46 protein-coding genes and 1 pseudogene are annotated in these 47636 nt (G+C 72.1%); 11 read left to right on the forward strand and 36 right to left on the reverse strand.

The genetic code is table 11. The features are described from left to right. Positions 1-70: 70 nt before the first annotated feature. The 6 genes from ACLBYE_RS09725 to ACLBYE_RS09750 all read right to left on the reverse strand — a co-directional run bounded on the left by ACLBYE_RS09725 (position 71) and on the right by ACLBYE_RS09750 (position 6222). Positions 71-583, reverse strand: coding sequence for a hypothetical protein (locus tag ACLBYE_RS09725; RefSeq protein ID WP_447693997.1), 513 nt, complete (start codon positions 581-583; stop codon positions 71-73). Between the two features lie 59 nt (positions 584-642). Further along, positions 643-2472, reverse strand: coding sequence for a glycoside hydrolase family 15 protein (locus tag ACLBYE_RS09730; RefSeq protein WP_447693998.1), 1830 nt, complete (start codon positions 2470-2472; stop codon positions 643-645). A 67-nt stretch (positions 2473-2539) separates the two neighbouring features. Next, complete coding sequence (locus tag ACLBYE_RS09735) at positions 2540-3394, reverse strand: SMP-30/gluconolactonase/LRE family protein (RefSeq protein ID WP_447693999.1); 855 nt, start codon at positions 3392-3394, stop codon at positions 2540-2542. A gap of 91 nt (positions 3395-3485) precedes the next feature. Then, entirely contained in the window at positions 3486-3860 is a 375-nt protein-coding gene (locus tag ACLBYE_RS09740) for a hypothetical protein (protein ID WP_447694000.1), read from the reverse strand. 353 nt (positions 3861-4213) lie between these two features. Continuing rightward, the gene (locus tag ACLBYE_RS09745; RefSeq protein WP_447694001.1) at positions 4214-4873 is read right to left on the reverse strand and encodes a response regulator; all 660 of its coding nucleotides are present in this window, start codon (positions 4871-4873) and stop codon (positions 4214-4216) included. An 8-nt stretch (positions 4874-4881) separates the two neighbouring features. Continuing rightward, positions 4882-6222 carry a sensor histidine kinase gene (locus tag ACLBYE_RS09750; RefSeq protein WP_447694002.1) on the reverse strand — a complete coding sequence of 447 codons (1341 nt, stop codon included), beginning with the start codon at positions 6220-6222 and terminating at the stop codon, positions 4882-4884. A gap of 178 nt (positions 6223-6400) precedes the next feature. Here ACLBYE_RS09750 and ACLBYE_RS09755 point away from each other — a divergent pair, with 178 nt between their 5' ends. Next, positions 6401-7312 (forward strand): MBL fold metallo-hydrolase, encoded by a 912-nt coding sequence (locus ACLBYE_RS09755; RefSeq protein ID WP_447694003.1) that lies wholly within the window; start codon positions 6401-6403, stop codon positions 7310-7312. Between the two features lie 58 nt (positions 7313-7370). On the opposite strand, the gene ACLBYE_RS09760 is transcribed toward ACLBYE_RS09755, so the two are convergent. Both ACLBYE_RS09760 and ACLBYE_RS09765 read right to left on the reverse strand, forming a co-directional pair. After that, complete coding sequence (locus tag ACLBYE_RS09760; RefSeq protein WP_447694004.1) at positions 7371-8501, reverse strand: epoxide hydrolase family protein; 1131 nt, start codon at positions 8499-8501, stop codon at positions 7371-7373. Positions 8502-8741: 240 nt separating this feature from the next. Continuing rightward, the gene (locus tag ACLBYE_RS09765; protein WP_447694005.1) at positions 8742-9947 is read right to left on the reverse strand and encodes an MFS transporter; all 1206 of its coding nucleotides are present in this window, start codon (positions 9945-9947) and stop codon (positions 8742-8744) included. A gap of 102 nt (positions 9948-10049) precedes the next feature. Between ACLBYE_RS09765 and ACLBYE_RS09770 the strand changes: the two genes are divergently transcribed. Then, positions 10050-10613 carry a TetR/AcrR family transcriptional regulator C-terminal ligand-binding domain-containing protein gene (locus ACLBYE_RS09770; RefSeq protein WP_447694006.1) on the forward strand — a complete coding sequence of 188 codons (564 nt, stop codon included), beginning with the start codon at positions 10050-10052 and terminating at the stop codon, positions 10611-10613. Positions 10614-10698: 85 nt separating this feature from the next. Here ACLBYE_RS09770 and ACLBYE_RS09775 read toward each other — a convergent pair whose 3' ends face one another. Continuing rightward, positions 10699-11784: an alpha/beta hydrolase family protein gene (locus tag ACLBYE_RS09775; RefSeq protein ID WP_447694007.1), complete on the reverse strand. Its 1086-nt coding sequence runs from the start codon at positions 11782-11784 to the stop codon at positions 10699-10701. A 293-nt stretch (positions 11785-12077) separates the two neighbouring features. Between ACLBYE_RS09775 and ACLBYE_RS09780 the strand changes: the two genes are divergently transcribed. After that, complete coding sequence (locus tag ACLBYE_RS09780) at positions 12078-12689, forward strand: TetR/AcrR family transcriptional regulator (protein ID WP_447694008.1); 612 nt, start codon at positions 12078-12080, stop codon at positions 12687-12689. Between the two features lie 53 nt (positions 12690-12742). Here the strand turns inward: ACLBYE_RS09780 and ACLBYE_RS09785 are convergent, their stop codons facing one another. Both ACLBYE_RS09785 and ACLBYE_RS09790 read right to left on the reverse strand, forming a co-directional pair. Then, a complete protein-coding gene (locus ACLBYE_RS09785) occupies positions 12743-13189 on the reverse strand; it encodes a PIN domain-containing protein (protein ID WP_447694009.1) in 447 nt (148 codons plus the stop codon). A gap of 4 nt (positions 13190-13193) precedes the next feature. After that, positions 13194-13433, reverse strand: coding sequence for a type II toxin-antitoxin system Phd/YefM family antitoxin (locus ACLBYE_RS09790; protein WP_447694041.1), 240 nt, complete (start codon positions 13431-13433; stop codon positions 13194-13196). Positions 13434-13587: 154 nt separating this feature from the next. Here ACLBYE_RS09790 and ACLBYE_RS09795 point away from each other — a divergent pair, with 154 nt between their 5' ends. Together ACLBYE_RS09795 and ACLBYE_RS09800 are read left to right on the forward strand one after the other, a co-directional pair. After that, entirely contained in the window at positions 13588-14256 is a 669-nt protein-coding gene (locus ACLBYE_RS09795; RefSeq protein WP_447694010.1) for a PAS domain-containing protein, read from the forward strand. Between the two features lie 121 nt (positions 14257-14377). Beyond that, positions 14378-15670 (forward strand): TAXI family TRAP transporter solute-binding subunit, encoded by a 1293-nt coding sequence (locus tag ACLBYE_RS09800; protein ID WP_447694011.1) that lies wholly within the window; start codon positions 14378-14380, stop codon positions 15668-15670. Between the two features lie 333 nt (positions 15671-16003). Here the strand turns inward: ACLBYE_RS09800 and ACLBYE_RS09805 are convergent, their stop codons facing one another. From ACLBYE_RS09805 to ACLBYE_RS09835, 7 genes and pseudogenes are all read right to left on the reverse strand, one after another. Further along, positions 16004-16279 (reverse strand): GNAT family N-acetyltransferase, encoded by a 276-nt coding sequence (locus ACLBYE_RS09805; protein ID WP_447694012.1) that lies wholly within the window; start codon positions 16277-16279, stop codon positions 16004-16006. A 230-nt stretch (positions 16280-16509) separates the two neighbouring features. Then, positions 16510-17574: a HoxN/HupN/NixA family nickel/cobalt transporter gene (locus tag ACLBYE_RS09810; protein WP_447694013.1), complete on the reverse strand. Its 1065-nt coding sequence runs from the start codon at positions 17572-17574 to the stop codon at positions 16510-16512. 186 nt (positions 17575-17760) lie between these two features. After that, on the reverse strand, positions 17761-19878 hold the full coding sequence (locus tag ACLBYE_RS09815; RefSeq protein ID WP_447694014.1) for a TonB-dependent siderophore receptor: 2118 nt from the start codon (positions 19876-19878) through the stop codon (positions 17761-17763). A 557-nt stretch (positions 19879-20435) separates the two neighbouring features. Further along, positions 20436-20971: pseudogene (locus ACLBYE_RS09820) on the reverse strand (c-type cytochrome). After that, on the reverse strand, positions 20964-22208 hold the full coding sequence (gene soxC, locus ACLBYE_RS09825) for a sulfite dehydrogenase (protein WP_447694015.1): 1245 nt from the start codon (positions 22206-22208) through the stop codon (positions 20964-20966). Before soxC ends, ACLBYE_RS09820 begins: the two are co-directional and overlap by 8 nt. A gap of 47 nt (positions 22209-22255) precedes the next feature. After that, positions 22256-22519, reverse strand: coding sequence for a tautomerase family protein (locus ACLBYE_RS09830; protein WP_447694016.1), 264 nt, complete (start codon positions 22517-22519; stop codon positions 22256-22258). Between the two features lie 85 nt (positions 22520-22604). Next, entirely contained in the window at positions 22605-23375 is a 771-nt protein-coding gene (locus tag ACLBYE_RS09835) for an SDR family oxidoreductase (protein WP_447694017.1), read from the reverse strand. Positions 23376-23476: 101 nt separating this feature from the next. On the opposite strand from ACLBYE_RS09835, the gene ACLBYE_RS09840 reads away from it, so the two are divergent. The 3 genes from ACLBYE_RS09840 to ACLBYE_RS09850 all read left to right on the forward strand — a co-directional run bounded on the left by ACLBYE_RS09840 (position 23477) and on the right by ACLBYE_RS09850 (position 26936). Beyond that, entirely contained in the window at positions 23477-23926 is a 450-nt protein-coding gene (locus tag ACLBYE_RS09840; RefSeq protein WP_447694018.1) for a winged helix-turn-helix transcriptional regulator, read from the forward strand. A 199-nt stretch (positions 23927-24125) separates the two neighbouring features. Next, positions 24126-25472 (forward strand): MFS transporter, encoded by a 1347-nt coding sequence (locus tag ACLBYE_RS09845; RefSeq protein WP_447694019.1) that lies wholly within the window; start codon positions 24126-24128, stop codon positions 25470-25472. 387 nt (positions 25473-25859) lie between these two features. Beyond that, positions 25860-26936, forward strand: a complete 1077-nt coding sequence (locus ACLBYE_RS09850) for a hypothetical protein (RefSeq protein WP_447694020.1) — start codon at positions 25860-25862, stop codon at positions 26934-26936. Positions 26937-27001: 65 nt separating this feature from the next. On the opposite strand, the gene ACLBYE_RS09855 is transcribed toward ACLBYE_RS09850, so the two are convergent. The 9 genes from ACLBYE_RS09855 to ACLBYE_RS09895 form a co-directional block, all read right to left on the reverse strand. Continuing rightward, complete coding sequence (locus ACLBYE_RS09855) at positions 27002-27478, reverse strand: SRPBCC family protein (protein WP_447694021.1); 477 nt, start codon at positions 27476-27478, stop codon at positions 27002-27004. A gap of 47 nt (positions 27479-27525) precedes the next feature. After that, the gene (locus ACLBYE_RS09860) at positions 27526-28278 is read right to left on the reverse strand and encodes an ABC transporter ATP-binding protein (protein ID WP_447694022.1); all 753 of its coding nucleotides are present in this window, start codon (positions 28276-28278) and stop codon (positions 27526-27528) included. Next, a complete protein-coding gene (locus ACLBYE_RS09865) occupies positions 28275-29129 on the reverse strand; it encodes an ABC transporter ATP-binding protein (RefSeq protein ID WP_447694023.1) in 855 nt (284 codons plus the stop codon). The genes ACLBYE_RS09860 and ACLBYE_RS09865 overlap by 4 nt, the downstream gene beginning before the upstream one ends. Then, positions 29123-30151, reverse strand: a complete 1029-nt coding sequence (locus tag ACLBYE_RS09870) for a branched-chain amino acid ABC transporter permease (protein ID WP_447694024.1) — start codon at positions 30149-30151, stop codon at positions 29123-29125. Before ACLBYE_RS09870 ends, ACLBYE_RS09865 begins: the two co-directional genes overlap by 7 nt. Beyond that, positions 30148-31047, reverse strand: coding sequence for a branched-chain amino acid ABC transporter permease (locus ACLBYE_RS09875; RefSeq protein WP_447694025.1), 900 nt, complete (start codon positions 31045-31047; stop codon positions 30148-30150). Before ACLBYE_RS09875 ends, ACLBYE_RS09870 begins: the two co-directional genes overlap by 4 nt. A gap of 34 nt (positions 31048-31081) precedes the next feature. After that, on the reverse strand, positions 31082-32329 hold the full coding sequence (locus tag ACLBYE_RS09880; RefSeq protein WP_447694026.1) for an ABC transporter substrate-binding protein: 1248 nt from the start codon (positions 32327-32329) through the stop codon (positions 31082-31084). A gap of 197 nt (positions 32330-32526) precedes the next feature. Next, positions 32527-34911, reverse strand: coding sequence for a xanthine dehydrogenase family protein molybdopterin-binding subunit (locus tag ACLBYE_RS09885; RefSeq protein ID WP_447694027.1), 2385 nt, complete (start codon positions 34909-34911; stop codon positions 32527-32529). After that, complete coding sequence (locus ACLBYE_RS09890) at positions 34908-35435, reverse strand: (2Fe-2S)-binding protein (protein WP_447694028.1); 528 nt, start codon at positions 35433-35435, stop codon at positions 34908-34910. The genes ACLBYE_RS09885 and ACLBYE_RS09890 overlap by 4 nt, the downstream gene beginning before the upstream one ends. Next, positions 35425-36309 (reverse strand): FAD binding domain-containing protein, encoded by an 885-nt coding sequence (locus ACLBYE_RS09895; RefSeq protein WP_447694029.1) that lies wholly within the window; start codon positions 36307-36309, stop codon positions 35425-35427. Before ACLBYE_RS09895 ends, ACLBYE_RS09890 begins: the two co-directional genes overlap by 11 nt. A gap of 134 nt (positions 36310-36443) precedes the next feature. Between ACLBYE_RS09895 and ACLBYE_RS09900 the strand changes: the two genes are divergently transcribed. Both ACLBYE_RS09900 and ACLBYE_RS09905 read left to right on the forward strand, forming a co-directional pair. Next, positions 36444-37100, forward strand: a complete 657-nt coding sequence (locus ACLBYE_RS09900; RefSeq protein WP_447694030.1) for a TetR/AcrR family transcriptional regulator — start codon at positions 36444-36446, stop codon at positions 37098-37100. 123 nt (positions 37101-37223) lie between these two features. Beyond that, the gene (locus ACLBYE_RS09905) at positions 37224-37652 is read left to right on the forward strand and encodes a hypothetical protein (RefSeq protein ID WP_447694031.1); all 429 of its coding nucleotides are present in this window, start codon (positions 37224-37226) and stop codon (positions 37650-37652) included. Here the strand turns inward: ACLBYE_RS09905 and ACLBYE_RS09910 are convergent. From ACLBYE_RS09910 to ACLBYE_RS09950, 9 genes are all read right to left on the reverse strand, one after another. Continuing rightward, positions 37649-38872 (reverse strand): FAD binding domain-containing protein, encoded by a 1224-nt coding sequence (locus ACLBYE_RS09910; RefSeq protein WP_447694032.1) that lies wholly within the window; start codon positions 38870-38872, stop codon positions 37649-37651. The two genes, ACLBYE_RS09905 and ACLBYE_RS09910, sit on opposite strands and share 4 nt — an antisense overlap. A gap of 93 nt (positions 38873-38965) precedes the next feature. Continuing rightward, positions 38966-39478 (reverse strand): 2-oxo-4-hydroxy-4-carboxy-5-ureidoimidazoline decarboxylase, encoded by a 513-nt coding sequence (gene uraD / locus ACLBYE_RS09915; RefSeq protein ID WP_447694033.1) that lies wholly within the window; start codon positions 39476-39478, stop codon positions 38966-38968. 5 nt (positions 39479-39483) lie between these two features. Beyond that, a complete protein-coding gene (gene uraH / locus ACLBYE_RS09920) occupies positions 39484-39837 on the reverse strand; it encodes a hydroxyisourate hydrolase (RefSeq protein WP_447694034.1) in 354 nt (117 codons plus the stop codon). A gap of 35 nt (positions 39838-39872) precedes the next feature. Beyond that, on the reverse strand, positions 39873-40451 hold the full coding sequence (gene uraH, locus ACLBYE_RS09925; RefSeq protein ID WP_447694035.1) for a hydroxyisourate hydrolase: 579 nt from the start codon (positions 40449-40451) through the stop codon (positions 39873-39875). A gap of 25 nt (positions 40452-40476) precedes the next feature. Beyond that, positions 40477-41844 (reverse strand): MFS transporter, encoded by a 1368-nt coding sequence (locus ACLBYE_RS09930; RefSeq protein WP_447694036.1) that lies wholly within the window; start codon positions 41842-41844, stop codon positions 40477-40479. 99 nt (positions 41845-41943) lie between these two features. Further along, positions 41944-42681, reverse strand: coding sequence for an aspartate/glutamate racemase family protein (locus ACLBYE_RS09935; protein WP_447694037.1), 738 nt, complete (start codon positions 42679-42681; stop codon positions 41944-41946). A gap of 194 nt (positions 42682-42875) precedes the next feature. Continuing rightward, positions 42876-44372 carry an NCS1 family nucleobase:cation symporter-1 gene (locus tag ACLBYE_RS09940; protein WP_447694038.1) on the reverse strand — a complete coding sequence of 499 codons (1497 nt, stop codon included), beginning with the start codon at positions 44370-44372 and terminating at the stop codon, positions 42876-42878. A gap of 174 nt (positions 44373-44546) precedes the next feature. Then, positions 44547-45710: an allantoinase PuuE gene (gene puuE / locus ACLBYE_RS09945; RefSeq protein WP_447694039.1), complete on the reverse strand. Its 1164-nt coding sequence runs from the start codon at positions 45708-45710 to the stop codon at positions 44547-44549. A 177-nt stretch (positions 45711-45887) separates the two neighbouring features. Further along, the gene (locus ACLBYE_RS09950; protein ID WP_447694042.1) at positions 45888-46310 is read right to left on the reverse strand and encodes a response regulator transcription factor; all 423 of its coding nucleotides are present in this window, start codon (positions 46308-46310) and stop codon (positions 45888-45890) included. A 409-nt stretch (positions 46311-46719) separates the two neighbouring features. Here ACLBYE_RS09950 and ACLBYE_RS09955 point away from each other — a divergent pair. Then, the coding region (locus ACLBYE_RS09955; protein WP_447694040.1) for an MCP four helix bundle domain-containing protein at positions 46720-47636 on the forward strand (917 nt) is incomplete at its 3' end.

The following is a 47636-nucleotide window of genomic DNA, read 5'->3' on the forward strand; positions in this document are numbered from 1 at the left end:
CTCCCTCGCTATGGTCACGCTCGGCATGACCATGCTCTGGCTCAGATGACTTTGCAGAGACGCCCTAGCGCTAACGCGGGCCGCCGCCGCGCCGCCGCGCGATCTCGTGTCCCGCGCTGTCGAGGGCGCCCGACGGCGCGAGGCCGTCGTTCGGAACGGTCTGCATGCCAGCGTGCGCGGTGCGCGAGGTCGGTCGCGCGAGACCGTGATCGCCGGCGGCCTGCTTCATCGCCAGCGCCCTGCGGGAGCTCGTGACCAGGCGACCGCGCGCCCGGGCGTTCCGCCTGCGCTCGCTCTCCTTGCTGGCGCGCTTCACCGCGGCTGCCAGCACCGCGGCCTTCCGGCGGGTCCCGGTGTTGTCGGTCGCGGCGCGCGCCCCGGACGGGGCGGCCTTGCCGCGCAGCTCGCGGCGCTGCCGGCGGGAGATATCCCGCGCGCGGTCGCGGCTTGCCCGAAGGCGCGCGACCAGTTCCACCAAGCCGCCGTCATCGGCCGCTCCGAGTCTCGGGTGATGCGAGCGCGCGACGAGATCGGCCTCGTCCACGCTCAGGAGACGGGCTTCGTGACGGCTCGATCGGGCCATGGGCACTCCTGTGCTGCGTGAGGGGTGGCGTTAGCGGAGGGGCGGGTGGCGCGCGGCGATCAGTCGGGGCCGCCCAGGGTCGGTGTCCGGCGCAACGCCGTCTCGCGCAGGGACCGGTCGGCGTAGGTGCCCTGCACTGCCGCGCGACCGCCGTGGTCGAACAGGTCGAGCATCAGGGCGCTGTGGATGAAGCCGAGATGGCTGAAGGCCTGGGGGAAATTCCCCAGGAAGGCGCCGTCCGGCGCGACCTCCTCGGCGTAGAGGCCGACGTCGTTCTGGAGGGCGCGCAGGGCGTTGAAGCGCAGCCGCGCCTCCGCGTCCCGGCCGAGCCAGAGCAGGGCGTCGACCAGCCAGAAGGCGCAGAGCAGGAAGGTGCCCTCGTGGCCGGGCAGGCCGTCGTCGTTCCGATAGCGGTAGACGAGGTGGCCGTGCCCGAGGCGCTCGATGACGACGTCCACGGTCCGGGCGAAGGCGGCCTCGTCGACCGGGAAGCCGACCAGAGGCGCCATCAGCAGGGCGGCGTCGACGTCGTCACCGCCGAGATATTGCGGGTAGTAGCCGTCCCGGTGGATCCCCGGGCCGTTCACGCAGGCGACGATCCGGTCGCGCTCCCGGCACCACGTCTCGCGCGGGCCGAACAGGCGGATCGCCCGGTCCAGGGCGACCCAGTTCATGATCGCCGCGTGGAGGTAGCGCTGCTCGGGCTTGCGCGGCTCCCAGAGACCGGCGTCGGGCCGGTGCCAGTGCGCGGCGGAGATGTCGGCCAGCCGGGCGCCGTGCCCGAGCATCGCTTCCGAGAGCGTGCCGCCCAGGCGTGTGTAGAGGTAGAGCAGGTCGAGCACCTGCCCGTACGCGTCGGCCTGATGCTGCTCGGCGGCCTCGTTGCCCGCCCGCACCGGCGCGCTGCCCCGCCAGCCCTCGAAATGCGCGATCGTGGTCTCGGCGAGGTCGGCCTCGCCCGAGACGCTGTAGAGCGGCCGCAGCCGCCCCTCCGCCCGCGCGCAGAGGTCGGACACGAACCCGAAGAAGGCCTCGGCCTCGCGCAGCATGCCGAACTTCTTCAGGACGTAGAAGGACAGGCACGCGTCGCGGATCCAGCAGAACCGGTAATCCCAGTTGCGGATCCCCCCGATCTCCTCCGGGAGGGAGGTCGTGGCCGCCGCGACCATCGCGCCGGTGGGCGCGTATGTCAGCGCCTTGAGCACGAGCGCCGACCGGATCAGCTCATCGGCGAGCGGTCCCGTGTAGGCGGCGTCCTGCGTCCACAGCACCCAAGCCTTGCGCGTCCGCTCCATCAGGGCGCGCGCGTCCGGCGGGGCGTCCGGCAGGGCATCGCCGTAGAGGCTGAAGCTCCGCGCCTGCCCGCCCTCGAGGACGAAACGCGCGGCGGCCCCGGCGCCGTCCCGCACCAGTTCGACATCCGCGACGAGGCCCGGGCATCCCGGTGCCGTCACCCGGCCGCCCGCGATCTCCGGCGGCGCGAAGGACTCGGCGAAGCCCGCCAGCGGCCGGTAGGCGACCACCATCGGGACACGGCCCGACACGCCGCTGACGAGCCGGACCAGGCGCGGCCGGTGCGGGCCGCCCTCCGGCCCGACCATGAAGTCGTGCAGGGTCACGAAGCCGTCCGGGGTGGTGAAGGTGGTCTCCAGGATGTTGCTGCGGCTCAGGTACTGCCGCGCCGTCTCGTACCGCCCCTCGGGTCGGATGGAGAAATGGCCGCCGCGCCGGCGGTCGAGCAGGCGGGAGAAGGCCGGGTCGGCGTCGAAGCGCTCCAGGCAGGCCCAGTCGATCGACCCGTCGCGGGCGACGAGCGCGCACCCCTCGCAGTTGCTGAGGAGGGCGTAGGCATCGATGGGCTGATAGGGGCGCTCGCCCGCGTCGGTCATGAAGTCTCCTGGGTGTTGCGCTTCGAAGCGGCGGCCGAGGTCGGGCGAGGACCGCGGTCCGGCCCGGTCAGGCGCATATCCGGAAGGCCGGCTCCAGCAGCCCCCGCGCGCCCACGTCGATCAGGATCGTCCGGCCATGTTCCGGATCCTCGGCGCGGTCCGCCACGTCCATGCCCTCGTAGGCGGACGTGACCAGCAGGCGGTCGAGGTCGCGTCCCGCGAAGGTCGGACAGGTCGGCTGCCGCATCGGCACCGACACGGTGCGGACCCGCTCGCCCGCGGGACTGTAGGCGTCGAGGCAGCCGGCGCCGAAGCGCGCCGTCCAGATCAGGCCCTCGGCATCCACGGCGGCGCCGTCGATCGCGCCCTCGCCGCCGCGGTGGTCGAAATGGATCTCGACCGGTCCCCGCGGCAGCCCGGTCCTCGGATCGAGCGGGACGCGGTGAAGCACGCCGACGTCGGTATCGACGAAGTAGCCGGTGGCGCCGTCCGGCGAGAAGCTGATGCCGTTGGGGATCGTCAGGCCGCCGAAGAGGCGGTGCACCTTCGTGCCGGCCACGTGATAGATCGAGCCGCGCCCCTTGGTGGCGTCGCGGTCCATCGTGCCGATCCACAGCGCGCCGCTCGGATGGACGCGGCCGTCGTTGGACCGGTTGTCGTGCAGATCCTCCTCGAGGGGGCAGAGCATCCGGATATCCCCGTCCCGGATCGACCGGACGTAGAGACCGTCCTCCGCCGAGAGCAGCTGGTGGGCGCCGTCGATCGCCGCGATGTCACTGACCTGGACGGGCAGGACGTGGACGAGCGCCTTCTGGGCGCTGGCGATCGGCTTCTCGAACAGGCGCGCTTCCAGGATATCGACCCACCACGCCGTCCCGGTGCGCGGATCGTAGCTCGGTCCTTCACCGAGGTGGCAGCGCACCTGGCTGAGAATTCGGATGTCGTGCGGAGGACGCAAATGCTCGTTCCCGTTCGTGTCGGTCGATGTTCGAGGCGGACCTGTCGCGACGGCGTCAGCACTTGTCGCAGACGCTGCCGAGGACCGCGTCGAGGTCCTTCTGCCGTCGCGTCCGTTCGCGCGGATCGTGCAGCGGCGCGGCCCCCGCGCCGGGCGGCACCGTCTGCCCCACCGACGAGCGGTACGGCGCGTTGATCGTGGTCTCAGGGCCGCCGCCCGTCCCCGTGAACGCGGCTGCCAGCGCCGCGTGGATGCAGATGAGCGGCGCGACCAGGCCGATGATCGCTCCACGCGTCATTGCTGTTCCGACAGTCATGGCGAGCCTCCCGATTCGATCTCCGATCCGATCTGCCTGCGCGGTGATGCGCGCCTCGTCCGCGGGGCGAGAGCCGACGACCGACGGGAGATCCACGATCGACCACGCGGCCATCGCGCGCGGGTGCTCCCCGCCGAACCCTGACCGGCGCACCTCGCCGACCAAGAGCAGAGACGCCCTTTCCATGTAATCGTCGTTTAATCCGCAGTCTCGGCAAAATCGCCAACCGTGACTTCACGCATCATTTCGTGCCGCGATGGCAAAGTAGATGGTGACATGCAATCGCGGAGTGCCCTCACGCACGCATCGGCGCGGATTAAACTCGGCGCGCAGTTCAGCGATGGATGTCGGGAAGGATCATCCGTCACTCGGACAGGTGCGCGCGCGGTCGAGCGGCTCGAGACGCGGGCCTCGGCGATCCGGGCGGGGCGGTGGTCCCCGGAGTTCGCGTGCGGGCGCGGTCCCCGTCACGCCCTGCCGGCCAGCTCTTCGGGCGGGCCCACGAGCCCGGCGCCCACGGCGATCCAGACGAGGTGTGCATCGGTTCGGGCACCGAGCTTGGCGCGGATCCCGGACAGGTTGTTGTGCACCGTCTTCAGGCTCAAGCAGAGGGCCTCGGCCACGGCCTGCGCCGTCATCCCCCCCGCGGTCAGGCTCAGGATCTCGACTTCCCGCGGGCTCAGCGCGTCGACGGCCGAGCGCCCGCCCGCCACGTCGTCCTGGGCGATCGCGTGCGCGATGTCGGCGCTCATCGCCCGCTCGCCGCGCAGCACGGCCGCCACCGCCGCCAGCAACGCGCGCGGCGGGCTCGCCTTGGTGATGTAGCCGCACGCCCCCGCGGCGAAGGCTCGGCGCGCGACGACGGCCCCGGTGCGCATGCTGAAGACCAGGATGCGGGCCGCCCCGTCCCACTGGCGGATGTGCCGGATGGCCTCGATGCCGCTCGGCCCCGGAAGCGACAGGTCGAGGATCACGAGATCCGGTTCGTGCGCCTTGTACTGGCGGTAGGCCTCCGCCGCGCTCGCCGCCTCCGCCGTCACGGCGAGTCCCGGCTGTCGCTCGATCAGGCGGCGATAGCCCTCGCGCACCACCGGATGGTCGTCGACGAGGAGGATGGACGTGGCCATGAGACGCCTCAGACCGCGGTCGGGACGGTCGCGCAGGCGCGGATCCCGCTGCCGGTGCCGGTCAGCGTGAAGCTGCCGCCGAGGGCGGCGAGCCGCGCGCGGATGCCGACGAGGCCGCGGCCCGTCCCGGAGGCCGCGCGGGAGACATCGCCCCTGCCGTCGTCGTCCAGCGTGAGCGTCACCGCCCGCGTTCCGGTCTCCGTCCGGACGACCCGCAGGAAGATCCGGCTCGGACGCCCGTGGCGGAGGGCGTTGGTCAGGAGCTCTTGCGCGATGCGGTAGAGGCTCGCCGACACGGTCACGGGCATGTCGGCGAGGTCGCCGGCCACGTCGAGATGGAGGTCCGGGCCGGACCTGAGCTGCGCACGCCAATCCGCCACGAGGCCCCGCAGCGCGTCCTCCAGCCCGGTCTCGGCGAGGTCGGGCAGTTCGAGGCGTGCCAGAGCCCCGCGCAGGCTCTCCCGCATGGTGGCGAGGACGGCCTCGATGCCGCGCGCGTCCGCGCGCAGATCCTCGCGGTCGTCGGGCGCGGCGAGTTCGATCGCGGCTGCCCGGGCGCCCGCGGCGGCGAGGCACTGGCCGAAGGCGTCGTGCAGGTCCCGCGCGAGCGCCTGCCGCTCCTCTTCCTGCACCGTGACGAGCCGCCGCATCAGCTCCGCGCGCGCGGCCTCGGCGCTGGCGAGCCGGTCGGCGAGGTCATCGCAGGCGCGGGCGATCCGGTCGAACTCGGCGGCGGCGAAGCGCGGCAGCGGCGACCGGGTGCGGGCCGCGTCGAGCCTCGCCAGCCCGAGCACGATCTGCCCGGCGGGCGCGACGAGGCGCATGACCGCGAGCCAGTTGAGGAGCAGTGTCGCCGCCGTCAGAGCGAGCGCGAGCCCGCCCGCGAGACGCACCCGCTGCCAGACGCGGGCCGCCGCGGCGGTCGGATCGGGCCAAGCGGTGACGCTGCCGATCGTGCGCTCGCGGAAGACGATCGCGCGGATCGTCGGCGCGGCCGCGGCGTCCCCCGTGACCGCGTCCCGGAACCACGCGGGGGCGGCGTCGAGGCCATCCCAGTCGCCGCAGACGCGCCGGGGCAACTCGACGCCGAGCTGGATGTCGGCGCAGATCCCCGGGAGGATGGTGAGGAGGGCCGGTGCGGTCTGCGGCGGCGCGGCGGGCATCGCGACCGGGCCGGCGCTGCCGAGGCCCGGCTGACGCGCGAGCTGCGCGGCGATCCGCTCCGCCGAGGTCGCGGCCTCCCGCTGCAGGCTCGTCTGGGCCGTGAAGCCGGTCCAGGCGACCGCTCCGGCCAGGCACAGGAGGGCGACCACGAAGAGGCGTAGGCCGAGATGCGCGGGCAGGCTCATGGGGGCGAAACGGCCGGGCTCGAAGCGACGTGCCGATCTGGCACCGGGAAGGGCCCGGCGCGCAAGCCGCGCCGACGCAGCGCGGGAAGAATGCCCGGCCGTGCGCGGGAGGACGTCCCTGGCCCGCGCCCCGCACGCCCCGCAGGATGGCGGCGTCCCGTCTCCCGCGGAGCCCGCCATGGCCTCTCACCTGTCCCGCCGCAGCCTGCTCGCCGCCGCCACCCTGCTGCCGCTCGGCCTGCACCGGCCCGGCGCGGCCGCGACCGGAGCCGCGCCCTACCGGGTCGGCGCCTTCACCGTGACGCCCCTGCGCGACGGGCTGTTCCCGCTGGAGCCGCGCATGATGCCCGCGGCCGAGAGCCTGGCCGGACGGGCTCTGTTGAAGGGTGCCGGTCTTCCCGGGGACGGTCCGTCGCCGGAGCCGGTCAACGCCTTCCTGATCCGGCGCGGCGCGCGCCACTGGCTGCTCGACGCGGGCTGCGGCACGGTCTTCGGACCGGACTTCAACCGGGTGACCGCCGCGCTGGCGGCGGAGGGCGTGCGGCCCGACCAGGTCGAGACCATCTGGCTGAGCCATCTCCACGCCGACCACGCGGGCGGTCTCCTCACGCCGGGCCGCCTGGCGCGGTTCGCGAACGCCGAGCTCGTGGTGCAGGAGCGCGAGGTCGCCTACTGGTCGGATGCGGGAGCGCGGGCCGCCGCGCCCGACGCTCTGCGGCCGATGTTCGAGACGGCGCAGGCCGTGCTCGCCGCGTACCCCGATCGGATCCGCCGCGTCTCGGACGAGGTCGAGCTCGCCCCCGGCATCCACGCGATGCCGCTCCCGGGCCATACGCCGGGTCACATGGGTGTGCTGATCGCGGACGGCGCGGACCGGTTGCTGATCTGGGGCGACATCATCCACTCGCGGCTGCTGCAGATGCCGCACCCGGACTGGACCGTCATCTGGGACTTGGATCCGGCGGAGGCGATCGCGACCCGCCGGCGCATCCTCGACCGCGCGGCGGCGGAGGGCCTGAGCGTGACCGGGATGCACCTCGCCGCCCGCGGGCGGATCGAGCGGGACGGGGCGGGCTACGCGCTGATCTAGAGGATCCGGTCCGTGCCGCCCGGTCCGGCTGAGTCCGCGATGCGGCGGGACGACGCCGTCAGCCGCGGCCCCAGTCCCGCAGGTCCCGGACGAACAGGTCCGGGGCCTCCATGGCGGCGAAGTGCCCGCCGCGGGGCATCGTCTGCCAGCGCGAGACCGCGTAGCCGCGCTCCAGCCACTCTCGCGGCGGCGCGGGCGTGCGCGGATCCGGGTAGGCCGAGAAGGCCGTCGGCACCGTGACGCGCCGCCCCGGCGGCATCCGGCGCACACCTTCCTGCTGCGCGCCGGCGTAGAACCACGTCGCCGTCGCGAAGGAATCGGTGAGGATGTAGAGCAGGGCGTTGGTCAGGAGCTGATCGTTCGAGAAGACCTGCGCGAAGGGCCGCTCCCGGAGGTCGGCCCAGTCGTGGAAGCGCTCGACCAGCCACGCCAGCTGCGCCACCGGTTCGTCCGCCATGGCGTAGCCCAGCGAGAGCGGCTTGGTGCCCTGCAGCTGCGCGTAGGCCCCGAGCGCCTGCTGGGTGGCTCCGGCCTGCTTCTGCCAAGCCCGCTCCGCCGCGCTCTCCGGCTCGGCATCGGGCTGCACCAGCAGGTAGTTCAGGTGGATCGCCTCCAGCGACGCGGCGTGGTCCAGGCCGAGCCAGGCCGCGACCCCGGCGCCCCAGTCGCCGCCCTGCACCCGGTAGCGCGGGTAGCCCAGCGTCTCGCGCATCAGGCGGTCGAACAGCCGCGCCGTGCTGCGCGCGCCGATCGGCGCGGCGGGTTTGCCCGAGAAGCCGAAGCCGGGCAGCGCCGGGATCACGAGGTCGAACGCGTCCTCCGGCCGTCCGCCGTGGCGCGACGGGAAGGCCAGGGGCTCGATCACCGACCAGAATTCGTAGATCGAACCCGGCCAGCCGTGGATCAGCAGCAGCGGGCGCCGGCCTTCCGCCTCGCCGACGACGTGGACGGCGTGCAGGTCGAGATCCTCGACGCGGGCCAGGATCTGCGGGAAGCGGTTGAGCTCGGCCGCGGCGGCGGCCTCGTCGAAGCCGTCGAGCCAGTGGGCGCACAGGGCGGCCAGGACGTCCGGATCGCAGCCGTAGCGCCAGCCGGCCCCCGTCGGCAGGCGCGGCATGCGGTAGGCCCGCACGCGCTCCCGCACCCATTCCAGCCGGTTCGCGTCCCAGGCGACGGTGAAGTCTCGCATGATGCCTCCGCTCGGCTCCGCGTCCCGGGAGCGCGCCGATACCGGCCGTCCCGTTCGCGCGACGTTGATCCGGGTCAACGCGACCGGACCGGGACGGTCGCGCCGGGATCGCCTCGGCCGGCACGACGGCTGTTGGCCGCGCGGCGCGATCGCGCGTAGACCCTCAGCGCCCGGCGGCCGGCTTCGGTGCCCTTCCGGGACGCGGACCCGACCGGAGCGCCGCAGCCAGGGCACGGCATGTCAGCCGGGCGAGACGCGTCGCGACGTCAACGCCCGCCGCGCCAGGAACCCGGCCGCGCTCATGGCGAGGATCGCGGCCGCGTAGAGGTCAGCGGTCGTCACGTAGCCGATCCGGCGCACGAGATACCCGGCACAGATCACCGGCAGGCTGAACGCCAGGTAGCTCTCGACGTAGTAACTCGCGAGGAGCTCGGCCCGCTCGCTCGGCTTCGCCAGCGGGACGATCGTCCCGAGGGCGCCGAGGAAGCTCGTCCCGAAGCCGGCCCCGCCGACCAGGGTCCCGGCGATCAGGACCGGCACGCTCCCGCCGTGCATGCCGGCGAGCACGATGACGAGGCCGGCGGTCATGGCGAGCGTCCCGATCGTCAGGTTGGCCGCGGCGTCGCGTCCACGCCGCTGGAGGACCGCGAAGGCGCCGGCGACCATCAGGGCCGCGACCATGACGCCGCTCGTCAACGGGGTCCGGCTGCCCGTCGCGGCGACGACCAGCGAGGGGACGATGGAGAGATAGAAGCCTCCGAGCATCCAGGTCGCGATGTTGGTCGGCGTGATCGCGGCCAGCGGCCGTCTGACCTGCGGCGGAATCACGACGCGCGGCCTCAGGGCCCGCAGGGCGCCCGCGCGGCGCACCCCGGTCTCGGGCGTGAGCCAGAGGAGCGCGGCCTGCACGGCGAACACCGCGCCCAGGATCGCGTAGACGAGGTGGAGGGGATGCGGGCCGTACTGCACGAGGGCGCTGGTCCCGAGCGCGCCCGCCGCCATTCCGATCAGCGGCATGATCGCGTTCACGAGCTGGGCCCGCGCCCGGTCGACGTCGACGAGCGCGGCGCCGAGCGAACTCGCCGCGATGCCGGTCGCCACGCCCTGGACGAAGCGCGCCGCGATGAGTCCCCACGCCCCGTTGGCCGTCGTGAACAGGGCCATCGCCGCCAGCTCGAGGAGCAGCGCGCCGAAGATCACCGGCCGTCGGCCCAGATGGTCCGAGATCGACCCGGCGACGAGGAGCGCCTTGAGGAGCGCCAGCGCGTAGACCGCGAACACCGCGGTCGTGAGCACGGGGGAGAGCGCGTAGGTCTCCTGGTAGAACCGGTACAGCGGTGTCGGAGCGGCGGACGCGGCGAGGAAGGTGCCGAGCACCGCCGCGTGGAAGAACAGCGTGCCGCTGCCCGCGACAGCCACAACTTTCAGCTTGCGGTCCCTGGTCATTGGCGAACCTAAAGGCTAATCCGTTGCGTTTGATGCGTAGGCCCTCCGCGCCACAAACGCAATATCTTTGCGTTTGTGGCGCCCCAGATGGCAGAGTGCAGGATGACGACGAGGCAAGGGCCGCGTCCGGGCGGCCGCAGCGCGCGGGTGCAGACTTCGGTTCAGGCGGCCGTGCGCGCGCTCCTGACCACGACTGACCGTTCGGAGATCACGGTGCCCCTGGTGGCGGCCGCGGCCGGCGTGACGCCGTCGACGATCTACCGGCGGTGGGGCACGCTCGCCGAGCTCTTGGCCGATGTCGCGGTCGAGCGGCTGCGTCCCGACGGCGAGCCGGCCGATACCGGGAGCGGCCGGACCGATCTCGAGGCGTGGGCGGAGCAGTACGCGGACGAGATGTCGTCCGCGCCGGGGCGGGAGATGATCCGGGACGTTCTGGCGGCGGCGGACGCGAACTGTGCCCAGCGATGCTGCAGCTTCACCCGCGATCAGATCGCGATCATCGCGGATCGGGCCGTGGCCCGCGGCGAGGCCTTCCCGGACCCCGAGGCAGTGCTGGACGGGGTCATCTCGCCGATCCTCTACCGGATCCTGTTCGGGACCGCGCTGAACCGGGAGCGGATCCTCGAGCTGGTCGACCGCACCTTGACGGCGCGCGAAGCGACCTGACCCGAGGCGCCGACCCGGTGCACCGACCTCGCGGATGAGGCCGGGCGCGTGACCTCAGCCGCGAAGGGCCGCGCCGACCGGCCTTTCAGAGCGGCTGCACGGGATGGGCGCGCGTCCGGTCCTTTCCGCGGGTCGCTATCGCGGGTTGTGCCAGCGACGCGCTCGCGTAGCCCGCGGGCGCGACGGCGAGGATCGGTCGCCAGGTCGAGGACCACGCGCGTAGCGGCTCCGGATCGCCGCGGAAGGCCAGGTCGAGAAAGGCCAGCGTCCCGGCGGCGGTGGCCGCCTTGACCTGCGGGTTCAGGTTCAGACCGCCCGTGAGGGGACGGTCGGTGAAGATACTGTGCGAGCCGCCCTGGAAGACCGCCAAGGACTTCCGGGGCGTCGCGATCGCCTCGTACACGGCGAGGCGATCGCTGAACGGCGAGGTGCGACCGGGCAGCTGGATGACATCCTCGGTCGCGGTCACGTGCAAGGTCGGGATCTCGACGGCGCCCAGGACGGCCCGCAGGTCGCGCTCGCCGTAGAAGGGCGGCGCCGAGATCACGATCCCGGCCGCGATCCGCGGATCCCGCGCCTGAAGGGCGTGCCCCTCCCGGATGACGCGCGCGCCCGCGGCGATCAGAGTCGTGTTGGCGCCGTAGGAATGGCCGGCCGCCACGATCCGGCGCGGGTCGATCCGGTCTCCGAAAGCGCCCCCGTCCTGAACGAGGAGGCGGTCCAGGGCGAAGCGCAGGTCGCGCGCCCGGGCGATCGCCTCCCGTTCCTGCGCCGCCCGCTCGATCCGGTCGAGCAGGGCCAAGGGGTTGCCGGTCCAGACGGAGCTGTCGCTGCCGACGTGCTGCAGGTGCAGGCTCGCGATCCCGTGGGACGACCAGTGCCGACCGAGATAGCTGTAGCCGGTCCGGGACTGCCCGAGACCGTGCGAGAACACGACCAGCGGGACGCGCCGCCGGAGCGACGACGTGTTCGGCCAGTACAGGCGTACCGGCACCGGTCGCTGGCGCGCGCCGTCGACCCAGTCGAAGTCGACGATCCGGACGTCCTCGACGACGGGCTCCGCCGCGGCCGGACGCGTCACACCCGCAGCCAGGGTTCCCAGCAGCATGGCGCCGATCTGCCGACGGTTGGGCAACGGCCGTGCCGCTGTCGGACCGGTACACTCGAGCATGGGGAGGGCTTTCGCGAGAGGAGGGGAGCCACAAGGATTCGCCGAGCTGCGCGTCGCCGGGCGCAGCCCGATCACGACGCGTCCTCGCCCCCCGGCGCGCGCCAACCGAATTCCGTTCGCCGACGGATGCCCCGACGGCGAACGAGGCTGCCGATATCGGCAGGAAGGGGCGGGCGCCCGACCGGACTCCGCACCACGTCCCGAGACCGCGCGTCAAAATCGCACTCGGTGTAAAAATATAATTGCACCGCGTGCAACTTTGCAAGTGCGGAATCGCATGTCACAACGCGGGCATGGGGAGCCCGCCACCGAAGCCCGGCAGCCTGCGCGCGCGAAAACGGCAGGAGACTCTGGAACGGATCGCCGAGACCGGCCTGCGGTTGTTCAGCCGGCACGGCTACGAGGCCACGACCCTGGATGCGATCTCCGAGGCGGCCGGCATCTCGCGTCGAACCTTCTTCTACTACTTCAAGTCAAAGGAAGAGATCCTGCTGGACTGGCAGATGCGCGGCTTCGGCGCGGCGCTGCGCAAGGCCGTCCTGGCCCAGCCGGAGGGCAAGGTCCCGGTCGAGGCCGTCCGGGACGCCCTGCTGGCGCTGTCGACGGGTTTCCGGACCCAGGAGTTCATCAGTATCGATCGCGTCATGCGGTCCAGCGAGACCCTGAAGGCCCGCAAGCAGGCAGCCTACGGCCTGCACGAGCAGGCCCTGCATGCCGCGCTGATCGAGCGCTGGCCGGATCCCGTCCGCAGCGCGCCGCTGCGCCTCGTCGCCATGGCGTCGCTCGGTGCGATGCGCCTGGCGATCGAGGCCTGGATCCAGGCGGGCGGCGACCGGCCCGTGGACGCCTTCCTGCGGGCGGCCTTCGCCGGTCTCACGGCCGAGTTCTGCACACCGTCCCGATAGCCCCGCCGCGATCGGCACGCCGCCGCGGCCCCGCGGTGACGGGCGCAACGCCGTCACCGCCCATCGGCCGGCAGCGCGACGAAGGGATCGCAGGCGGGAACGCCGAGCGGCGCGAAGTGCCGCACGTTCCGGGTCAGGACCGTCCAGCCGTTGCAGCGCGCCGTGGCGGCGATCGCGAGATCCGCGAAGCCGGGCGCGTGCCCCTGTCCGCGCGCCAGATCGGACAACCCGCCGATGTGGCGCGCGACGGCGAGGTCGATCGGGAGGACCTTGGCGGCGTACAGGTGCAGCAAGGTCTCCAGCCACGCCGCGAGGCGCTCGGCCTTGCGCGCGGCACCGTCCCTGCGGCTCTTCGCGATGCCGTCCTCGATCTCGGCGATCGTGACGACCGAGAGGTGGAGCCCCGCGCTGTTCCGGTCCATCCAGTCGGTCAGTTCGACGGCCGGAACGGCCTTGGTCGGCGCGCCGGCCGAGAGCACGTTGGTGTCGACGAGATACACCGCCTCACAGCTCGGCGCTTCTGAGCCCGCCGGACGGGGAGGGGAGGTCGTCCGCCGCGAGGGGCGCGGCCATGAGCAGGCGGCCGAACGACGGGACGCGGGACAGCCGCTGCCAGTCCTCGAAGCTGAGCAGCACGGCCTCGGGGCGGCCGTGGCGGGTGATGATCGAGGGCGCGCCCTGCTTCGCTTGGTCGATGACGGCCGACAGCGTCGCCTTGGCGTCCCGAAGCTGGATCTCCTGCATGGCGCCCTCCGTGACCACTGTGGTCATAATAGGTGTCCAGGTTCCGATCCGCAAGGGCGGCGCGCGGCCGGTCGTCGGCACCCGACCCCGACGGCTCGCCGGGGCCCACCCGTGTCCGGCACGCAACAGTTGATTGCGGACCAGATTATGCCCCTTGCGGTTGCAGCGTTTTAGGACCAACGTATGTTACTGTTCACTGAATACGGGTGCTCGGGTGGCAGCTTTTAAGCCCCTAGACGGGCAAACAGCCTCGGAAACCTTCCAGACGGCGCTGGACGCGCTCGACGTCGTCGGCCGCTGGGAATGGGACGCGGGCGTCGATCGGGTGCGGGCCGACGCCTTCGTCGCCCTGGTGTACAACGTCGATCCGGCCGTGGCCGAGGAAGGCGTCCCGCTCGGCCGCTACATGAGCAGCATCCACGCGGACGATCGCGAGCGGATCGATGATCTGATTCGGCGCAGCGCCCGCGAGGGGACACCCTACCTTGCCGAGCATCGGGTGACCTCGGCGGACGGTCGGACGCGCTGGGTCCTGGTGCGCGGGCGCTTCACCGGCGATCATGTCGGGCGGCCGCAGGGCGGCAGCGGCATCCTCCTCGACATCACCCGGATGCGGATGTTCGAGGACATGGCCGACGAGGCCGTGCCGCGTGCGGAGACATCGCCCCTCGAGCTGGCAGCGGATCACGCCATCGCGGCGATGTACGCGATCAGCGAGCTGCGGGACGCGGAGCTCAAGGCGCAGGCCGAAGCGCTGCTGATGACGCTGGGCCGCAGGCTCGCCCTCCAGGAGGTCCAGGACCGGCACCGCCAGATGAACTGATCGCGGCGCGCCGGCGTCCGATACAGCATGGGACGGAGCGTCGTCCGATCCTGTCCGGGAGCGGGAGACTGGGCCGGACACGCGCGCTATGCTGGCGGATCGGCAGAACAGCGCGGCACGGATGATCCGGCGTTCCAGAACGACAATCATCGTCCTCGGCGTCATCGCCGGGGCCGCCGTCGCTGCCCTGCTCATCCATCTCCTCCTCGGCCTGCTCTCCCTCGACATCGCTGTCGCCAAGACCAGCACCGAGGATCGGGAGGCCGCGCAGGCCCTCACGCAGCTCTTCCAGACCCAGCATCCGCGGGTGCGCATCCGGACGATCTTCGAGCCGGATCGCCTCGGCGCCTCGGCGGCCCTCGACAAGGGCGAGACCCAGCTCGCCCTGGTGCGCAGCGACGCCGCGCCGAAGGACGGGCAGACCCTGGTCATCCTGCGCCGCGACGCGGTGGTCTTCGTCGCGCCCGGGGGCAGCCCCGTCGACAGCGTCGCCAAGCTGCGGGGCAGCACCGTCGGTCTCCTCGACGGGCGGAAGCTCGACCCGCGCCTGCTCGACCTGATCCTGACGCATTTCGGCGTGCCCCCGAGCAGCGTGCATCGCAGGATCCTGACGATCGACCAGCTGACGGAGGCCGCCCGCAACCGACAGATCGGTTCGGTGTTCGTGGTGGCCCCGGTCGGGAGCGCGCTGTGGCTGCCGCTGTTCACGGCGCTGCGCAAAGGCTCCGGGACGGTGAAGCTGTTCGAGGTCGACGAGGCGGCGGCGATCGCCAAGGAGCACCCCGTGCTCGACACGATCGACGTGCCCAAGGGCGCCTTCCTCGGCTCCCTGCCGGCCCCGGGCGACGACATCACCACGCTGTCCGTCAGCCACCGGCTCGTGGCCCGCGGCGCCATGCCGGACTGGCTCGCCGGCGAGATCACCCGCGAGGTTCTCACCGGCAAGCCGCGGCTCGTCGCGCTCGACGACGATCTGGCCGGCATCGAGGCCCCCGACACCGACGACAAGGTCCAGGCGCTCCCGATCCACCCGGGCGCCACGGCGTACCTGACCGGGAACCAGCCCAGCCTGAGCGATCAGGCGCAGAACGCGGCCTACTGGGTCGGGCTCATGATCAGCGCGCTGGCCTCCCTCGGCGCGGCGGGCATCGGGCTGTATCGGCGCTTCCGGCCGCTGCAGCCGCCCACCCGGGTCATGCGCCTCCTGGAGATCTGGCTGTCCGTGTCGAGCGCCGATCCGGTCGAGCTCGATCATCTGGAGCGGGAGGCCGACGCGCTCGCGGCGGAGACGATCCGGATGGAGGCCCACAGGCGGACGGAGAGCGTCGAGATCCGCCTCGTCGCCCTGCTCGTCGCGCATGTCCGGGAGGCCGTCCAGCGCCGGCGGCGGCACGTGGGGCAACGGATGTCCTAGAGCCGTATCCGACCATGTTGCAACGGTCGGGAAGGACGGCGAGCCCGGTCTCGCCAGCCGCGCCGGCCCCCCTCTCCCGTGCGGGAGAGGGTTGGGGTGAGGGACGCGAAGGATCAGGACTGAACAGGCCGCCGATGCCCGTACAGGCCGCGACTCTTCCGGACTGTTCTCAGCCCTCACCCTGTCCCTCTCCCGCACGGGAGAGGGGACCCGCGCCTCGTTCGGCACGGGCTCGCCGATCGCCCCCGTCCCAACCCGATCGGGAACGGCTCTAGCGCCGAGCGATCCCGCCACCGGCCCCCGGCTGCGGCCGATCCCGGCCCGGTCGCGGCCTCACGCGAGCAGGTCGCGATGCGTCCGATGCCCGCGCAGCCACGCCCGGGCGTAGCCGCACAGGGGCACGATCCGATCGCCCTCGGCGCGCGCGTGCGCCGCGACGCCTTCCATGAGCCGGCCGGCCGCCCCGGTGCCGCGCAGGACCGGCGGCGCGTAGACGTGGCTGATGACGAGCTGGCCGGGTTCCCGACGATAGGTCGCGAAGGCGACGTCACCGCCGACCTGCAGCTCGAAGCGGCCTCGCTCGACGTTGTCGCGCAGCGTATCGGTCATCGTCGTCCTCGGGCCCTGGCTCGGATCGGGAGCGCCGCGTCGGCCGGGTGCTCCGCGAGGTCCGCGGGCGCCACCGGCCGCGTTCCGGAGATCCCGGCCCCGAAGATCCCGCCTCCCAGGCTCATATAGGATCGCACGTCCCGTCGCGGACGCGGATCAGGAGCGCCGCGGCGGCATCGCCGCCGATCCACGGGACGCGGCCGTCCGTCGGAGCGCGGGAGCGCGCCCGCTCAGGGGATGTCGGCCGGCTCGACGTCGATCCGGTCGAACCGGCCGAGGCGGTAGATGAGGAACGACAGGAGCCACGCCGCCGCGAACAGGCCGACGATGCCGAAGCCGAGCGCGCCGAAATGGTCGTTGATCGCGGCGATCCGCTCCCAGAGCCAGCCCTGGAGGTTGAGCTTGTCCGCCAGGAGGTTCAGCGCCTCCAGCGTGCCGACCACCAGCGCGACCACCACCGACACCAGGGTGATGGTGAGATTGTAGAACAGCTTGCGCATGGGCTGGACATAGGCCCAGCTGTAGGCGCCGAGCATCAGCACGCCGTCGGTCGCGTCGACCAGCGTCATGCCGGCGGTGAACATCGCCGGGAAGACCAGGATCGTCCAGAGATCGATGCCCTGGCTCGCCTGGGCGGCCGAGAGCCCGAACAGGCTCACTTCCGTGGCGGTGTCGAAGCCGAGCGCGAAGAGCAGGCCCAGCGGGTACATGTGCCAGGAGCGCGTCACGAGGCGGAACAGCGGCCGCAGGATCCGGGCGAGGACGCCCTGGTTGGCGAGCAGCATGTCGAGGTCGGCCTCGACGTAGCGGCCGGTGCGCCGGACCTGCCGGAACGCGCGCCAGACCCCCGCGAGGACGACGAGATTGACCAGGCCGATGAGGATCAGGAAGGCGGCCGAGACGCCGGTGCCGATCAGGCCGCCGAGTTCCCGGTAGCCTTCCGAGGCCGTGATCAGGCTGGTCGCGGCCAGCGCCACCGCGGCCGCGGCCACCACCACGACGGTGGAATGGCCGAGGGCGAACCAGAAGCCGACCGAGACCGGCCGCTGGCCCGCCTGCATCAGCTTGCGCGTGACGTTGTCGATGGCGGCGATGTGGTCGGGATCGACCGCGTGGCGCAGTCCGAAGACGTAGGCCAGCAGCGCGGTCGAGAGCAGGGCCGGCTGCCCCGCGAACAGGCTGTAGGCCCAGGACCAGGCCGCGACGTTGGCCGCGATCAGGACGAGGTAGAGCAGGACGATGCGGCGCCGCACGACGCGGGGCGCCGTGCCATCGGACGGGACGATCGCTTCCATCAAAGCCTTACCCACCCGAATACCGTCCCCTCGGCCCCGTTGCCCGGGCCTCTCGCGTCGCCGCTGCCGTGCAGCACGGGATCCGACATAGCGCAGAAGCGGCCGGCCTGCGGAGTCCCGCAGGTGCGTCCTCTTCCCGGAGCGACGGCCCCGGCGGCTGCCTGGACGGGGGCCGCGGGCCCGCCATCAGAACCGCACCGTCACCGAGCCCGTGATCCGCCGGGGCGAGCCCGGATAGACCCGGAACACGTTCAGCGAACTCTCGTAGTACGCGGTGTCGAAGATGTTCTCGACGTTCAGCGCGATCCGGGCATTGTCGAAGCGGTAGTAGGCGAGCGCGTCGACCGCGACGTAGGCCGGCAGGGTGAAGCCGGAGCCGGCCGCGTCGCCGGCGCGCGCGCCCACGCCCCGCACGCCGCCGCCGATACCGAAGCCGCGCCACGCCCCCTCCGGCTCGTAGACCGCGAGGAGGCTGCCGGAATGGCGCGGCACGTTGATGAGCGGGGCCCCGACCGGGAGCACGTTGTCCTTGGTCACCCGGGCGTCGGCGTAGACGTAGCCGGCCAGGAGCTTCAGCTCCGGCGTGATCTGCCCCTGGGCCGTCAGCTCGAACCCCTGGCTGCGGACGGCCCCGGCGGCGAGGGAGAAGCCGGTATTGGCGGGATCGGGCGTGAGCACGTTCTCCCGCTCCACCCGGAAGGCGGCGGCGGTGAGGAGCAGGCTGCCGCCGAACAGCTCGGACTTGGCGCCGACCTCGTAGCCGAGGCCGGTCTCGGGCGGCAGGGCCGTGCCGCGGGTCACGGCGGCGGCGTCCGGGCCGATGTTCGGCCGGAAGCTCGTGCCGACGTTGGTGTAGAGGGCGAGTTCCGGGATCGGCCGGTAGACGAGGCCCGCCCGGGGCGACGCGGCGACCCGCGACTGGTCCACCTGACTGCGGACGGCGCGCTCGCGGAAGCTCTGCTCGAAGATGTCGAGGCGCACACCGACGAGCGCCCGCCATTCGGGGCTCAGGACGATCTCGTCCTGCGCGTAGAGGCCGGTGTTGGTGATCCGCTCCAGGTTGTTGCGCGGGATGGTGATCGGCGGCAGCGCCTGCCCGTAGACCGGGGCGTAGATGTCCAGGGCGAACGGGCTCGTGCGGAAGTTCGAGCGGAAGTACTGCGTGCGGCTGTCGGTGCTCTCCCGGTCCATGCCGAGCAGTAGCGTGTGGCCGATGCCGGCGGTATCGAAGCGCCCGACGAGGTCGGCCTGCCCGACGGCCACGTCCCAGCGGTAGTCGCGCACGTTGCGGTCGCGCGAGACCGTGCGGTTGTCGGCAGCGATGGCGCGGATCTCCGCCGACTCGCCCGCGAGATCGCCCGTGTTGAAGTAGGTCGCCAGGCGAAGCTGCCAGTTCTCATCGAACCGGTGGTCGACGCGGACCTGCAGGGTGTTGTTGTTCTGATAGGTGCTCTGCCCGGGCTCGCCGAGGAAGCGGGAGACGGGCAGGAACCCGAGTTGACGGTTCAGCGCGATGACGCCCCGGTCGAAGACGATCCGGTTCTTCACGAACTCGGTTTCGACCGTGATCCGCGTGTCCGGGGTGACCTGCCAGCTCACCACCGGCGCGACGAGGAGCCGGTCGCTGTCCACGAAGTCGCGGAAGCTGCCCGCGCCCTGCGCGGCGAGGTTGAAGCGGTAGAGCACCGTGCCGTCCGCGCTCAGCGCGCCGCCGGCATCGATCGTGCCCCGGGTCAGGCCGAACGAGTCGACCTGGTTGCCGAACTCGACGAACCGCTCGGCGGTTGGCTGCTTGGTGATCAGGTTGACGAGCCCGCCGGGGTCGCTGCGCCCGAACAGGGCCGCTCCCGGCCCCTTGAGCACCTCGACGCGCTCGATGTTCTGGGCGTCCGGCGGCGGCGGCGTCCCGCGATTGAGGGGAAAGCCGTTCTTGTAGATCTCGGAGGTGGTCACGCCGCGGATGGCGTAGCTGAAGATCGACAGGCCGCCGAAATTGTTCTGGCGGGCGACGCCGGGCAGGTAGTCGAAGACCCGGTCGACGCGGGTGGCGGCGATGTCGGTGATCGTCTCGCGGGGCGCCACCGACACGGCCACGGGCACGTCGATCTGCGGTGTGGCCGTGCGCGTCGCGCTGACCGCCGTTCCGGCGCCGTAGCCCGGTGTCGGACCGATCAGGCCGATGCTGCCGCGCCCGGACGCCGTCGTGCGGGTCGCGCCCTCGCCGACATGCTCGACCGACAATTCCTCCAGGGTCACGCTCTCCTGCGCGCGGACCTCCCCGACCGGCGCGCCGGCGGACAGCATGGCCGCGAGTGCCAGACGCGGGCTGCCGCGCCGCGCCCCGGCAGGGCGGGCGCATCCCCGGCGCGGCCTGGGACTCTCGCGGAAGGACAATCGTCCAGAACTCGCCACCACACACTCGCTGCTGCCGGCGCGCGGCCACGCGGCGGCGAGCGGCGTCCCGCCCGGAGGGGCGGCACCGCGCGCTCCGCTGGGGCACCGCGCCCGAGGAACGTCGTCGCGCCGAAGGCCGCCTCCCGTGACGCGGGTCATCGCCGCCGCCGGACCGTCCCGGTGCGCGGCACCGGCGGCCGCGCAGAGCGGGATCGCCCCGTCCACAGGTGCGGGGTAGATCCGGACGCGGCGCGAAGCGCGCGCCGGCGTCCCGTTCCAGCTCCGAGCCCGGAGAACCCTGGCGAGAGAACCTTGGCAGGAGGATACTTGCCGCGGCGACCGGCCGGGTCAACGCTCCGGCAACCGAATGTAATAATGTTGCGACGACAGTGGCGGAACGGCCACAGCGCCGTGGCGGCATGGCGGCGGGCGCGGCCGGGACGGCGCCGTCGGGTATGCCGCTCCCGTCAGGGTCTCACATCCGGCCTGGGATCCGGCACGAACCCGTCGCGGTTCGGCATGCGGACGGCGGCCAGGGTGCGGCATCGAGCACGGCGCTCTCCGAGACGAGCCCGTTCAGGTACAGGACGTAGCCCGAGACCGCGTAGACGTCGTCGGCGCTGAGCGATTGCGGGGCGTTCATCGGCATCGCCCGCCGGATGTAGTCGAACAGGGTCGGCGCGTAGGGCCAGAAGCTGCCGACGGTCTTGAGCGGCTTCGCCGAGGCGAGCGTGCCCTGGCCGCCGACCAGCCGCTCGCCGGTCCCGCCCTCGCCCCGGCTGCCGTGACACGAGGCGCATTGGGTCTCGAAGACCTCTCGGCCGTGGGCGACGCTGCCGTGTCCGGGCGGCAGCTTCCGGCCGTCCCGGTCGACGTCGATGTTCCAGGCGGCGATCTCGGCCTCCGTGGCCGGACGCCCGATCCCGAGGCGCTCCGTCGCCCGCGCCGGCCCGGCGCAGGCGAGTGCCAGAGCGATCCCCACGGCGGCGCGGGCTTCACGCATAGCCATTGGCCACCTCGCCGTCCGCGGCGATGCGCCAGGGCACGACCGCGTTGTTGTGGTAGAAGGATTTGAGGCCGCGCACCGCCGTCAGCGCCTCGAAGCCCGGCTGCACGTAGCCGGTCTCGTCGATCGCCCGGCTCGCGATGGTCGTCGGCGTCCCGTCCCAGCGCCAGGGCAGCCGGAACCGCGTCAGCGCCCGGTTGAGCACCGGCTCCTGCAAGGCGGCGTCGCGCCAGCTCCCGCCCCCGTCCGTCGAGACCTGCACGCCGCGGATCCGCCCGCGCCCGCTCCAGGCGAGGCCGGTGATCTCGTGGAAGCCGGGGGCGATCCGCTGCGTGCCCGACGGCCGCGTGATGATCGACTTGGCCTCCATGACGAAGGTGAATTGCCGCGCCGTGCCGTCCGGCATCAGGTCGGTGTACTTCGACGTCTCCTCGCGGGAATAGGCCGGCTCCGCCGCGACGTTGAGCCGGCGCAGCCACTTCACGCTCATGTTGCCCTCGTAGCCGGGCAGCAGCACCCGGAGCGGGTAGCCCTGCTGGGGGCGCAGCCGCTCGCCGTTCTGGCTGTAGACCAGCAGGGCGTCGTCGAGGCACTTCGCGATCGGGATGCTGCGGGTCAGCGCGGCGGCGTCCGCGCCCTCGGCCACGACCCACCGCGCGTCCGGCTTGAGCCCGGCCTCCGCCAGGACCGTCGCGAGGCGCACGCCGGTCCATTCGGCGCAGCTGACGAGGCCGACGAGGTCCGACGCCGTCTTGCCCTTGATCGCCTCGAAGCCCGGGTTGCCCGAGCATTCGAGGAAGTAGATGTGCGACTCCGACGGGAAGCGGCGGATGTCGTCCATCGTCAGGATGAGCGGCGTCTCGACGAGTCCGTGGATCATCAGCCGGTGCTGGGCGGGATCGATGTCCGGAATGCCGCCGTGGTGGCGCTCGTAGAACAGGCCGTTGGGCGTCAGGATGCCGTCGAGATCCTGCAGCGGCGTTCGGCTCGACGCCGAGATGTACTGCTTCAGACCCTTCGGGACGTTGCGGATGACGCCCTCCTCGAAGCGCGAGGGCCGGCCGTAAGTCTGGCTGCCGACATCGGCGCCCGGGACCTTCATCCATTCGGGAACGGCCGGAGGCGCCGCCTCGTCCGATCGGGCCGGCCCGCCCGCGAGGACGGCCGCGGCCGCCGCCGCGCCTTGTGCGAGGAAGCGGCGCCGCGCCGGCGGCGATTCGTCGTCCTGGCTCATCGCATGGCACTCCGCCTCGCCCCGCCCGCCGGGGCAGGCCCAGAGTCTCACGCAACGGCGCTCCCTCCTAGTCCCGTCGGAACGGGGCCCGTCTCGTGGTGCGCCCGCAGGCGTCGCAGGGCCTCGAGATCGAAGACCTCGTCCGCGCGCCCGTAGCCGCCATCCACGACCTCGTCGACCAGGACCATGGTGTGCGGGCGCGCGGCCTCCCCGAAGAAGGAGACCAGCAGATCCGTCGTGCGGTGGATCAGATCCGCCTTCTGCGGACCGGTCATCATGCCCTGCGGGATCTTGAAATTGGCGAACGGCATCGATCGTCTCCAGGCTGAACTGATGAAACACGGGTCGCGCCCGCGCGCGGCGACGCGGATCTCCTCGCGGATCTCCGCGCGCACCTCATTCCTGCGCCGCGCGGGCCGCGCGAGCGGCCTCGTTCAGGGTCGCGACGGCCGCGTCGAAGCGGTGCTCGGCCTCGGCGTTGCGCTGGAAGGCGACGCGCTGCACCAGGATCTCGGCCGGCGTCGGCTGCTGCTGGAACAGGGCCATCACCTCGTCGATGAAGTCGGCCAGCGGCAGGTAGCCCGCGCGGGTGGCCTGGCCGGGCGTGAGATCCGTCTGGACCGCCGGCGGCACCAGCTCGATCACCTCGACCCGGCCCTCGAGAGCCTCGCGCAGCGAGACCGTGTAGCTGTGGATCGCCGCCTTCGTCGCCGAGTAGGTCGGTGTCGTCGTCAGGGGCACGAAGGCCAGCCCGGACGACACGTTGATCAGCGCCGCGTCCGGCCGTGTGGCCAGATGCGCGACGAGGGCATCCGTCAGACGGATCGGGCCGAGCAGGTTGGTGGTGATCGTCGCCTCCGCGTCGGAGAGGTCGCGCGCCTGGTCCAGCGCCTCGAAGCGCATGATGCCGGCGTTGTTGATCACCACGTTCAGGGCCGGGTGCTCGGCCGTGACGCGCCGTGCGAACGCCGCGATGTCTCCGGCATCCGCGATGTCGAGGGGCATCGCGTGCAGGCCCGGGCGGCCGGCCGTGACCCGTTCCAGCGCCTCCACGCGGCGACCGGCGACGATGACGGTGTTGCCCAGATCGTGGAAGCGATGGGCGAGCGCGGCTCCGATCCCGGACCCGCCGCCCGTGATGAGGATCGTGTTGCCGGAGATTCTCATGATGGCGACCCCGTTGTTGTCGCCGCAGAGAGTATGGCCCACACTCTCTACCCTGAAGTAGGCACCGAAAAGATTTGTACGCACCGAAAGGAGAGTGTCGAATGCGCAGGGCTGACCCCGACCCCGCGATCGAGGCGAAGCGGCGCGGGCCGCCCCCGCAGGACGTCGATCCGGCGATCGAGGCCCTGGTGAACGACATCATCGGCCAGGTCGCCGACAAGTGGACGATGCTGATCCTCGAGGCCCTGGAGGAGCACGGCACCCTCCGGTTCACGCAGCTCGGCCGGGCCGTGGGCCGGATCAGCCAGAAGATGCTGACGCAGACCGTCCGCCAGATGGAGCGGGACGGTCTCGTCCGGCGGACGGTGCACCCGGTGATCCCGCCGCGCGTGGACTACACGCTGACGCCGCTGGGCCGGAGCCTGGGCGCCGCGTTCTGCGGCGTGTGGATCTGGGCCGAGACGCACCACGCCGAGATCGAGCGCGCCCGGCGGGCATTCGCTGCGGCGGCCGAAGCTCTGGATCTTCCCGCCGACGCCGGGGCACCGTGAAGGCGAAGGGCTTCCCGATCGCGGTCTGGCCGCGGAGGACGGAGGGGCGTGCGGCTCTGGCGGGCTCGCCCGCGCGGGGCCGGCCCGTGCCGATTAACTGTCGAGCGGAAGAGCGATGCCGTCGTTCTCCAATGGTCTCGCCAAGCTTGGCGTTTCAGTCTAGCGTCTAGACTGAATTCGGCGGCAAGGCGGGCGCATCATGCAATCCACCCCTCCGTACGGTGAGCCGCCGCTCCCGATCAGTTCCGACGCGATCGCCGACGGCCCGAAGGTCCCCGGCGCGGCGCGGCGCCGTTCCGTGGTCGCGGGCGCCATCGGCAACACGCTCGAATGGTACGATTTCGCCACCTACGGGTACTTCAGTGCCGTCATCGGCCGGAACTTCTTCCCGTCCGACAGCCCCACGACGTCGCTGCTCTCGGCCTTCGCGGTGTTCGCCGCCGCCTTCTTCATGCGCCCGATCGGCGGCATCGTGTTCGGCCACATCGGCGACCGCTACGGCCGGAAGACGGCACTCCTGCTGTCGGCGGGCCTCATGGCCGTCTCGACCTTCCTGATGGGCTGCCTGCCCACCTACGCGTCGGCCGGACTCCTCGCGCCCGTCCTGCTCGTGGTGCTGCGGCTCGGCCAGGGTCTCTCCGTCGGCGGCGAGTACACCTCCTCGGCCATCTTCCTGTCCGAGACCGCAGCACCGGCGCGCCGCGGCCTGACCGGCAGCCTCGCCTGCATCGGGGCCGCCGGAGGCATCCTGCTCGGCTCCATTGCCGGGACGCTCGTCACCGGCCTGCTCACGCCGGAGGACGTGCACCAGTGGGGCTGGCGCCTGCCGTTCCTCTTCGGGATCGTGCTCGGCGTCTTCATCTTCGCCCTGCGTCGCCATATCGACGACGATCACGTCGAGACCGTGTTTCGCGAAGATCGGACACCGACGGACCAGCGCTCACCGCTGCGCACGGCCGTCGAGATCGACGGCTCCGCCATGCTGCGCGCCTTCGCGATGAATCTCGGCCTGGCGTGCGGCTTCTACGTGGTGTTCGTCTACCTCGTGACGTTCATGCACACCGTGTCGGGCCTCCCGCAACACACGGCGTTTCTCATCAACTCCCTCGCCATGGTGGTTCAAGCCGTGTGCATCCCGATCGCCGGAGCCCTGTCCGACCGCTTCGGGCGCAAGCGTGTTCTGGTCCTGACCGGGGCGGGCCTGACAATCCTGTCATGGCCGCTCTTCATGCTGCTGACCACCGGCGACACGCTTCTGATCGTCCTGAGCCAGGTCGCGTTCGCGATCCTGATCGCCGGCAACGCCGCCGTCGTGCCGACGGCGTTCGTCGAGATGTTCCAGCACCGCTCGCGCTGCACGGCCCTGGCGATCAGCTTCAACGCCTCGATGGCGCTGGTCGGGGGCACCGCCCCGATGGCCGCGACGTGGATCGTCCACCACCTGGCCTGGCCCACGGGGCCGGGCCTCTACGTCGCCGTGCTGTCGGCCATCTCGCTCGCCGCAGTCCTCACGATGCGCGATCGGACCGGAGAATCGCTCGCGTGAGAGGATCGGCGCGCGGGGGGCGACACGCGGAGGCCGAAGTCACGTTGCGGCTCTCACAGAGCCGACGCCCCCATCGATCGTCGCTCGTCTCGATGGTGCCGGGCGTCCGATCGGCGACGATCCGAGCGGCGCGGTCAATAGGTCACCCTCACTAGTGGTAGCCGAGAGCGGCTCAGCTAAAATCGACTGAGGGAGACAGAAGAGAGCCTGTCCAGCAATGATCGGGTGAGCACTGCGGAGATCTCTTCTTGCTCGACGCGGTCATTGCCATGACCGGCAGACGGGCATCGGCGCTCCCGAGGGACCTGGAGCATGGGATTCGACGTGACACGACCTCTCTGGCGCTCAGTTTCATCCCGCCTCATCGTCGTATCCTTCTCAGCACTGATGATCGCGCCGGCGGCCCAGGCGGCCGGCACGCTGGAGGCGGCTCTCCGCGCGGTGCCCGATTCCGTCCTGGCGACGCCTGACCCGATGCCGATCGTCTTCATGGACGTCCAGGCGCTGTCCAGGGCAGCCGGCGGTGCGCTGAGCGACGCCGGCCTGCGGCGCATGGCCTTCGCGCAGAGCATCCGCCCGCTGAACGCCCTGAGCTACGGCGGCGCGCAGACATGGACCGAGAAGGCCGGCATCCCGTTCGAGGACATCTCGTATTTCGCGGCCTTCGGCCAGCCTCCGGCGCGCGTGAGTTACTGGGGTCTGGCGACGAAGGCGGCAGCCGACACCCTGGTCGCCAAGCTGAAGGACAGGAACTTCCGGCCGGTCTCGACCGCGCCGCGCATTCTCGCCAACGGTGAGCCGCGCGCCATGAATCTCAGGGCCCGGCAGCCGACCGATCCCTGGTCCGGCCCGATGGGCGAGACCAGCGCGATCCTGGCGATCGATCGCGTCGTCGCGCAGGCGTCCGCGGCCGGGGATCTGGAGACACGCGTCGGGGTCGGCCGGAGCGCGGCGGATCACGCGGCGGTCGCCACATCGCTGACGGGTCTGGCCGCCGCGGATGAGCGCGACCCGGGCGCGATCCTTCAAGCGGCCGTCGTGACGCCGCTGATGGGTATCACCCCCGACGATCCTGCCGCCCTCCTGTCGGCGACGACCGATCTGGCCGCGCAGAGGAAGGCGATCGAGGATCAGCGCGAGCGCGGACGGGACGGCGTCCCGGCTTATGCCGGCGGTATCGTGGCGGACTATCAAGGCAAGAACGGACCGGCCCTGCTCGTATCCCTCGCCTATCCCGATTGCCAGACGGCCGAACGGGCCGTCTCCGCGCTGAAGGCGCGTTGGCGAGCCGGCATGGCCCCTGCGGCCTCCGTCGACGGCCGCTCGGTCGAGAGCCCGCAGCGCGGCTGTGCCGCCGTCCTCCGCGTCGATCGTGCCCCGGGTGCGAACACCCCGTTCGGGGAGTTCCTCGGGACCTCCATGCAGCGCGGCTTCAACGTCCTGCAGATCGGATCGCAGCGATGACCGGGCTCCGACGCGCCGGACCGGAGCGCGACCGTCCCGGCCTGCGTGGTCGAGGCGCGGCTTTCCTAGGCCTCGGCCGTTCCGGGCGCGGCCGGCTCGCCCGTCGCCCCGAGTTCGGTGGCGAACTTGCCGAAGAACTCGTCGGCGAGTTTGCGCGCGGTCGCCTGCATGAGCCGGCCGCCCAGCGTGGCGATCTTGCCGCCGACCTCCGCCTTGGCGGTGTAGGTCAGGAGCGTCTCGCCGCCCTCCGCCGCGAGGCTGACCGCGGCGCGGCCCTTGGCGAAGCCCGCCATGCCGCCGTTGCCCTGGCCGACGAGGCTGTAGCCCTCGGGAGGGCGCATGTCCTCCAGGCGGACCGTGCCCGCGAAGGTCGCCGAGACCGGCCCGACCTTGAGGGCGACCTTGGCCGTCATCTCCTCCGGGGAGGCCTGCACCAGCTCCTTGCAGCCGGGGATGCAGCGGGCGAGCACCTCCGGATCGTTCAGCGCCGCCCAGACGGCCTCCCGCGCGACCGGGATCCGATACGCGCCAGCGATGTCCATCCTGGTCTCCTCCTGACACTGCGCCGCCCACCGGCCGGTGCGGGCGCTCAGACCGCGCAGTAGCGCGCCTGGATCTCGGGATCGTCCCGCAGCGCGGCCGCGGGCGCGTGGTAGACGACGGCGCCGCCGTCGACGATGTAGACGCGGTCGGACACGTCGAGGGCGAGCTCGACGTTCTGCTCCACGAGCAGGATCGTGGTGCCGGCCCGCTTCATCGCGACGAACTGCGCGAACATCTCCTCGACCAGGATCGGCATGATCCCCTCCGAGGGTTCGTCGAGGAGCACCATCACGGGCTCGGCCATGAGCGCCCGGGCGATGGCGAGCATCTGCTGCTCGCCGCCCGACATCGTGACCGCCTCCTGCTTCAGGCGCTGCTTCAGCCGCGGGAAGGTCTCGGCGATGACCTCGATCCGCCGCGCCTCGTCGCGGCGCGTCGCCCGCTCGCCCCGTCCTGCCCCCCTGGCGGCCAGGATCCCGAGGCGCAGGTTCTCCTCCACGGTCAGCCCCGGCACGATGCGCCGCTCCTCCGGCACGTAGGCGAGGCCCCGGTGGAAGCGCTCGTGGGGCGGCCGGTGGAGGATGTCGGCGCCCGCGAAGGTCACGCGCCCCTCGCGCTTCGCCACGAGGCCCATGATCGCCTTCAGCGTCGTGGTCTTGCCGGCGCCGTTGCGGCCGACCAGCGTGACGATCTCGCCGGGGCGCACCTCCAGCGAGAGGCCCTGCAGGATGTGGGAGTGGCCGTACCACGCCCGCAGGTCCTCGACCGCCAGGAGCGGCTGCGCGACGGCGGCGCTCATGCGGTCTTGCCCGTGGTCTTGCCCGTGATCTTGCCCGCCGCGTTGCCCAGGTAGACGCGGCGCACCTCGGGATGGGCGCGGATGTCGTCGGGGCTGCCCTCGGCCAGGAGCTGGCCCTGGTGGAGGACGACGAGGCGCCGGCACAGGCCCATGACGAGCTTCATCTTGTGCTCGACGAGGATCAGCGTCCGGGTCTCGGCGAGGCGCTGCACGAGGTCCATCATCTCGCGCGTCTCCTCGGGGCTCATCCCGGCGGTCGGCTCGTCGAGGAGGAGGAGGCTCGGCTCGGCGGCCAGCGCCACCGCGATCTCCAGGGCGCGCTGCTCGCCGTGGGCGAGTTCGCGCGCGAGGCGGTCCATCCGGGCGCCGAGCCCGACCTCGCCGAGGAGTTCCTCGGCCCGCTCCGCCAGCTCGGGATAGGCCGCGCGGTCCCGGAAGAACGCGAAGCGGACCCGCCGGGCCTGGGCGGCCACCCGCACGTTCTCGCGCACCGTGAGGTGCGGGAAGACGTTGGTGATCTGGAACGACTTGGCGATGCCCATCCGGGCGAAGGCGTGCGGGGCCGCGCCGGTGATGTCGCGCCCGCGGAACAGCACGCGGCCCTCGCTCGGCGGGAAGGCGCCCGAGATGAGGTTGAAGAAGGTCGACTTGCCCGCCCCGTTCGGCCCGATGATCGCCGTGATGCCGCCCTCCGGGAACGCGACGGTCACGTCCGACAGGGCGCGGAAATGCCCGAACCGCTTGCCGAGCCCCTCCGTGGCGAGGATCGGCGGCGCAGCACTGGGCGCCGTACTCGGCGCCTTGGCCGGCGCGGCGGCGACCGGGGCGACGGCCGGGGCGGCGCTCACCATCCGGCCCTCCTCAGGCGCGCCAGCACCTCGCCCCAGATGCCGAGCGGCAGGAACAGCACGAAGGCGATGAAGACGGCGCCGACGAAGAGCTGCCAGTGGCTCGTCACGGTGGCGAGCCCGTCCTGCAGGAGCGCGAAGGTCGCGGCGCCGACGAAGGGCCCGAAGAAGGTCCCCATGCCGCCGAGCAGCGCCATCATCACGGCCTGGCCGGAGGTCGAATAGTGCATCGTCTCGATCGGCACGATCGAGAGGTGGATCGCCTGGAGCCCGCCCGCGAGGCCGCACAGGGCCCCGGAGATCACGAAGGCCGCGAGCTTCATGCGGCGCACGTCGTAGCCGCAGGCCTGCGCCCGGCCCTCGTTCTCGCGGATCGCCTCGAGGGCGGCCCCGAAGGGCGACGACAGGAGGCGCGAGAACAGCCAGACCGCGACGCCGACCACCGCCAGCGCGGCGTAGTACTTCACCACCGGGTCGAGGAGGTTGAGGCTGAAGCCCGGCAGGGCGAGCGCCGGCACGTTGATGCCGCGCAGGCCGTTCTCGCCGCCGGTGAAGGCCTCCGCCTGGTAGAAGGCATAGTAGACGCACATCGACAGCGCGAGCGTCGTCATCGCGAAGTAGATGCCGCGGGTGCGGATCGCCAGCACGCCCATGACGGCGGCGATGAGTGTCGCGAGCAGCGTGCCGGCGACGAGCGCCAGGGCCGGGTGCAGCCCGTAATGGACGATGGCGATGCCGCAGCCGTAGGCGCCGCCGCCCAGGAAGGCGGCGTGGCCGAAGGACAGGAGCCCGGTATAGCCGAACAGCAGGTTGAACCCGAGGGCGTAGAGCCCGAGCACCAGGATGTTCACCGCGAGGGCCTGGTAGGGCGCGATCCAGGGGAACACGAGGAGGAAGGCGAGCGTCAGGGCGACGCGGTGCCGGCCGCACCACGCCAGCCGGCGCCCGGCCCGGCCGGGGGCCGGGCCGGGCGCCCGGAGGGGGGCTCCCCCGGTGGGCGGGGGGGGGGGGGCGCGGGCGCTCATCCGAGGGCTCCGGCCCGGCCGAGGAGGCCCCGGGGCCGCACGAGCAGCACCAGGGCCATGAGGGCGAAGATCGCCATCTTGGTCATGTCGGGGGCGACGAGCGACGTCATGGCCACCACGATCCCGACGATCAGCCCGGCGAGCACGGCCCCGGCGAGCGAGCCCATGCCGCCGACCACCGTGACCACGAAGGCCTCGGCGAGCACCGGGATCCCCATCTCGGGCGTGACGCCCTGGAGGGGCGCGGCGAGGATGCCGGCGAGCCCGGCGAGCGCGCAGCCCAGGGCGAAGACCGCGAGCCAGACCTTGGTGATCTCGATGCCGAGCACCTGCACGATCTGCGGGTCGCGGGCGCCGGCCCGGATCACGAGGCCGAAGGGCGTGCGCTCGATGAACAGCCACAGCGCGCCCACCACCGCCAGCGCGAATCCGATCAGGAACAGGCGGTAGAGGGGGAAGTAGCCGATCCCGATGTCGACCGCGCCGCGCAGCTCGGGCGGCGCGCCGAAGGGCAGGCCGGTCAGCCCGAAGGCGATGCGCACGCTCTCGACCATCACGTAGGACAGGCCGAAGGTGAGGAGCAGCGGGTCGTCGATGCCGCGCCCGTAGAGGGGGCGCACGAGCACGCGCTCCACGGCGAGCCCGAGGAGCCCCATCGCCAGCGGCGCCGCGACGAGGCTGAGCCAGAAGCTGCCGGTGTAGCCGTACAGGAAGACGCCGACATAGGCGCCGACCATGAAGAACGCGCCGTGGGCGAAGTTGACGACGTTCATCAGCCCGAAGATCAGCGACAGGCCGATGCCGACGAGCACGTAGATCGCCCCCAGCGCGATGCCGGTCACGAGCTGGAGGGCGAGGAGATCGAGGGGGAAGCCGCCGATCGTGATGGCGCTCAAGGCATCGCCCTCCCGCGGGTCCGCACGGAGCGCCTCACGCCTTGTGACCGAGTTCGTCGCAGCCGCGCAGGAAGCGCTCGTCGGGCCCCTCCGTGCCGAGGATCGTGAAGACGTCGTCCGGTGTCTTCATGTCCTTCGACTTCGCCTCGACGATCAGGACCGACTGCACCGACTGGTGGTCGCATTTCCGGAAGCTCTGCGGACCCTTGTAGAAGTCGGCCTTCAGGGCCTCCATGGCGGCCACGACCTTGTCGGTCTCGACCGACCCGGCGGCCTTCACGCCCTCCAGCACCGAGCGGACGCCGGCGTAGCCCAGCGCCCCGTAATCCGACGGGACGGCGCCGTTGTAGGCGGCGCGGAACCGGTCGTTGAACGCCTTGGCGGAGGGCACGCTGTCCTCCAGGCGCCAGTAGTAGGAGGTGCCGCCGATCACGCCGTCGAAGGCGTCGCCGCCGGCCTTGCGGGCGGTGAAGAGCAGGACCGGCGCGACGAGCTTGGTGGTGCGCTTCAGGCCGAACTCGGTCGCCTGCTGGATCGAGACGACCTGGTCCCGGCCGAAATTGCACAGGCAGAGCACGTCGGGCTTGAGCGCCGCGATCCGGGGCAGGAAGGCCGAGTAGTCGGAGGCGCCGATCGGGTGGCGGATGTCGGCCACGACCTCGATGCCCGAGGCTTCGCCGGCGCGCTTGAACCCGCGCATCATCTCGTGGCCGTACGCGTAGTCGGCGCTCAGGAAGGCGACGCGCTTGCCCGATTTCGGGAAGACGTAGCGGCCGACCGCGCCCGCGGTCATGTGCGGGTTCAGGGCCTCGTGGAAGGTGGTGCGGCCGAAATCCTTGGCCTCGTTGATCGCGTCGGACTGGCTGATCGAGTTGTAGATCACGCCGCGCTCGCGGGCGACGTTGTTGATCGACAGGGTCACGGCCGCCGAGAGGCCGCCGACCAGGAAGTTGACCTTGTCCTTCTCGATCAGCTCGAGGGTCCGGGTCGCCGCCTCGCCGGGGTTGAGCTTGTCGTCGCGCACGAGGAGCTCGGCCGTGCGGCCCTGGAAGCCGCCGGCCTCGTTGAACGCCTTGACGGCGAGTTGCGCGGCGCGGACCTGATCGTTCGCCTCGGCCCCGAAGGCGCCGGTGAGCGGCACCGGGAAGCCGATCCGGATCGGGCCTCCGGTCGAATCGCCTTGCGCGATCGCGGAGCGCAGGAGCGCCGGGGCGGCGAGCGCCAGCGCGGATGCGGCGGCGCTGCCCCGGAGCAGCCGGCGCCTGTCGAAGCCCGTTCCCATTCCCGTCCCTCCGTCGGCGTTTCCTGATCGGGACCGGTCTCTTCGGCGGACCGTGCCCCGTGGTGGTCGATGTGTCCTGACCCGGAAGGGTCATCCGTCCTCGCGAGCGCAGCGAAGCGATCCAGGGATCCGCCACGTTCGGCAGCGTCCCGCTGCCCTGGGTTGCTTCGCTGCGCTCGCAAGGACGGGAGCCGGTTTCAAATCAGTCCCAGCGCCTCCAGCACGACTTCGGGGGTCACCGGCTGGCGCGCGACCCGGGCGTTCAGCGGCGCGAGCGCGTCGTTGATGGCGTTGACGACCGCCGCCGGCGCGCCGGCGGTGCCGGCCTCGCCCGCGCCCTTGGCGCCGATCTCGGACGACGCGGTGGCCGAGACCACGTGGGCGACGTCGATATCGGGCATCTCGCCGGCCATCGGCACGAGGTAGTCGGCCATCGATCCGTTCAGCAGCTGGCCCTCGCCGTCGTAGAGGCAGTGCTCGAACAGGGCCCCGCCGATCCCCTGGACGATGCCGCCGCGGATCTGCTCGTCGACGAGGAGCGGGTTGAGCACGGTGCCGCAATCCTCGACGCACCAGTGCTTGAGCAGCCGCACGAAGCCCGTCTCGGTGTCGACCTCGACGTAGGAGGCCTGCACGCCGTTGGTGAAGGCGAAGGGGTAGTCCTTCGGCACGTAGTGCCGGGTCGCCACGAATTCGGGCTGCACCCCCGGCGGCAGCGTGTCGGGGCGGAAGTAGACGATGCGGCCGAGTTCCGCGAGCGGCATGCGCTCGGTCCCGGTGCCTGCGTCCACCACGGCGCCGTCGCGGACATCGAGGCTGCCGGGATCGGCCTGCAGGATCGCGCCCGCCACCGCCAGGACGTTGCCGCGCAGCGCCTTGCCGGCCTGCCAAGCGGCCTCGCCGCCGATGCCGGCCCCGCGCGAGGCCCAGGTCCCGCCGCCGTAGGGGGTCGTCTGCGTGTCGCCCGAGATCACCCGGACCTTGTCCATCGGCACGCCCGTGGCGGTGGCCACGATCTGCGCGATGATGCCCTCGGTGCCCTGGCCCTGCTCCGTGACGCTGACCGACGCGACGACACCCCCCTGCGGATCGAGCCGGATCGTGCAGCCGTCCTGGGAGGAGATGCGCGCGCCGCCGACCCCGTAGAAGGCCGCAGACGGGTTGGTGATCTCGATGAAGGCCGCGAGCCCGATGCCGCGGTGGATCCCCCGCCGGCGCAGGTCCGCCTGCTCGGCCCGGAGGCCGTCGTAGTCCATCATCGCCTTCAGCTTGGCGAGCGCCGCCTGGTGGGACAGCTTCTCCAGCTTGATCCCCGAGACGCCCGCGCAGGGATAGGCGTCGTCCGGGATGACGTTCCGCTCGCGCACGGCCAGGGGGTCGAGGCCGAGCCGGGCCGCGCCGAGATCGACGAGACCCTCGGCCACCATCGTGGCGATCGGGTGGCCCACCGCCCGGTACTGGCAGGTCGGCGCCTTGTTCTGGAGCACGACCCGGGCCCGGGCCCGGTAGTGCTGGTGCCGGTAGGGGCCGCCGGTCAGGTTGACGACCTGGTTGGCCTCGACCGCGCTGGTGCGCGGGTAGACCGAGTAGGGCCCGATGCCCGTGAGGTCGTCCATGTCGAGGGCGAGGATGTCGCCGTCGGCCGAGAAGGCCATCCGGGCGGTGACCCGGTGGTCGCGGGCGTGGATGTCGCTCTGGAAGCTCTCCAGCCGGTCGGCGACGAACTTGATCGGTCGCTTGAGCATCAGCGCCAGCGCGCAGGTCGCCATCTCGTCGGGGTAGATGTGGACCTTGATCCCGAAGGAGCCGCCGACATCCTTGCAGATCACCCGCACCGCCCCCTCGGGGAGGGCGAGGTGCTTGCACAGGATGTCCTGCATCATGTGCGGCGCCTGGAAGGAGTGGTGGACGGTCAGCATCCCGTCCGCCGCCGCCCAGTCGGCCAGGATCGCCCGCGGCTCCAGGCACACGCCGGTGTGCCGGCCGAACTGGAAGGTCTCCTCGACCACCAGGGCCGCGTCGCGGAAGGCCGCGTCGACGTCGCCGACGTCGAGGACGCGCTCGAAGGCGAGGTTGTCGCCGAGTTCGGCGTGGATCGCGGGCGTCGCGGGATCGAGCGCCGTCTCCATGTCGACGACGGCGGGGAGCGGGTCGAACTCGACCATGATCGCCGCGAGCGCGTCCTCGGCCTCGGCCCGGCCGTGCGCGACGACCGCGCAGAACGGCTCGCCGACCCAGGTCACCCGGTCGAGGGCCAGGGCGTGCTGGGGCGCCGAGCGCAGGCCCTTGAAGTGGCCGAGCACGCCGACCCAGGGGGTGCACACGGCCGCCAGTTCGGACCCCGTCACCACGGCGATCACGCCGGGCATCGCTCTGGCGTCCGCGGTGTCCAGGGCGACGATGCGGGCGTGGGCGTGGGGGCTGCGCAGGAAGGCGACGTGGCCGACGCGGGCGACGGCCACGTCGTCCACGTAGACGCCCCGTCCCTCGAGCAGGCGCCGCGCGTTCGGCCGCGGGACCGAGCGGCCGATATAGCTGTTCGGCCGGTCGAGGAAGGTGAGGCCGCCCGGATCCGCGCTCATTCGGCGGCCTCCCGGCCGGGATCCCGGCGGCCTTGCCCGCGCGCCTCTACGGTCGACGCGATGGCGTCGACGATGGCGTGGTAGCCGGTGCAGCGGCAGTAATTGCCCGCGATCGCCGCGCGGATCGCCTCGCGCGAGGTGGCCGCGTCCGCGTCCTCCAGCAGCTCGGCGGCCGTCACCAGCATGCCGGGGGTACAGTAGCCGCACTGCAGGGCGTTGCGGGCGTGGAAGGCGTCCTGCAGGTCGCGGATGCGCCCGCTCTCGGTCAGGCCCTCCACGGTCTCGACGGTGGCGCCGTCGGCCTGGACGCCGAGCATCAGGCAGGACCGCACCGCCCGGCCGTCGACCAGGATCGTGCAGGCGCCGCACACGCCGTGCTCGCAGCCGAGATGCACGCCGGTGAGGCCGAAGGACTGGCGCAGCAGGTCGCCGAGATGCATCCGGGCGGTGACATGCGCCCGCACGGTCTCGCCGTTCAGCGTGAAGGCGACCGCGTGCGCGCGGTCGGGGCTCTCAGACGCCATCGGGAGCGCCCTCCTGCGCGCTGCCGCCGCGCATCCTCGCCGCCACGCGGCCGAGGATCACGCGGGCGAGGTGGAGCCGCGTCGCGGCCTTGGTCGTCGGGTCGTCCGGCGGGTCGAGCTCACCGGCGAGTGCCGCCTGGGCGCCCGCGAGGTCGCCGGCCTCCAGGGCCGCCGCGGCGGCGCGGGCGAGCACCGGCCGGTCGGCCACGCCGAAGAAGGCGAGGCGCAGGTCCGACAGGCCCCCTTCGCCTCGCCGCCCGGTCGCCGCGAGGCCGACGAGGGCGTAGTCGCCGTGGCGGCGCGACAATTCCTCGAAGCCCCAGACCGCGTCGGCCCCCGGCACCGGGAACTCGATCGCCGTGACGATCTCGCCGGGCTCCAGGGCCGTCGTGTAGAGGCCCTGGAAGAACTCGTCCGCCGGGACGCGCCGCTCGGCCCCGGGCCCGCGCACCACGATCGAGGCGCCCGCGGCGAGGCAGCAGGCGGGCCACTCGGTGGCCGGGTCGGCCAGCGCCACCGAGCCGCCGATCGTGCCGCGGTTGCGGATCGCCGGATGGGCGATGTGCGGCAGGGCGGCGGCGAGCAGCGGCAGGCGCTCGCGCACGAGTGCCGCGGTCCCGACGTCGCGGTGGCGCGTCATCGCGCCGATCCGCACGATGCCGCCGGCCTCGCCGCCGGCCTCCGAGACGCCGGTGAGTTCGGGGATCGCGTTGAGGTCGACCAGCAGGCCGGGCGCCGAGAGCCGCATGTTGAGGGCCGTGACGAGGCTCTGGCCGCCCGCCAGGGGAACGGCGTCCTCCCCGTGCTCGGCGAGCAGGGCGAGGGCCGCGTCGAGCGAGGCCGGACGCGCGTAGGCGAAGTCGGGCGCCTTCAAGCCCTGGTCCTCCTCCCGATGGGCTTGCCCATGACCGCCCCGATGGGACAGGCTGGAGGCCCTTATTGATCGTTCGCTCAATAGAAGGCGAAACCGAGATGGCGTCAAGCAGGCCGGCGGACAGTGACGGTCGCGTGCCGACCGGCCGGCGGCTGACGCCGGAGGCCCGCGAGCGCCAGATCGTCGAGGGCGCGGTCGCCTACTTCGCCGAGGTCGGCCTCGACGGGCACACCCGGGAGCTCGCCCGCCGGCTGGGCATCACGCAGCCGCTGCTGTTCCGCTACTTCCCGACCAAGGCGGCACTGATCGAGCGGATCTACGAGGAGGTCTATCTCAGGCGCTGGGATCCCGGCTGGGAGGCGACGGTGCGCGACCCCGCGCTCCCCGTCCTCGAGCGCTTCCGGCGCTTCGAGATCGACTACCAGCGCCGGATCGACGACTACGCGTGGCTGCGGATCTTCGTGTCGGCGGGCCTCAAGGGGTTCGATCTGCCGAGCCGCTACCTCGGCATGGTCCGCGCGCGCATCTTCGCGCCGCTGCTCGCCGGGATGCGCGCCGAGTCGAACCTGCCGGACCCGGAGGTGCAGCCGCTCGCCGCGGACGAGTTCGAGCTCCTGTTCGGCATCCACGGCGCGCTGGTCTACGTCGGCCTGCGCTCGCGGGTCTACGGCATGGACGGCACGGCGGACCGCGACGCGGTCCGGGCCGCCATGCTCGACGCCGCCCTTCCGGGGCTGCTCGCCACCCACCGCCGGGTGGTGACGGCGGCGCGGTCGTCCGGCGCCCTCTAGGGCCGTCCCGGGATCCCCGGATCACGGGAGGCGGCGGTCCGGGCCGCCCGCGTCACCGAAGCGGGCCGCCGCGGCGATGACTTTCGCCGGAACTGCGTTAGCCTCGCGGGCCGGAGGAACGCCATGACCCAGGGAACGGAACCGGCGGCGCTGCCGCCCCACTTGGCACAGGAATACGCGGCGGCGCGGGACAACGGCTGCGTCGGCACCCGGCTGCTCTCGGAGGATGACCGCTCCCGGGTCTGGACCATCGTCCTGGCGCCCGGCGACCGGATCGGCTTCCACACGCACGTGCTCGACTATTTCTGGACCGCGGTGACGGCGGGGCGGGCCCGCTCGCATTACGGTGACGGGCGGGTCGCGGAGGTCGATTACCGCGCGGGCGACATCCAGCACCTGTCGTTCGGGCCGGGCGAGTCGATGACCCACGACCTCGCCAATATCGGCGACACGGAGCTGATCTTCACCACCGTCGAGTTCCTGGACAGCGCGAACCCGCCCCTCGCGCTCCCGGCCGCCGTGCGCGCGGAGGCGACCCGCCGCGCGGCCTAAGCGGGGCGGATATCGGGCGGGACCGCCGTCCCGGCCATCACCGCCTCGGGGCTGCGGAACCGCTCCGCCGCCGCCCGCTCGGCCGCGCCGCGCTGCTGCGCCTGCAGGTACGCGCCGAGATCGCGTCCCCGCGCCACGACGGCCGCGCCGTAGGCGCGTCGGCGCGCCTCGAAGGCCGTGAGCGCCGCGTCCACGTCGGCGCCGGCCGCGTCCAGGGCGTCCGCGAGGGCGGCGGCGTCCTCCATGGCCTTGGTCGCGCCCATCCCGACATGGGGCCGGGCCACGAAGGCGGCGTCGCCGATCAGGGCGACGCCGCGCGCCGGGATCATGGTCGGCGTCTCGATGTCCAGGATCGCCTGCAGGAACGGCTGCTCGGCGCGCAGCATGACCTCGGCGAAGGGCGGCGCGAGGATCCGCGCCGCGTCGGCGCGCATCGACTCCAGCACCGCGGCCTTGATGCGGCCCGGCGGGATGGAGAGGGCGTGGCGGACGCCGCCGGTATCGGTCAGCAGCGCGGCGAGCGCGGCCTCCTCGGTCGGCCTGTACCAGACCGCGTTGAAGCACCGCCCGGCGGCGGCCCCGTCCGCGCGCCCGGGCACGGGATAGCCGAGGATCTGCTCGCCCGGAGGCAGGCAGAACGCGAAATGGCCGCCGATCGCCTCCCGGGTCGCCGGCGCGAGGGTCGCCGCGTCGACGACGGCGCGCCACGCCACGTAGCCGGCGTAGCGCGGCGCGACACCGCTCAGGAACCGTGACCGCACCGTCGAGAACTGCCCGTCGGCGCCGACGAGGAGATCCGCGGAGATCCGGCGACCGTCCTCGAAGAAGGCGACGACGCGCGCGCCGTCGGATTCGACCGCGGCGAGCGCCGCGCCGTAGCGGACGCTGTCCGGGGGCGCGGCGTCCAGGAGCAGCCCGTAGAGCCGTCCCCAGCTCGCCAGCACCTGCGGCAGGCTCCGCTCCGCGATCACGGTCCCGTCCCGGTCGAGGACCCGACGGCCCTCGACGGTGACGCCGAGATCGCCCGCCCCGGCCGGAGCACCGCAGCGCGCCAGCACCGCCCGGAGGCCGGGATGCGTGACGATCCCCGCCCCGCGGCCCGTGAGCGCGGCCGCCGACCGCTCGAACACCGTGACGGCGTGGCCGCTCCGCGCGAGCAGGCACGCCGTGGTCAGTCCGGCGATCGAGCCGCCGATGACGGCCACGTCCAGTCGCTTCATGCAGCCCTCGAACCGGGACGGCGCTCCCGACCGCGCCCAGCATGGACGCGCCCGACCGGCCGGCCAAGATCGAAATCGCCGCGGGGCGCCGCGCTAGGCCGGCCGCACCAGCCGGTCGAGCCGCATCCGGGTGATCGCGCCGATCTCCTCCAGGGCCGTCGCCTCCTCGTCCGCGACCGCGCGCGCGAGGCGTTCCTCGAACAGCGCGCGGATCTCGCGCAGGTCCCGGCCTCGCACGGCGACGATGAACGGGAAGCCGAACCGGTGCCGGTAGGCGGCGTTCAGCCGGTCGAAGGCCGCGGCGTCCGCCTCCGTCAGCCGGTCGAGGCCGGCGCTGCCCTGCTCCTGCGCGGAATCGGCGGTCATCGCCCGGGCCCGGGCCTCCGGGCCGGCGAGTTCGGGATGGCCGTTGAGGAAGGCCAGGCGTACGTCCGGCGGCGCCGCGCGCACGGCCGCCATCATCGCCCCGTGGAGATCGGCGACGCCGGCGAAGGGCGCCGCGCCGTGGGCGGCCCGCGCGACCCAGGGCGCGTGCTCGAAGACGCCGCCGAGATACGCGACGAAGGCGTCGCGCTCGAGGGCGTTGAGGCGGTCGAGGTCGATCATGCCGCTCAGCTTCCGCGATAGGTGGTGAAGCTCGACGGGGCGCACAGCATCGGCACGTGGTAATGCTGCTTGGCGTCGAAGACGGCGAACCGCACGACCGGGTTGTCGATGAAGATGTCGGCCTCCGCAGTGCCGGCCCGGCCCTGGAAATACGCGTCGACGAAGAATTCCAGCTGGTACTGGCCGGTCTCGGCCCTGTCGGCCGGGAGGATCGGCGCGTCGGTCCGGCCGTCGGCGTTGGTGACGACGCTCTTCACGAGCCGCCACTGGCCGTTCTCGAGGACGGAGAAGTCGATCCGGACCCCCGCGACGGGGCGGCCGCGATCGGTGTCGAGGACGTGTGTGGTGATGCCCGCCATGCCGGGTCTCCTTGTCGCGTCGGGGATCGGACGGGTCAGCTGCCGCGGTAGTAGGAATAGCCCCAGGGCGTGAACAGCACCGGCAGGTGGTGGCGCTGGCTCGCGTCGCGGATCCGGAACCGGATCGGCACGAGGCCGAGGAAGTTCGGGGTCGGGAGCTTCACGCCCAGGTTCGCAAAATACGCCTCGAGGTGCAGCACCAGCTCGTAGCGGCCCGCCTTGAAAGCCTCGTCGACCAGGAGCGGCTCGGCGGTCCGGCCGTTCGGCGCGGTGGTGACCGTCCGGATCGGCCGGTAGCCGGTGCCGTCGTGCATCGCGAGGTCGCAGACCATCCCGGCGCCGGGCGTGCCGTGGAAATTGTCGATGGCGTGCAGGGTCAGCCGCGGCGAGAGGCCGGCCTGCGACACCGGCGCGGTGTTCAGCGTGCCGGGCCTGGTCGGGGCACCGGCCGGAGCCGCCGCCGGAGCATTGGCCGGAGCATTGGCCGGAGCCGCCGCCGGAGCGGGCGTGCCCTGGGCCAGCGCCGGGCCCGCGGAGGCCGCGGCCGCGGCGCCGAGCCCCGTCGCGACGAGGCCGCGCCGCGTCAGAGCGTGTCGATCGGGTCCGTGTTCCAAGAAAGCCTCCCTCTCGTGCTGCGGTTCACGCCGGCTCGTGCGCCGCGCGGGCCCGGGCGCGCCGACCCATCTCCGGCGTCGCTGGCGGGACGAAAGCCAGGATCAGGACGAGCGCCGCGGCCTCGACGGCGGCGACCAGCCAGAGGCCGGTCGCGACCGAGCCGGTCTGCTCGCGCAGGTAACCCATCGCCGCCGGCGCTCCGAAGCCCGCGAGGTTGGCCACCGAGTTGATGAGCGCGATGCCGGCCGCGGCCGCCGACCCGGCCAGGAAGCGGCCGGGGATCTGCCAGAAGACCGGGATCGCGCTCATCGTGCCGACGATCGCCACCCCGAGCATGAGCAGCGCGAGGACCGGGGCGCCCGCGATGAAGACGCCGGTGAGCGCGATGGCCAGCGCCCCGACGAAGGCCGGGACCCCGCAATGCAGCCGCGCCTCGCCGGTCCGGTCCGAGTGGCGGCCGTTGAGGATCATCCCGGCCCCGCCGCAGAGATAGGCGGCCGACATGATCCAGCCGACCGTCAGCGGGTCGGTGAAGCCGGCGTCGCGCACCACGCTCGGACCGAAGAAGGTCAGGGCCGAGTTCGCCGTGACGATGCAGAAGAAGATCGCGATGCACTGCCAGACGCGCGCGTCCTTCAGCGAGGCGAGGATGCGGTGCTCGCGGTGGCCGAGGGCCGCGGCGTCGCGCGCGAGGTCGGCCTCGACCAGCGCCTTCTGCTCCGCCGTCAGCCAGCCGGCCTTGGCGGGCCGGTCCGTGAGGTAGAACAGAGTGACGATGCCGGCCAGGATCGACGGGATGCCCTCGAGCAGGAACACCCACTGCCAGCCGGACCAGCCGTTGACGCCGTGCATCCCCGACATGATCGCGCCCGCGAGCGGCCCCCCGATGACGCCGGCCAGCGCCGAGGCGGACATGAACAGCCCGAACACCTTCGCCCGGCGCTCGCTCGGATACCAGTAGGTCAGGTACAGGATGACGCCGGGATAGAACCCGGCCTCGAAGACGCCGAGCAGGAAGCGCAGGACGTAGAAGAACGCCGGCGTGGTGACGAACATCATCGCCACGCAGCAGAGCCCCCACAGCAGGGTGATCCGCGCGATCGTCTTGCGGGCGCCGATATGCTCCAGCAGCAGGTTGCTCGGCACCTCGCACAGGAAGTAGCCGATGAAGAAGATCCCCGCGCCGATGCCGTAGACGGTCTCGCTGAACCGGAGCTCGGCCAGCATCTGCAGCTTGGCGAAGCCGATGTTGACCCGGTCGATCCAGGACAGGATCCACAGGACCATCAGGAACGGCAGCAGCCGCCACGTGATCCGGCGGTAGGCGTCGTCCAGGCGCGCGGGCGCCGCGAGGGCCGGCACGTCGGTCGCGTGGTGCGCCTGGATCGTCATGGCTGGCCCCACAGGGTTGCCCCGTCCGGAACGGGGCGTTGGAACTCCGGGCGATGCAGGACGGCTGCCAGTCTCGTGCCGGCGGCCGCCCGCCCCGTCTCAGACGATGGCTTCGCGCGGCGCGAGCAGCGTCGCGAGGGCGTGGCCGAGACCGACATTGTCCGCGGCGACGGCGGGCGGGCGCCGGTAGGGCGCCGCCGCGGCGGCGACGACCGCCTTCACCCCCGACGTGACCGAGCACAGGACCGGGACCGGCACGCGCGGCTGCAGGCGGGCCGCGAGGCCGACCAGGGCGGCGCCGCCGAGGATCACCGCCTCGGCACGATCCTCCTCGGCGCAGGCCCGGCAGGCGGCCGCGAGGTCGGACAGCGCCGCCTCCGGGTCCCTGGCGATCTCGCCGCCGGTGCGCGCGATCGTCCGGATGCCCACGAGGCCGTCACCGACGCCGAGGCTCGCGACGCACTCGCGGAGCATGGGCTTCCACAGGGCCCCGCCGGTCACGATGGCGTAGCGCCCGGCGACCCGCTGGGCCTCGAGGCACGACGCTTCGAGCATCCCCACCACCGGGACCGGTGAGACCTCGCGCAGGGCCAGCAGCCCGGGATCGCCGAAGCAGGCGAGGAAGACCGCGTCGCAGTCCCGGCCGTGCTCCGCGAAGGCGTCGAGGGCGGCGTGGCCGGCGATGGCCAGGGCCGCCCGGCTGGCGATGTAGGCGGCGCCGAACCGCGCCGTGGCCGGGACGAAGGTCGCAGCCGCGCCCGCCATCGTCCCGACCTGCCCGGCCAGGAGGTCGGTCACAGACGTGCTGGTGTTCGGATTGAGCAGCAGGATCCGCATGGCGCCCTCGGGTGGCGGGAGCCGGCCGGATGGCCGGGCAGAGGCCCGCACGCAGCCGGCCGGGGATGGGGAGGTCGGGGGAGGGGGCGGGGGGGGGGGGGGGGGCGGCGGGCCGGGGCGGCGCGGGTGAGGCCGCGCCGCCGGGCCGTTCGTGTCTCCGATGCGGACCGGGGCCGACCGCGGTCCGGACGGCCTCAGGCAGGACGGGCCGCGCCCGCCGGGCGGCGCATGAGGGCGGTGTAGATCGCGAAGCCCAGGGCGCAGCCGATGAACCACGTGAAGTTCGCCACGCCCTCCAGGCCCGGAAGGATCACGCAGAGCACGGGGATCAGGGCCGAGGGGATCATGGCGGTCACCGCGGCGCGGTTGTACCCGCCATTGTACCAGTACGTCCCGGCGGGGCTCATCGTGTAGAGGTCGTCGAGGACCACCTTCTGCTTCTTCACGAAGTAGAAGTCGGCGATCAGGATCCCGAACAGCGGGCCGATGAACGCGCCGAGGACGTCGAGCGTGTAGTGGATCACCGCGGGATTGTTGTAGAGGTTCCAGGGCGTGATGAAGATCGAGCCGACGGCCGCGATCATCCCGCCCATGCGCCACGAGATCCGCCGCGGCGACACGTTCGAGAAGTCGAACGCGGGCGAGACGAAGTTCGCGACGATGTTGATCCCGATGGTCGCGGTCATGAAGGTGAAGGCGCCGAGCACGACCGCGAAGGTGCTGTCGATACGGCTCACCGTCTCCACCGGGTCGGTGATCAGGTGGCCGAAGACCGGCACCGTCGCCGAGGCGGTGACGACCGTCAGGAGCGAGAACCCGAGGAAGTTCACCGGGAGCCCCCAGAAGTTACCCTTCTTCACCGCATCGAAGCTCGCGCCGTAGCGCGAGAAGTCGCCGAAATTCAGCATCGGCCCGGAGAAGTAGGAGACCACGAGGGCGACGGCGTTGATCATCACCGGCAGGGCGTCCCAGCCGGTATACTTCACGGTGCCCAGGGTCAGCCCGATCTCGCCGATCCCGGCCTTGGCGACGAGGTACGCGGCGAGGGCGATCATCACCACGTAGACCGCCGGCCCCGCCCAGTCGATGAACACGCGGATCGCCTCCATCCCGCGCCAGAAGACCAGCGCCTGCAGGACCCAGAGCGTCATGAAGGCGGCCCAGCCCAGACCCGACAGGCCGGCGAAGCCGTACTGCTTGACGTCGGCGTAGACGGCGAGTTCGGGGTAGAAGCGGAGCGCCACCACCGTCAGCGCCGCCGAGGCGAGGTAGGTCTGGATGCCGTACCACGCGACCGCGATCAGCCCGCGGATGATCGCCGGGATGTTGGCGCCCTTCACGCCGAAGGAGGCGCGGCAGATCACCGGATAGGGCGTGCCGGTCTGCTGGCTCGGCTTGGCGACGAGGTTGCAGAAGATCTGGACGATCACGATGCCGACGAGCAGGGCGATCAGCACCTGCCAGCTCACGAGGCCCAGCGAGAACAGGGAGCCGGCGGTCACGTACCCGCCGACGCTGTGGACGTCAGACATCCAGAAGGCGAAGATGTTGTAGGTGCCCCAGGTCTGCTTGCGCAGCGGGGCCAGATCCTTGTTCACGAGATCCGGATCGTAGCTCGGCTTGATGACGACGGCTTCCCGTTCGTCCGACACGGCCGTGCTGATGCCGGCGGCCTCAACCTGTGCGTACATGGCGTTTCTCCCTGACTGGCGCAGCCCTGTTGCCGGGCTTTTTCCGTGACGCTGACGACCCGCTGGGACCGCCATGCAAAACCTGGAACTCTCCGTCTCCTGCTCCTGTGAACCGTCGGTCGAAAACAGACCGCGGCCGACTTGTGAACTTCGTGTCCGGGCTGGACGGCGTCTCTACTTCCCGATGAACCCCTCGAGTCTGTTCCGGGCAGTACCCGCCTCGGCCGGGGCGCCCGCGGCCTCCGCGAGGAGCCGAGCCAGGCCGGACGGGTCGTCCGCCTCCGCGGGGAGCCCGCCCGCGTGGACCCGCTCCGCCATCGCCACGCCCGCCTCGGGCGACGCGTCGGCCAGCCCGGCGCAGACCGGGCCGAAGACCGCGCCGAACAGGGCGCGCCCCATGCGGGTCGGCCGGTAGCCGCCGCGCGGCGGATGGGCCGCGATCCAGTGACGGGCGATGTCCAGCCGCGTCGTCACCCAGGCGTCGGGGTGATCGCCCACGTAGTCGAGGAACCGCTCCAGCGCGGCCATCCGCCCCGGACGCCCGACCAGGCGGCAGTGCAGCCCCACCGACATGATGCCGCCCCGTCCCGCCTCGCCCTCGCGGTACAGGACGTCGAACGTGTCCTTCAGGTAGCCGAAGAACTGGTCGCCGTTGTTGAAGCCCTGGGCGGTCGCGAACCGCATGTCGTTGGCGTCGAGGGTGTAGGGGACGACGAGCTGCTGAAGCCCCCCGATGCGCAGCCAGTAGGGCAGGTCGTCGGCGTAGGAATCGGCGAGGTACAGGAACCCGCCCTCGGCGGCGCCGATGGCGAGCGTGTTCGCGGACGTGCGTCCCTGGTACAGGCCGAGGGGCCTGCTGCCCGTCAGCGATGCCTGCAGCGCGACGGCGGCGTCGATGTCGGCGCGCTCGGCCTCCGGGCTATGGTCGCGGTAGTCGATCCAGCGCAGGCCGTGGCTGGCGATCTCCCAGCCGGACTCGACCATCGCGGCGACGGCCTCGGGGTTGCGCTGCATCGCGGAGGCGACGCCGAAGACCGTGACCGGGAGGTTGCGGCGCGTGAACGCGCGCCAGAGGCGCCAGAAGCCGGCGCGGGCGCCGTACTCGTAGATCGACTCCATGTTGGCGTGGCGCTTCCCCGGCCAGGGCAGGGCCCCGACGATCTCGGAGAGGAAGGCCTCGGACGCCGCGTCACCGTGGAGGATGCAGTTCTCGCCGCCCTCCTCGTAGTTGATGACGCACTGGACGGCGACGCGCTTGCCCCCGGGCCAGGCCGGGTCCGGTCGATGCCGGCCGTATCCGACCATGTCGCGGGGATAGTCCTGGTCGAGGTCGAACATGGCGTGATCCCTCGTTCCGACGCGAGATAGACGCACGGCCGACCGTTGGTCCAATATCTTGTTCGGCTTGATTGATAGGTTGCGCGTTTAGATGGTGTGATCATTGATCTGAGTGCCGGATCGCCGCCGGGCGGACCGGCACCGGCCTGTCGTCGACGCGAGCCGGCACCGCGGACACTAACGGGCGCGGCTGGCGGGGATCGGGCCGGCGGCGAGCATGCCCAACAGGGCGTCGAACGCCAGCGGCTTCTCGACCACGGGTATGCCGGCGGCGCGGGCGCGGCTCCGGATGCCCGGGTCGGGGTGGCCGGTGATCAGGATCACGGGCACGCCGGCAGCGAGGTCCCGCAGCCGGCCCCACACCGCGAGCCCGTCCATTCCCGGCATGACGTGGTCCAGCAGGACGAAGGTCGGGTTCGGGCCCGGGAAAGCGGCCAGCAGCGCGCGTCCGTCGGCGAAGGTCTCCACCCGGTGGCCCGCGCTCTCCAGCAGGAAGCGGGTCGAGTGCAGGATGGCCGGGTCATCGTCCACGACGTAGATGAGGCTCGACGCGGCGGGCAGCGTCGCGTTCGCCGGTAGCGTGGCGTCCAGTGAGGTCATGGTGGCGAGCATAGGGGCGGTCCGCGGCGGCCGACCTTGACCTGCCTCAAGACCGGGGGCCGCGCCCGTACCGGCCCCCATCCCGAGACGGGCGACGATCCTGCCCCGGTCGATTCCGGCTCCCGCGCCGCTCGCTGTGCGGCGATCCGACACGTCGAGCAGTGACGCGCCTGTCCGCACCAGGGGCGCCCCTCGATTGATTCAACTCCGTTTCCTCATCCTGAAGTTGAATAACCACCTCTGCACGCACGATGTCGCGAGCCGGAGACCGAATGACAGACCCCGCAACGGAAAACTCTTCGGAATAAATCTTAATCAGTTTGCGTAGATTGTGCGCAACCCGATCATGACTGCTCAGCCCGGCTGACGCGTTCGCAGCCCTGGGTTCCGTCGCCTGGACATCCGCCTCATGAAAATGACCATCAAACTGCGACTCGTCTCGCTGCTCGGCGGACTCGGCTTGGTGTTGCTCGCCACGGCGGCGCTCGGAAATCTCTCGCTCCACTGGAGCCATCAGAGCCTGAAGACCGTCTTCGATGATCGCGTCGTCTGTCTCCGGCAATTCAGCATCATCCGCGACGCCTATGACAACCTGCTCGACGCCTCGCGCCAGCTGCGCGGCAGGCAGATCGAGCCGGCGGAGGCCAAGGAGAAGATCGAGCGCGATCTGTCGAAGCTCCACAGGGAGTTGTCGGCCTATCTGGCGACCTACCTGACCCCGGAGGAGGAGGCCCTGGTCAAGGAGCTGCAGGTGCGCGTCGATCGGAACGACGCGATCGCGGCCGAGATCCTCAAGCGCGTCGCCGCCGGCGCGGCCTCGGATTTCGAGGCCACCCACGCGGACCTGCTGAAGAGCATGCAGGCCACCAACGCGACGCTGAGCAAGCTGAGCGCGCTGCAGGTCCGGGAAGCCGAGGCGGAGTTCCGCCGCTCGGAGGCGACCGCCGGCTGGTCGCGCCTCGCGCTCCTGGCCGCGCTCGCGCTCGCCGCGCTCAGCATCGCCTACGGCGTGTACGTGATCGTGGTCCAGGTCACCCGGCCGCTGGGCAGCCTCGTCGCTGTTCTGCAGCGGATGGCCAAGGGCGCGGTCGACGCCGAGATCCGCGAGGCCACGCGCGGCGACGAGATCGGCGCCGTCGGCCAGGCGGTGGACGGCATCAGGACTATGGTCGCCCGCAAGGCCGCCGAGGAGGCCGAGGTCCGGCGCCGCGCCGACGCGGCCGCCGCCGCCGAGCGCAAGCGCACCATGGTCGAGCTCGCCGACGGCTTCGAGCGCGCCGTCGGCGGCATCGTCGGGCTGGTCTCGTCGGGGGGCAGCCGGCCCCC

The sequence above is a fragment of the Methylobacterium sp. A52T genome, from assembly GCF_053346095.1.

Bases quoted from the DNA above. Each gene is read 5' to 3' on its own strand.
- ACLBYE_RS09830 (WP_447694016.1), bottom strand. From the start codon at position 22,519: ATGCCGTTCGCCAATTTCAAGATCCCGCAGGGCATGATGACCGGTCCG.
- ACLBYE_RS09810 (WP_447694013.1), bottom strand. From the start codon at position 17,574: ATGGAAGCGATCGTCCCGTCCGATGGCACGGCGCCCCGCGTCGTGCGG.
- ACLBYE_RS09815 (WP_447694014.1), bottom strand. From the start codon at position 19,878: ATGCTGTCCGCCGGCGCGCCGGTCGGGGAGGTCCGCGCGCAGGAGAGC.
- ACLBYE_RS09880 (WP_447694026.1), bottom strand. From the start codon at position 32,329: ATGGGAACGGGCTTCGACAGGCGCCGGCTGCTCCGGGGCAGCGCCGCC.
- ACLBYE_RS09855 (WP_447694021.1), bottom strand. From the start codon at position 27,478: ATGGACATCGCTGGCGCGTATCGGATCCCGGTCGCGCGGGAGGCCGTC.
- uraH (WP_447694034.1), bottom strand. From the start codon at position 39,837: ATGGCGGGCATCACCACACACGTCCTCGACACCGATCGCGGCCGCCCC.
- ACLBYE_RS09890 (WP_447694028.1), bottom strand. From the start codon at position 35,435: ATGGCGTCTGAGAGCCCCGACCGCGCGCACGCGGTCGCCTTCACGCTG.
- uraD (WP_447694033.1), bottom strand. From the start codon at position 39,478: ATGATCGACCTCGACCGCCTCAACGCCCTCGAGCGCGACGCCTTCGTC.
- ACLBYE_RS09870 (WP_447694024.1), bottom strand. From the start codon at position 30,151: ATGAGCGCCCGCGCCCCCCCCCCCCCGCCCACCGGGGGAGCCCCCCTC.
- ACLBYE_RS09905 (WP_447694031.1), top strand. From the start codon at position 37,224: ATGACCCAGGGAACGGAACCGGCGGCGCTGCCGCCCCACTTGGCACAG.
- ACLBYE_RS09750 (WP_447694002.1), bottom strand. From the start codon at position 6,222: ATGAGCCTGCCCGCGCATCTCGGCCTACGCCTCTTCGTGGTCGCCCTC.
- ACLBYE_RS09760 (WP_447694004.1), bottom strand. From the start codon at position 8,501: ATGCGAGACTTCACCGTCGCCTGGGACGCGAACCGGCTGGAATGGGTG.
- ACLBYE_RS09740 (WP_447694000.1), bottom strand. From the start codon at position 3,860: ATGGCCGCGTGGTCGATCGTGGATCTCCCGTCGGTCGTCGGCTCTCGC.
- ACLBYE_RS09910 (WP_447694032.1), bottom strand. From the start codon at position 38,872: ATGAAGCGACTGGACGTGGCCGTCATCGGCGGCTCGATCGCCGGACTG.
- ACLBYE_RS09745 (WP_447694001.1), bottom strand. From the start codon at position 4,873: ATGGCCACGTCCATCCTCCTCGTCGACGACCATCCGGTGGTGCGCGAG.
- ACLBYE_RS09765 (WP_447694005.1), bottom strand. From the start codon at position 9,947: ATGACCAGGGACCGCAAGCTGAAAGTTGTGGCTGTCGCGGGCAGCGGC.
- ACLBYE_RS09940 (WP_447694038.1), bottom strand. From the start codon at position 44,372: ATGTACGCACAGGTTGAGGCCGCCGGCATCAGCACGGCCGTGTCGGAC.
- ACLBYE_RS09950 (WP_447694042.1), bottom strand. From the start codon at position 46,310: ATGACCTCACTGGACGCCACGCTACCGGCGAACGCGACGCTGCCCGCC.
- ACLBYE_RS09935 (WP_447694037.1), bottom strand. From the start codon at position 42,681: ATGCGGATCCTGCTGCTCAATCCGAACACCAGCACGTCTGTGACCGAC.
- ACLBYE_RS09770 (WP_447694006.1), top strand. From the start codon at position 10,050: ATGACGACGAGGCAAGGGCCGCGTCCGGGCGGCCGCAGCGCGCGGGTG.
- ACLBYE_RS09725 (WP_447693997.1), bottom strand. From the start codon at position 583: ATGGCCCGATCGAGCCGTCACGAAGCCCGTCTCCTGAGCGTGGACGAG.
- ACLBYE_RS09835 (WP_447694017.1), bottom strand. From the start codon at position 23,375: ATGAGAATCTCCGGCAACACGATCCTCATCACGGGCGGCGGGTCCGGG.
- ACLBYE_RS09800 (WP_447694011.1), top strand. From the start codon at position 14,378: ATGATCCGGCGTTCCAGAACGACAATCATCGTCCTCGGCGTCATCGCC.
- ACLBYE_RS09860 (WP_447694022.1), bottom strand. From the start codon at position 28,278: ATGAGCGCCGCCGTCGCGCAGCCGCTCCTGGCGGTCGAGGACCTGCGG.
- ACLBYE_RS09805 (WP_447694012.1), bottom strand. From the start codon at position 16,279: ATGACCGATACGCTGCGCGACAACGTCGAGCGAGGCCGCTTCGAGCTG.
- puuE (WP_447694039.1), bottom strand. From the start codon at position 45,710: ATGTTCGACCTCGACCAGGACTATCCCCGCGACATGGTCGGATACGGC.
- ACLBYE_RS09930 (WP_447694036.1), bottom strand. From the start codon at position 41,844: ATGACGATCCAGGCGCACCACGCGACCGACGTGCCGGCCCTCGCGGCG.
- ACLBYE_RS09850 (WP_447694020.1), top strand. From the start codon at position 25,860: ATGATCGCGCCGGCGGCCCAGGCGGCCGGCACGCTGGAGGCGGCTCTC.
- ACLBYE_RS09755 (WP_447694003.1), top strand. From the start codon at position 6,401: ATGGCCTCTCACCTGTCCCGCCGCAGCCTGCTCGCCGCCGCCACCCTG.
- ACLBYE_RS09730 (WP_447693998.1), bottom strand. From the start codon at position 2,472: ATGACCGACGCGGGCGAGCGCCCCTATCAGCCCATCGATGCCTACGCC.
- ACLBYE_RS09840 (WP_447694018.1), top strand. From the start codon at position 23,477: ATGCGCAGGGCTGACCCCGACCCCGCGATCGAGGCGAAGCGGCGCGGG.
- ACLBYE_RS09790 (WP_447694041.1), bottom strand. From the start codon at position 13,433: ATGCAGGAGATCCAGCTTCGGGACGCCAAGGCGACGCTGTCGGCCGTC.
- soxC (WP_447694015.1), bottom strand. From the start codon at position 22,208: ATGAGCCAGGACGACGAATCGCCGCCGGCGCGGCGCCGCTTCCTCGCA.
- ACLBYE_RS09865 (WP_447694023.1), bottom strand. From the start codon at position 29,129: ATGGTGAGCGCCGCCCCGGCCGTCGCCCCGGTCGCCGCCGCGCCGGCC.
- ACLBYE_RS09845 (WP_447694019.1), top strand. From the start codon at position 24,126: ATGCAATCCACCCCTCCGTACGGTGAGCCGCCGCTCCCGATCAGTTCC.
- ACLBYE_RS09780 (WP_447694008.1), top strand. From the start codon at position 12,078: ATGGGGAGCCCGCCACCGAAGCCCGGCAGCCTGCGCGCGCGAAAACGG.
- ACLBYE_RS09885 (WP_447694027.1), bottom strand. From the start codon at position 34,911: ATGAGCGCGGATCCGGGCGGCCTCACCTTCCTCGACCGGCCGAACAGC.
- ACLBYE_RS09775 (WP_447694007.1), bottom strand. From the start codon at position 11,784: ATGCTCGAGTGTACCGGTCCGACAGCGGCACGGCCGTTGCCCAACCGT.